We start from the raw sequence: 57671 nt of genomic DNA, 5'->3' as shown, positions 1-57671 counted from the left end.
CGCTCGCCGCGGCGCTGGACGACGTGCACGGCGCCGGACTCGTCCACCGCGACGTCAAGCCCGCCAACGTGCTGCTGGCCGCCGACGGGCCGCGCCTGATCGACTTCGGCATCGCCCGCGCCGTCGGCGCGACCGCGCTCACCACGGACGGCGCCGTCATCGGCTCAGCCGGCTACCTCTCCCCGGAGCAGGCCCGGGGCACGGCCGTGGGGGCCGCGAGCGACGTCTTCTCCCTGGGCTGCGTGCTCGCCCACACGGCCACCGGCAGAGCGCCGTTCGGCACCGGGGGAGCGGCCGCGGTGCTCTTCAGGACCGTGCACGAGGAACCCGACCTGGGCGGGCTGCCCCGCGAACTCGACGCGCCCCTGCGGGCCTGCCTCGCCAAGGACGCCGGCGAACGCCCCACGGTGGCCGAACTGCGCGGCCTGTTCGGTACGTTCGACCCCCGGTCGTGGCTGCCCGGCGGCCTGCCCGCGGTCGTCGCCGACCGTGCCGGGCGCGTCCTCGACCTGCTGGTGCCCGAACCGACGGAGCTGTCCGCCGCCCCCGTCCCGCTCTCCACCGGGACCCCCGCGCCCTCGGCCTCACGGCGGCGGCTGCTCACCGCGTCCGCCGCGCTCGGCGTGGGCGCGATCGGCGGCGGCACCGCCTGGTGGCAGTGGGGACGCGACCGCGGGTCGGGCGGGACCGGGAAGCGCTCGCTGCCGACCCGCGTCATCGGCCTCCTCGGCGACCGCTCGGCCGCGGCCGTCCTGGCCCAGGAACGCGGGGCGGCCATCGCGGTCGCCGAGCACAACGCCCGTCCCGACCGGCTCTTCGACCTCGTGCTGCGCACCGCCGACGACCAGGGCACCGCGGAGGGCTCCGCCGCCGCTGCCGCCCGGCTCGCCGCCGACCCCGAGGTGTACGCCGTCGTCGCGGCGGGCGCCAACCGGGCCGTGCCCGCCGCGGTCCCGGTGTGCACCGAGGCCGGCGTCTGCCTGCTGGTCACCCGCGCCGACACCGAGCGGCTCAGCGTCGTCCACACGACCACGGCCCTCGTGCTGCGCCCCACCCGCACCGCCGGACCCGGCGCCGTGGACCGCTACCTCAACCGCGTCGCGCGGCCCTCGCGCACCGTCGTCGTCCACGACCTCGCCGACGAGGAGGAGGGCCTGCCCACCGTCCGGATCGCCACCGTCCACGGCAAGCTCGACGGCACCGTCGACGTCCTGCAGGTGGCCGCCGGCGACGACTTCACCGCCGCCGCGGACACCATCGCCGCCCGCCCCGACGACGCCGTGCTCTTCGCCGGCGTCACACCGGCCCGCGCCGCGGCCTGCGCCAGGGCGCTGCGCACGGCCGGTCACCGCGGCGCCCGGGCCGCCGACGAGAACGTGCTGTCCGCGTCCTTCCTCCGCGAGGCCGACGGCTGGTGGATAAGCACCGCCTACACCGACGCCTCCGCCGACCCCCGGACCCGGCAGTTCGCCGCCGCGTACACCACCCGCCACCGCACCGCCCCGGGGCCCTGGGCCGCCGAGGCCTACGACGCCGTCCGCTTCGCGGCACACGGCCTCTCCGCCGGATCCGGCGACGGCCGCGAGTCGCTGCGCGCGGAACTGCTGCGTGCGCCCTGGCAGGGCATCACCCGCCGCCTCAGCTACGAGAGCCAGTCCCAGTTCCTGGAGACCGGCCAGGACGGCGGATGGTTCCTGTTCCACGTCGAGGACGGCCGGGCGCGGTTCGTCTGCCGCCACGACGACATCGGCACGACCACATGAGGGACGTGCCCGCCTCGACGCCCCGGCGGCGCGACGCGTCGCGTCCCGCCGCGGGTGGTCAGCGCGCGGTGCCGCCGCCCCGGATGCCGGGACGGTAGCCGAGGCAGCGGGAGGCCTCCTCGGCGGCTTCGACGACCGTGGGGGCGAGCCGGCCCACCTCGGCGGGGGTGAGCCGCTGGGTCGGTGCGCCGATGCCGAGGGCGGCCGCGAGTTCGCCGGTGCTGTCGAAGACGGGTGCGCTGATGGAGGCGGCCCCCATGTCGCGTTCCTCGAAGGAGGCGGAGAAGCCGTTGCGGCGGATCTCCTCCAACTGGTCGTCCAGCAGGTCGATGTCCACCACGGTGCGCGGGGTGTGCCGGGTGAGGCCGTGGCCGACCGCGTCCCGGCGGGCGGTGGGGTCGAAGGCCATGAAGACCTTCCCGGCCGAGCCCGCGTGCAGGGACATCACCATGCCCACCGCGAACATCCGCATCACCACATGGTGGGACTCCGCCAGCGACACCACCGTGCGGTGGGCGCCGTCGCGCACGTACAGGCAGGCGGTTTCCCCGGTCCGGTCCCGCAGCCGCTGCAACGCCGGCCGGGTGAGCCGGACCAGGTCCAGGCCGAAGGTGCCCGGCGCGGCCCACTGCACGAAGTGCAGGCCGATGCGGTAGACGTCCCCGTCACGGTCGAGGAAGCCCTCGCGCAGCAGGTTGTGCACCAGGCGCTGGCAGGTGCTCGCCGGCAGGCCGGTGATCCGGGTGATCTCCTGGAGAGTCAGCTCGGGGCGCTCGATGGTGAAGCACTCCAGGATCTGCCGGATCTTCTGCAGCACCAGCAGCGGCGCGGTCCCCGCCTTCTCGCCCACCGGCGTCACCGTGTCCTTCCCGGCTCTGATCAGGCGCGTCCCGGCCCGTCCCGGCCCGTTCGCCCGTTCCGTTCGGGGACTCACCGTACGTCAGCCGGCGCGACGACGGTGCGCAGCGCCACCGGTGCGGTCGGCACCGCGGACAGCGCGGAGTCGAGCCGGTGCCCGAGCAGCACCCGCAACTCCTCGCGCAGCGCGGTGAGGCGGCGGACGTCGACACCGGTCGCGATGCCCGCGTGGTGGCAGAGGTTGACCAGGTCGTCCGTCCCCAGGTTCCCCGCGGCACCGGGCGCGAACGGGCAGCCGCCGATGCCGCCGAGAGCCGCGTCGAAGCGCCGCACCCCCAGCCGCAGCGCCTCCCACACGTTGGCGGACGCCATCCCGTAGGTGTTGTGCAGGTGCAGGCCGAGGGGGAGCTCCGGCAGCGCGTCGCGGACGGCGGTGACGGTGCGCCGGATGTGCCAGGGGCTGGCCGCGCCGATGGTGTCGGCGAGGTGCAGCACGCGGATGCCGCACCCGGCGAGCCGCCGGGCGAGTTCCACCACGGTGCGCGGGTCCGTCTCGCCGTCGAAGGGGCACACGAAGGCCGTCGCGATGGTGGCCTCCAGCCGCACCCGGTGGGCCCTCAGCACGTCCACCGCGGGCAGCAGGCGTTCCAGCGCCTCGTCGCGCGGGACCCCGGCGTTGGCGCGGCTGTGGCCGTCGCTCGCCGAGACGGTCAGCCGCACGTCGCGCGCCCCGGCCCCGATGGCCCGGCGCGCGCCGCGTTCGTTGAACACCAGCGTGTGCAGCAGCGCGGACTCCCCGGGCCGCAGCCGCGCCACCAGCCGGTCGGTGTCGGCCAGTTGCGGCACCTTCCGCGGGTTGACGAAGGAACCGATCTCCAGCGAGGACAGCCCCGCCTCCAGCAGCCCGTAGGCCAGCCTCAGTTTGTCCACGAGGGGGAGCACCGCGGGCTCGTTCTGCAGCCCGTCGCGGAGCAGCACATCGGTGATCACCACCTGTTCGGGCGCGGTGCTCATGTCACACCACCCCCTGCGCGCGCAGTTCGGCGCGGCGGTCCGCCGCGATGCCCAGTTCGGCGAGGACGGCGTCGGTGTGCTCGCCCAGGTCCGGTCCGAGCCAGCGCGTGCTGCCGGGCGCCTCGGTGAACTTGGGGACGACGCCGGGGAAGGCCACGTCCTGCTGCCACCCGGGGGCGATGGCCACGCGGTGCCGTTCGAGCATGCCGCGCGCCGCGAAGTGCGGGTCCTCGGCGATCTCGGCCGCCGTGTAGATCGGGCCGGACGGGATCTCGCCCTCCTCCAGCCGCTTCAGGACCTCCTCGTACGGCAGCCGCCCGGTCCAGGCCGATATCGCCGTGTCCAGTTCGGCGGCGTGCCGGACGCGGCCCGCGTTGTCGGCCAGCCGCGGGTCGTCGGCCAGTTCGGGCCGTTCGATGACGACCGCCAGGCGCTTGAAGACGGCGTCGCCGTTGCCGCTGACCACCACGGACACACCGTCCCGGCACGCGTAGGTGTTGGACGGCGCGGCGCCGGGCAGGGCGCCGCCGGCGCGCTCCCGTTCGACGCCGAAGGCGTCGTGGTCGGGGGTCAGGGACTCCATCAGGGAGTACACCGCCTCGTACAGGGCGACGTCCACGACCTCCCCGTGCCCGGTCGCGGCCCGGCGGTGGAGCGCGGCCAGGGCGCCGACGACGGCGTACAGACCGGCCACGGAGTCGGCGAGGCTGATGCCCACGCGGGTCGGGGGGCGGTCGGGGTCGCCGGTCAGGTGGCGCAGTCCGCCGACGGCCTCCGCCACACCGCCGAAGCCGGGCCGGTCGCGGTAGGGCCCGGTCTGCCCGTACCCGGAGATGCGGACCAGGATCACCGAGGGGTTGACCTCGCGCATCCGCTCCGGGCCGATGCCCCAGCGTTCGAGGGTGCCCGGCCGGAAGTTCTCCAGCACCACGTCCGCGCGGCGGATCAGGGCCAGGGCCACCTCGCGGCCCTCCGGGCGCCGCAGGTCGAGCGTGACGGACCGCTTGTTGCGGTTCATCGCGCGGAAGAGCAGCGAGGTGTCGCCCTCGTGCAGCCGCCAGCGGCGCAGTTCGTCCCCAACGCGCGGCCGTTCGACCTTGACGACGTCGGCGCCGAAGTCCGCCATGAGCCGGCCGGCGGACGGGGCGGCGATGAAATTGCCCAGCTCCAGGACTCGCAGCCCGGTGAGAGGACCGGACGGCGCTTTTGTGTCCGGTGTGAAGGGTTCGGGCATCTGCCATCACCTCGCAGACCCATATCGTGATGTCCATTTCCATGATGTGGGTCGCGAGAGGGTGCGTCAATAAGTCCCTTATGTCCTCTCAATGGGTGAGACGTGCTCTTTTTCGTGCGGGATCGAGTGGGCGGCGCATGCAAGTGCATGTGCCGGACCTGGGGAGTACCCTCATGATGAGTCGCCGTCTCACTCAGAGCCGGTCCTGGACGAGCCCGCTTCCGCACCACGATGGGGCGCCTGCCCGTACTCGCCTCCCCGGCGCCGTGTGTGCAAGGGAGCGCGGATGTCCGAAGTCCCCGTACTGGCCAACACCGCCGTCGCGATCGTCGGCATCGTCGTGCTGATCGTCCGCTTCCGAGTGAACCCGGTGATCTCCCTCGTGGTGGGGTCGCTCTACCTGGGCCTCGCGACCGGCCTCGGGGTGACCCGGACCATCAGGACCATCACCACCGGCTTCGGTGACATCATGGCGGAGGTCGGCCTCCTGATCGCCTTCGGCGTCCTCATGGGCGCGGTCCTCCAGGAGACGGGCGCCATCGAGCAACTCGTCGACCGCCTGCTCCATGTGTTCGGTCCCCGTCGGCTCCCGCACTCGATGGCGCTCACCATCGGCACCCTGCTGCAGGCCATCTACCTCGACGTACTCCTGGTCATCTGCGCCCCGCTCGCCCGCACCGCCTCCCGCAGGATCGGCCCGCTCGGCTCCGCCCGCATGGGCGCCGCCCTGGCCATCGGCCTGGAGAGCGGCATCGTCCTCATGGTGCCCGGCGTCGGGGCGCTCGCCCTGGCGGCGCTGCTGCACGTGCCCCTGGGCACGATGCTGCTGTGGGGCCTGGTGCTGATCGTCCCCACCGTCCTCGTCTCGGTGACGATCATGTCCTTCCTGTTCCGGCGGGGGCTGTGGAACAGCGCCACCGACGAGGACGCGGCCGTCGCCTCGGAGACGGCGGCACCGGCTCCGCCGCAGACGCAGAAGGCGGACACGGCCGAGCCGGCGCGCGTCCGCCCCGTTCCGGCCGTCGCCATGGTCGGCGGCACCCCGGCGCCGGGACCCGCGGGGCCGGGAACCCGCCGTCCGGGCCGCCCCGCGGCGGGCCCGGCGCCCGGGCCCGCGGGCGCCGCGGTCCCGTGCGGCAGATGGAAGGACCCGCCCCTGCTCGTACGGTTCGCCCCGCTGGTGACCGCCCTGCTGATGATCGGCGGCGGCGCGGTGGCCCAGGCCACCCACACCCGCAACCCGGTGCTGTCCTTCGTCTCCAGCCCCGTGGTGGCGCTGCTCACCGGGCTCGTCGGCACGCTGATCGTCGCGCGGCTCACCGTGGGCCGCGAACGGGTGGAACGCGCCCTGGTCCGCGGCTTCAAGGACAGCGGACAGATCCTCATTTTGACCGCGGTCGGCGGCTCGCTCGCCGCCGTGGTCGGAGCCGGCGGCCTCGGCCGCATCCTGCGGGGCTACTTCTCCACCGGCGGCCACATCGCGCCCCTGCTGCTCGTCTGGGCCGTCGCCGCCGCACTCCACCTCGCCGTCGGCTCCGTGACCATCTCCGCCATCACCACGGCCGGCATCCTCGCCCCGATCGCACCCGGCCTCGGCCTCGACCCGGTGCTGGTGGCGCTGGCGATCGGCGCGGGCTCGCTGTTCGCGGTGCACGTCACGAGCAACACTTTCTGGCTGCTCCAGTCCCTGATGGGCCAGACCACCCGCGGCACGCTCAAGAGCTGCACGCTCGGCGTCTCCGTCGCATCGGTCGTCGCCGTCCTGCTCCTCCTGCCGCTGTCGTTGTTCCTCTGAGTCGCGCCGTGCGGGCCGTGGCCGGTCGCGGGAGCGACGGTCAGCGCGTCAGGCCGGCCAGGACGGTACGGGCGGCGGCGCGGAACTCCTCGTCGTTGCGGATGATGTCGATCTGGATGCCGGAGCCTACGATGCGGCGCTCCCCCTCGGCGAGTCCGCGTATCCGGTCGAGCTGGGCGGGGGTGAACGCGGTGGGGCCGAGGGCGGCGAGGGTCTTCAGCGCGGCGAGCGCGGAGTTGAGATACGCGCCGGGCTCGAGCGAGGGGAGGACACGGTCGACGAGTTCCGTGAGCGGGACGCCGGCCGGGCGGTCGCTGCCGGGGTGCAGGGCCGCCAGCGCACGCGCGGCGGCCGCGGCCGTGTCCGGGCGGTCGAGCATCGCCAGCAACCGCGGCTCGGCCGGTCGCGCGGCGGGTCCGACGAGGGCGGCGACCTCGGCCGCCCGCTCGGCGACCCGGTCGCCCCAGGGCCGCTCGGCCCAGCCCAGTCCCTCCAGGACTACGGGCAGCACAGTCTCCTGATCCCCTGTCAGTTCCCAGGTCGCGGTGGCCGCCGTCAGCGCCGCCTCGACAGCGGGGACGGTGGACCGGTTCTCCACCGGTTCGGCCAGCAGCGCCCGGAGACGGGGCAGCAGTGGACGTGCCTGTTCGCCGAGTGGCGCGACGGCACGGAGACAGTTGTCGCGCGGACCGTTCGGCTCGTCGAGGGCGGGCCCCAGGACGGAGAGCACCACGGTCGCGTCGCCTGTGAGCGCGTGGAGCGCGGCCGCGGCCGCCTGCCGGTCCGGTACCGACCCGGTTCCGGCGCGGGCCCGCAGCGCGGCGACCACGTCCGGGTCGCGCCCGGCGTCGGCGATGGCGGCGAGCGCCCGGCTGACCGCGAACGGGTGATGTGGGAGGGCGTCGACCAGTTCGGGCAGCGCGGCGCGAGCCCGCGGCCCCCAACCCGCCAGGACACCCGAGAGGTGGACCGGCTCGTTGGCGGCGGCGAGGCCGCCCGCCACCAGTGACTGCCGCGGACCGGCCGTCGTGGCGCCGGCGGTCAGGGCCGCGAGCCGGGCCCGGACGGCGTCGAGCAGCTCCGGGGCGCACGGCAGCGGAACCGGAGGCCTCTGCATGGTGCGATCGAACGCCGCTGCCAGGGCGCGCGGCCGGTCCTCGAAGTGCCGGGCGAGGAGGCCCGCCGCCTCGGGCGCGCCCACCCTCACCAGGGCAGCGAGAGCGCGGTCGGCGTGCTCTCCCGCCCCCTCGGCCAGGCGGACCAGCGGAGGTACCGCCTGCGGCGCGGGTACGGCCCAGTCGCGTATCGCGTCGATGACGTCGCCCGCGGTGTCCGGGTGGTCGAGCAGCGGCAGCATCGCGGGCAGCAGCCGTGCCGGGGCGGTCTTGGAGCGCAGCGCGAGGCACCCGGCCGCCCACGTCGCCTCTTGGGCGGACTCCTTGGGGTCCGCACCGGCGCCTACGGCTTCGACCGCGCGGTCGAGCGCCGAGACGGCGACGTCGATCGCGGCGTCGATCGCGGCGTCGACGTCCCCACGCTCGTGGAGTCCGGTGACCAAGGACTCCAGCGCCTCGCGTTCCCACTGGCCGCCCGCCGTGTGCGGCTCCAGCGGCGACAATGCCGCCACGACGGCGGCCGAGTCGTCACCCCACGGCTGACCGGTGTCGACGATCGCCAGCAGAGCCGCCACCCGCACCTGCGGGGGCTCCGTCGTCCCCTTCGCGGTCGCACACAGCTCCTGCGCCGCGCCCGGGTCGACGACGGCATACGCGGTCAGCAGGTCCGCCCGCACCGTCGGATCGGTCTCCGTCGTCCAGCGGGACCGCAACGCCGCCCGCGCGTCCGCTCCGGCCCCGGGCCCGCACTGGGCGACCGCCCAGGCCGCGCACTGCCGCACCTCGGGCTCGGCGTCCGACAACATGGCCAGGATCACCGGGAGTTGTGCGACGACCGCCGCACGCGCTGCGCCCGGCCGTTCCGGATCGTGCTCGTCCGTGCTCTCCGCTATGGCTCCCAGCATGCCGAGCAGTTCCGCGCTGCGCACACCCGCCGCCGCGAGGCGCGCCAGGAAGGGTACGGCCGGCACCGTCGCCCGGTACACCGTGCCCTGGTGGACGATGCTGCTCCACAGTTCCTGCTCGGCCTCCTCCGCGGACTCCTCGTCCGTGGCGGCCAACGCCCGCAGCAGGTCGGGGACGTCATCGGCGGGTCCGTAGGCGTGATGCAGCTCCGGCCAGGCGATCCGGTCGAGACCGGCGAACACGGTGTCGAGATCCATGCCGAAGATCGTGTCACGGGGGTCCGACAACGCCGGGCCCGGGCGGGAGGCGACGGCCTCCCGCCCGGGCCCACCCGTACTCGGGCGCCTACGCCCGGGCCTCGGCGACCGTCCGTCCGCGGTCGGTCTCCGGGAACCGGTCGAGCATGGCGCGCAGTTCCGCGCCGTCGACGTTGGCACCGAACGGTTCGGTGCCCGGCTCCATGCGGGCCCCCTCGGCGAGCGGGCCGGCGACGACGGGATCAAAGCCGAGCGCGTCGACGAGGCGGGCCACCTCGGCGAGGTCGCCGGGGTCGTCGCCGGCGATGGCGATCGCCTTGCGGCCGGGCGTCCCGGCGGGCCGGGCCCCGTCCTCCAGGTCGTGGTAGCCCATGTGGTTGAAGGCCTTCACCACACGCGACCCCGGCAGGAAGGCCTGCACGGTCTCGCTCGACGACGTCCGCGGGTCGGTGAGGTCGTCGCGTATGCCGTCGACCTCCCACCAGTAGTTCATCGCGTCGATCACGAGCTTGCCGCGCAGCGCCTCGGCCGGGACGGTGCGGTACTTGCCCAGGGGGAGGGCGAGGACCGCGAGGTCGGCCCCGGCGGCGGCCTCGGCGGCGGTGACCGCGACCGCGCCCGGGGTGAGGACCTCCACCGTGAGCGCGATGGCCGCGGGGTCGCCCGAGCCCGCGATCAGCACGCGGTGGCCCGCGGCCAGGGCCAGCCGGGCCAGTACCGTCCCGACCTTGCCCGCGCCCAGGATGCCGATCGTGCGCACGCCCTCGGTGTCCATGTCGTCTCCGTTCCGTTCCTGCGTCAGCTTCGGCGTCAGCCCGCGAGGATGTCGCGGACCATGGGGATCACCTTCGTGCCGTACAGCTCGACGGCACGCATGCGGGCGCCGACCGGCTGGGGGCCCACGGTGTAGATGAGGTCGAACCGGCCGACCCCGAGATCGCCGACCGCCGCGGCGATCTTGCGGGCGACCGTCTCGGGGGACCCGACGTAGAGCGAGCCGTGCTCGATCTCGGCGTCGAACTCCTCGCGGCGTACCGGCGGCCAGCCGCGCAGTTTGCCGATGCGGTCGCGCATCACCTTGTAGCCGGGCCAGAACCCCTCCCTGGCCTCCTCATCGGTGTCCGCGAGGAAGCCGGGGGAGTGCATCCCCACCGGGTGGGCCGTCGTGCCGAACTGCTCCGCAGCGCGGCGGTAGAGGTCGATGTAGGGCGCGAAGCGCGTGGGGGCGCCGCCGATGATGGCGAGCATCAGCGGGAATCCGTAGCGCGCGGTGCGGACGACCGACTGGGGCGAGCCGCCCACGCCGACCCAGGTCTGCAGCCGCCCGGACTCGGTCTTCGGGAAGACGTCGGCGTCCTTCAGCGGCGCACGTGTGGTGCCGCTCCAGGTCACCGGCTTCTCGTCGAGGAGCTTCGCGAAGAGCTCGATCTTCTCCTCGAAGAGCACGTCGTAGTCGCTGAGGTCGTACCCGAACAGCGGGAAGGACTCGGTGAAGGACCCGCGGCCCAGGATCACCTCGGCCCGGCCCTGCGAGAGGGCGTCGACGGTCGCGAAGCGCTGGAAGACGCGGACCGGGTCGTCGGAGCTGAGGACGGTCACGCCGGAGCCGAGCTTGATCCGCTCGGTGCGCGTGGCGATTCCGGCGAGGACGGTCTCCGGGGTCGACACCGAGTACTCGGGGCGGTGGTGCTCACCGAGCGCGATGGCGTCGACACCGATCTGGTCAGCCATGACGGCCTCGTCGAGGACCTGCCGGATGGAGGCCGCGTGGGAGACGGGGGCACCGGTGTCGTCCACCGGCACGTCGCCGAACGTGTCGAGGCCGAAGACGAGGTCAGACATCAGCGGGTTCCTTCGTGAGCAGTTCGCGCACCATCGGCGCCACTTCCCGGCCCAGCAGTTCGATCGTGCGGGCGCGGGCCTGGCGGGGCAGGTGCATGATGTCGTACTTGAGGTCGAAGCGGTTCAGGTGGAGGTCGCGGGCGACCCGGGCGATCTTGCGCGCCACGGTCACGGGGGAGCCGACGAAGAGCGCGCCGTCGGCGACCTCCGCCAGGTAGCGCTCGTACGTGGGCCGGTAGAAGCCGCGCTCCTCGGAGAGCGCGGTCATGACCGGCTCCCAGTACCGCCACCAGGTCTCGACCGCCTCTTCGTCGGTGTCCGCGACGAGGCCCAGGGAGTGCTGGCCGATGGGCTGGGCGGGGTGCCCGGCCTGCTGGAGGCCGCGCCGGAAGAGGTCCACGTGGCCGGCGAAACGCTGGGGGCGGCCGCCGATGATGGCCAGCATCAGCGGCAGGCCGTAGCGGGCGGCGCGCAGGGTGGAGTTGGGGCTGCCGCCGACGCCGATCCAGGTGGGGATGCCGCCCTCGCGCATGCGCGGCCGCAGCAGCTGGCCGGCCAGCGGGGTCCGTACGGTGCCGGACCAGGTGACCTCCTCCTCCCGCTGAAGGCGCATGAAGAGGTCGAGCTTCTCGTCGAAGAGCCGGTCGTAGTCGGAGACGTCATGGCCGAACAGGGCGAACGACTCGGTGACCGAGGCCCGTCCGAGGACGAGTTGGGCGCGGCCGTCCGACACCGCGTCCAGGGTGGAGAACGCGTGGTAGAGCCGCACGGGGTCGTTGGTGCTGAGCACGGTGACCGAGGTGCCGAGCTTGATGCGCTCGGTGGCGGTGGCCATCGCGGAGAGCAGGACGGGGGTGGCGGTGTCCATGTGTCCGGGCCGGTAGTGCTCGCCGACGCTGATGACGTCGAGCCCCGCGGCGTCGGCGAGGGCGGCCTCCTCGACGAGCAGCCGGACGGTCTCGGCGTCGCTCAGCACGCGGCCGTCGTCCGTCGCGATCTCTCCGAACGAGTTCAGACCCAACTCGAAGGCAGTGGGCGTCATGGTCCCCTCCTGTCGCCTCCGGAACGGCTCCGCGCCCGGTGGCCAAGTGATTGACGTGTCAAGCATGCATCGATATGATTGACGTGTCAAACAGAGGGGTGCTCATGGGACGCAGACACGGGCCGCTGCCCACCACCGAAGAACTCCGGATCTGGCGCGACTTCATCGAGACCACGGAGCGGCTCCGCTCCCATCTCGCGTCGCGCCTGCAGAGCGACTCCGCGCTGTCCCCGGGGGACTACGCGGTCCTGCTCGCGCTGCACGAGGCCGAGGGCCACCGCCTGCGATCCTCCGAGCTCGCGGCGGCGATCGGCTGGGAACGCAGCCGCCTGTCGCACCACCTGGGCCGCATGGAACGGCGCGGGCTGATCCGGCGCGTGGAGTGCGCCACCGACAACCGGGGCGCCGAGGCGGTCCTCACCGACGACGGCGCCCAGGCCTTCCGGCGGGCCACGCTGCCGCACCTCGGCGCCGTCCGGGAGATGTTCGTCGACACCCTCACACCGGAGCAGCTGGCCGCCGCCGGAGAGATCGCCCAGGCGCTGCGCGTCCGGCTGGACGCCGCCTCCGGCCCCTCCTGAGGCCGCCGGGGGCCCGCCGGGGTCCGGTCACGGCCGGGCGTAGCGGTCGCTGATGACGCCGCGCAGGCCCGCGGCGTTCCGCAGGGCCTGCCCCCGCGCGGCCTCGTCCTCCAGCACCGTGGTGTCGGGGAGGGTGGGGACGCAGACGAGCTCGCTCATGTCCAGGCCGACGAGCGCGGCACGGACGAGGTCGCCGGCGTCGACGAACGACTCCTGCGGGAACAAGGAGGAGTCCACGCCGGAGGCCTCGAAGAACTCGGTGCGCACGGGGCCCGGCAGCACGACCTGCACGCGGATGCCGCTGCCCTCGACCTCGCGTTGCAGGGCCCGGGAGAAGTGCAGGCCGTAGGCCTTGCTCGCGGCATACGCGGTGCCGCCGGGCGGGGCGTGGAAGGCGCCGATCGACGACACGTTGATCAAGGTGCCCGAGCCCTGCCGGTCGAAGGCGAGCAGAGCCGCCCGGGACAGCCTTGTCAGCGCGAGCACGTTCACCGCGACGAGGTGGTCCAGGTCCGCGGGCGCCGCCTCGCGCAGCGGGCCGAGGGCCCCGAGCCCGGCCGCGTTGACGACCACGGCGAGGCTGTCGTGGTCGAGCACGGCCCGCTCCACCCGGGCCAGGCCGTCCGGGTCGGCCAGGTCGGCGGCGAGGACGGTCGCCTCGAGACCGGTCTCCCGGCGGACGGACTCGGCGAGCGCGTCCAGCCGGTCCGCGCGGCGGGCGACGAGGACCGGCGCGTAGCCGCGCCGGGCCAGCTGCTCGGCGTAGCAGCGCCCGATCCCCGAGGACGCGCCGGTGATCAGCGCGGCGCGGGCGCGGTCTGCCTGTTCCTGGGCCATGGGCACCTTCCGGGTCAGGGGCCGGACCCGTCCTGTCGTGCGGACCCGGTCCTCCCATGGTCGGGCCCCGGAGGGCCGCTGCGCCCCATGGACGGCCGGACGGCCGGCGCGTCGCGACCGCCCGCGCCGCATCACGCCACGGGCGAGGACCGCCAGACCCAGTTGCGGCGCTCGTACGCCACCTGGAAGCCGAGCCGGAGCATGTTGTGCAGCGAGGAGTTGTGGGTGCCGGGTGCCTCGGCGCCGGTCTCGGCGACCAGCACACGGCAGCCGAGGTCCCGCGCCCTCAGGGCCCGGGCGGCCAGCAGGGCGGTCTGGCCGCCGCGCTTGCGGGCGTGCGGCAGCATCGCGCCGGCGAAGAACTGGGCCGCGTCATCACCGGCGTGCATCGTGCCCGTGCCGACGATCTCCCCGTCCAGCAGGGCCGCGAACGGATGCCACCCGGGCCGTCCCGCCGAGGCGGCGGTCATCTGGGCGTAGTGCTCCTCGGGCATGCCGAACGCGCGGGTCGCGACCGCCCCCCACTCCTGGGCCCGGTCCGCCTCCAGCGGGGCGACCCGGATCCCGGCGGGGGCCTCCAGCGCCTGCGTGCGGGCCACGGCCTCCTCGACGGGGCAGACGAGCTTCACCCAGGACGAGCCCGCCGAGATGCCCTCGCGGGCGCAGATGTCGTCCCAGTCCTCCGGGAGGAAGGCGGGCGCGACCTGGAGGACGGCCTGCGTGGTCCCCTCCGAACGGTAGAAGTCGCAGACCGCACCGATCACCTCGGCCGTGACCGGGGTGCTGACCCCGAACCCCAGGGCCTTGCTCCAGTAATGGGTGGGGTCGTTGCGCATCGACAGCACGACGCCGCCGCCGATCCGCGCGGAGTTCATCGCGAGCGCCGTCCGGACGGAGTCGGGCACCTCCGTCTCGAACCGGTACAGCGCCTCGGCCTCGGACCGCTCCGCGACCGCCGGGGGGACCACTGCGTTCATGTGAAGCCTGGCTCTCTTCTTAGGTGCACGTCGCCCGCGGGCCGGAGCAGGGCCCCCGGGGAGGGGCCGCGCGGATCATATATCGACAAAATGACGTACGGGATTCCGGTCCCGAGCCCGTGTCAGTGCCCCGCGGCAGAGTGCCGCCACGGCGCGCGACGGGCAGTGGCGCAGCAGTGCCTCCGCCCTCGAGGCACTGGCCGCCTTCGGGGCCGCGGCCGCGCCCGCCCTGGAGGCGGTGCGGGGGCCGGCGCGGGCCGACGACCCCGCCGTCCGGGCGGCGGCCGCGGCCGCGCTGTGGGCGGCGGAAGGCGATCCGGCCGAAGTGGTGCCCCTGCCGGACGACCTCCTCGACACTCACCGGCAGCGCGAGGGGGCCGATGTGCTCGCCCTGATCAGACCGCCGGCCGCCCGCGCGCTGCCGCGCCTGCGGAGCATGCTGACCGCCGACTGCGAGTGGACCCGCGCCCATGCCGCGAGCGCCTTGTGGGGCATCGGCGGCCCGGCCGAGGCACCCGTGGTCGTGCGGACCCTCCTCGCCGCCTGGGAGGAGAACGACGCGACCTCAACCTCGCACTGGCCTGCTTCGACCGGATGGGCCCGGCCGCGGGTGAGGTCCTGCCCCACGTCCGTGAGGAGCTGACCCGCACCCGCCGCAGCGGCCGGTTCCGCGACGTCAGGCACGACGAGGAACTGCAGCTGATGTGCCGCACCGTCCTCGCGCGCCTGTCCTGAGGCCCGGAGGGGCCTCACCGCCGTGGCACGCGCGTCACCCCATGTCGTGGTGAGCGTGCTCCCCTTCGCCTTCGGAGGACGTCTTCGCGCCACTCTTCCCGGACTTCGCCGCCCCCGCGGGGTGGTCCGGGTGGTGTGGTTCGTAGCCGGGGATGGTGCCGTCGGGCTTCGCGACCAGGAACAGACCGGCCATCCCCATGTCGGAGTGGCTCTGGACGTGGCAGTGGTACATCCACGCGCCGGCGCCGACGTGTTCGCCCGCGATGATCTGGAAGCCGAAGGAGTCCGCGGGCCCGGTGATCTTGTTGTCGATCACCCGGCTGGGGTCGTCGGGGCCGGTCAGCAGGCCCGTCCTGTTGTCTGCCCAGCGATGACCGTGCATGTGGAACGTGTGGTAGTACTCGCCGTGCGTGATCATGATGATCTCGACACGATCGCCCACCGTCGCCTCGAAGTTGGGGGTGTCCGCGCCCGTCCTGTTGTTGATGGTCATGTCGTTGAAGACGATCGTGAACTGCTTGTCCGGCAGGATGTCGCCCTTCCTGCGCACGACGACCGGCCCGTAGAGACCCTTGCGGATCCCGACCGTTCCGTGGTCGGTGCCCACGACGTGGTCGTGGTAGTGCCAGTAGCCCGCGCTGCCCGGCCGCCACGTGCCGTCCTTGCGGCGACCCGGCGCGTGGGTCCGCCAGGTGTACGTCCGCGTGCCGCCCGGCTCGACGTGACTGCGGGTCATCCGGGTGCCGTCGCTGGCGATGTCGTAGTCCATGCCGTGCACATGGAGGCTGGCGTCCACGTCCGAGGCGTTCTCGAACTCGATGTGCAGGGTGTCGCCCTCGACCAGTTCGATCAGCGGGCCCGGAACGGTGGCCTTGCCCTTCTCCAGGCCGTAGCCCATCTGCCCGTTCGGCAGCTTCTCGGCGTAGAGCTTGAGGTGGCGCACCTGGCCGCCGGCCGGTGCGGTGGGCGGTGAGGGCTCCGCGGAGGAAGCCGTGGGGACGGAGGCCACCGCCAGCGAGGCCGTCCCGGTGGCGGCGACCACGCCACCGGCCAGCAGCCGCCGGTTGAAACTCCTTCTGTCCAAAGCCATACCGGTCTCTCCAGTGCCGTGAGGAGACGGTCGGGGCGCGAGGGTCCCCGGGGACGGCCACACGGTAGACCAGTGATCTCTGTTTCTCCACACCCAGGACAAAGTTGGTGAGATTCCGCCTATAGCTATTGGCGGACCGTCAAAAGCCGTCTAGCTTCAGGCGCTGTTGCTGTGACCACGGAGGGTGGGTGAAGCATGCAGAACGCACCACATCACCGGTCGAGATCCCGGCGAGGCACGGCCGCGGCCCTGGTGGCGGGGACGCTGGCGGCATCGCTGCTGGGCGGCACCGCCGCCACCGCCAGACCGTATCCGGAGCCGGTGCCGACAACGTTATCCCTGCCGTCGCCACCAGGCGGCAAGAACGTCAAGGTCCTGGTGTTCCACGCCTCGGCCACCGAGGAGTCCCCGACCGTCGACGCGGGCATCGAGGCGATCGAGGCGATCGGCCTGTCCGGGCCGGACGCCCAGCGCTTCAAGACCGTCGCCACGGACGACGCCTCGGTCTTCACCAACGCCAAGCGCCTGGGCACCTTCAACGCGGTCGTCTTCCTGACGGGGGGCGGCGACGTGCTCGACCCCGAGCAGGAGGCCGGCCTGGAGGCCTACATGGAAGCCGGCGGCGGCTTCCTCGGCATCCACGACGCCGCGCGCACCGAACCGTACTCCGACTGGTTCGCCGGTCTGATCGGCGCCCGGCCGGCAGCCACCAGCCCGGCCGCCGTCCAGCGCGCCGTCGTCGAGATCCCCGACCGGATCAATCCGGCCACGAAGGACCTGCCGCTTGAATGGAAGCGGCCCGACAAGTGGATCAACTGGGCGAGCAACCCGACCGGCAAGGTGCACACCGTCGCCAAGGTCCGGGAGAGCAGCTACAAGCCGGGAACCGGCGCCAACGGCGTCGACCACCCCGTCTCCTGGTGCCGCGACTACGACGGTGGCCGGTCCTTCTACACGGGAATGGGCGGTACGGCGGAGTCCTTCGCCGAGACCGACTTCCGCGACCACCTGCGGGGCGCCCTGCAGTGGACGTCCCGGCTCTCGCGCGCCGACTGCAAGGCGACCATCGACGCCAACTACAGCGCGGTGAAGGTCACCCAGCCCAACCAGGCCGGCCAGCAGGACCAGATCGGCGAACCGCACGGCATGGTCGTGGCGCCGGACGGACGGGTGCTGTACATCGGCCGCGGCGGCGGTGCCAACGGCGCCCCGGTCGTGACCGACTGGAACAGCCCCGACATGGGCAAGGGACTCGGCCAGATCCACGTCTACGACCCGGCGACGAAGAAGGTGACCCTCGCGGGCGCCCTGACCGTCTTCGGCAACAAGGGCGGCGGCGACGAACTCACCAAGGTCGAGGAGGGCCTGCTCGGCATCGAGCTGGACCCCGCCTTCGAGACCAACGGCTGGGTGTACCTCCACTACACCCCGCACTCCGGCCTCGACCGTGACAAGCACGTCGCGGAGCGGCGCGTCTCCCGCTTCACGCTGGACCCCGCCACCGACAAGCTGGACCTGGCCTCCGAGAAGGTCCTGCTCAAGTGGCCCGTCCAGGTGCACAGTTGCTGCCACGCCGGCGGCGGGATGGCCTGGGACTCCAAGGGCAACCTCTACATCGCGACCGGCGACAACAACTCCTCCGGCTTCAGCGGCGGTTACTCGGGCAACAACCCGGAGCCCAACTTCAAGGGCCTGTCCTTCGCGGACGCCCGCCGCACGGCCGGCAACACCAACAACCTCAACGGCAAGATCCTGCGCATCCACCCGGAGCCGGACGGCACCTACACCCTGCCCCCGGGCAACCTCTTCACGGGCGAGGAACAGGACGAGGGCGGCGACAAGACCCGCGGCGAGATCTACGTCATGGGCGTGCGCAACCCCGCACGGATCTCCGTCGACAAGAAGACCGACATCCTCTACGCGGGCTGGGTCGGCCCCGACGCGGGCTCGCCGAGCACGACCTGGGGACCGGCGAAGTACGACACGTTCGCCGCGATCACCAAGGCCGGCAACCACGGCTGGCCGTTCTGCATGGGCAACAAGCAGCCCTACCGGGACCGCAACCTGCCGGACCCGGACAAGCCGCTGGGCTGGTACAACTGCGACGCCCCGAAGAACGAGTCGCCGAACAACGACGGCCTGGTCAACCTCCCGCCCGTCACCGGCAACACCATCTGGTACTCCCCGCAGGGCGGCGCGCCCGACTTCCCGCGGGACGCCAACGGGATCCCCAGCTACAAGAACGAGGAGGCCACCTACCTCCTGCCGTGGCTCAAGGGCGGCGGCCAGGCCACCATGGACGGCCCGGTCTACCGCTACGACGCCACGACCGCGGGCGACGGAGCGTGGCCGCGGTACTGGGACGGCAAGTGGTTCGTCGGTGACTTCTACGACGCCGACAACCCGCGCCACGCGGTGCTCACCGACCCCAAGACCGTCGGCAAGGGCGGACTGCCCGTCACCGCCGAGTCGCTGAAGAAGATCATCCCGGTCGGCCAGGGCGGCATCCGCAACCTCATGGACTGGAAGTTCGCGCCGGACGGCTCGCTCTACGTCCTCGACTACGGGCGCGGCTTCTTCACCTCCGACTCCCAGTCCGCGCTGTGGCGCGTGACGTACAAGGGCGGCGAGGCGACTCCCGCCGCTGCGGATCTGGCAAGGAAGGCGGCACAGTGAGACACCGACCTCTACTCCCGCTGGCGGCCCTGCTGGGCGCACTGCTGATGGTGCTGGGGCTCACCTCGACCGTCGCGTACGGACGCACCGACGACCGTGCGGCGGCCGGCGGGACCACGGCCGCCGCCCAGGTGCTCACCTGGACGGCCAGTTCCCGCACCGACCAGTACGCGAGCTTCCCGACCACGGCGGTGGCCGGCCCGGCGACGCTCGTCTTCGAGAACAGCGCCGCTACCGGCAACGACATCGGCATGCCGCACACGCTCACCTTCGACATGTCGGACCCCGAGTACAACCACGACGTCCCGCTCAACATCCTGGCCAACCCGGGCGACGACTCCGGCGGCAGGCACACCGTCGACGTGACCCTGACCCCCGGCCGCTACCGCTTCTTCTGCACCATCCCCGGCCACGGCCAGATGCAGGGCATCCTCACCGTGACCGAGGACGGCGGCGGCGAGGACACCGCCGCACCCACCACCGCGGCCGACGTCACGGGCCAGAAGAACGCCGACGGCGCCTACGTCGGCTCCGCCACGGTCACCGTCACCGCGACCGACGAGGGATCCGGTGTGAAGACGGTCGAGTACGCGGTCGGCGAGGACGGCCCGTGGCAGCCGTACACCACGCCCGTGGTCGTCGACCAGGTCGGCTCCCACACCGTCCGCTACCGCGCCACCGACCAGGCCGGCAACGTCGCGGCCGAGAAGTCCGTCGCCTTCGACGTGGTCGCGCCGCCGACCGACGACACCACCGCGCCGGAGACCTCCGCGACCGTCAGCGGGGAGAAGGACGCCGACGGCAACTACCTGACGATGGCCACGGTCACCGTCACCGCGTCGGACACCGGGTCGGGCGTCAACACCATCGAGTACGCCATCGGGGCCGACGGCGCCTGGCAGCCGTACACCGCGCCGGTGATGGTGCACCAGGTCGGCTCCCACACCGTCCGCTACCGCGCCACCGACAAGGCGGGCAACGCGGCGGCCGGGAAGTCCGTCGCCTTCACCGTGGTGGCACCGCCCACCCAGGACACCACCGCGCCGGAGACCTCGGCGACGGTGACGGGCACCAAGAACTCCAACGGCGCGTACGTCACCAGCGCCAAGGTGACCGTCACCGCGACCGACGAGGGCTCCGGGGTGGACCGCGTCGAGTACTCCCTCGACGGCGGCCCGTACCTCGCGTACTCCGCCCCCGTCATCGTCGACCGGATCGGCTCGCACACGCTCGCCTACCGTGCCACGGACAAGGCGGGCAACACCTCCCCGGCCCGCGAGGTGACCTTCACCGTCGCCCAGGGCGGCGGCGTCCCGGCGCCCAACTGCCCCGAGTACGACGAGCGGCTGACCGTCATCGTCGGCACCGTGGACTCGGGTGTGCCGAACCGCCTCACCCGCAGCCGCTGCACCATCAACGAACTGATCGAGGACGAGAAGGACTGGTCCTCGCACGCCCTGTTCCTCAAGCACGTCGACGGCGTGCTCGACCGGCTGCTCGCCGACAACGTCATCGACCAGCGCGAGTTCAACAAGATCACCAAGGCCGCCAAGCAGTCGAAGATCGGCAAGCCCGGCCAGACACAGGGCTACCGCGACCTGTTCGACGGCACCGAGGCCTCCCTCGCCAAGTGGGAGCAGGTCGGCGGCGGCCGCTTCACCCTCTCCGGCGACGGCGCCATCACCAGCAGCACGACCGTCCCCGGCATGGGCATGCTGTGGTTCCCGGAGCGCAGGTACGGCGACTTCTCGCTCAAGCTGCAGTTCCGCGACGACGCCCCGGGCACGGGCAACGCCAACGGCGGCGTCTTCATCCGCTTCCCGAACGTCCACGACCACCCCGAGGAGTCCCGGCCCGAGTGGGTCGCCATCAACTACGGGCACGAGATCCAGATCCTCGACCGCCCCGACGGCGACATGTACAAGACCGGATCCGTCTACGGCTTCGACCGCGTGGGCCTCGGCGGCGCCGGCGTGACCCCCAAGGGCACCTGGAACGACTACGAGATCCGCGCCGAGGGCCAGCACTTCACGGTCCTGCGCAACGGCGTCGTCATCAACGAGTTCGACAACGTCGGGGGCCAGGTCTTCACCCCGCCGCGCGCCGGGGACCCGGGCACCGACGGCCGGCGCTACGCCACCGGCTACATCGGCCTCCAGGTCCACAGCACGACCGACGTCATCTCCTACCGCGACATCCGCGTCAAGGAGCTGTGAGCCGGCGCTCCTGACCGCCGCGTGGGCTCTCACCGCATCCGCGGTGGGGGCCCACCGGCGTGATCAGCTGTACGCGGCGACGAGGTCGTGGGCGAGGGCGTCCAGGACCGGGGCGAGTTCATGGCGGCCGGCCAGGTCGGCGGGCAGGGCCCGCGCGCCGTGCGCGGCACCCAGGAGGGCGCCGGTGACACCGGCGACCGACGAGCCGTCAGGCGCCGCGGCGGCGAGGCGCAGTGCCTCACCGACCTGGTGCCGGTGGGGGAAGGAGACGGCGCAGTAGAGGGCGCCGCGCAGTGCCGAGGGCGCGGTCGCGTCCGGGGTGAGCGCGGCGAGCCGTCGCGGGTCGGCCGGGTCGTCGGCGGCCTGCCGGAACGCGGTGTGCAGGTGGCCGGTCCCGCCGCTGTCGCCGAGGGCGTCCAGACCGGCTCGCAGCGCGATGCGCACCTGCGACTGCTCGGCGAACAGGGGCTCCTGGATGTCCTCGGCGCCGGCCAGACAGTGGTGGAGGAGCACGGCCGCGTGTGCCGCCGCCGAGTGGGCGGCGATCTCCCGTGCCCGGACGGCCGCCCGCGCCGGACCGTGGACGGCTCCGGCGACGGCGGCGGGGAGGGCGGCGGCGAGAAGGATCCCTTCAGCGCCGCGCGCCCCGGCCGGTGCGGGGACCCGGGTGAGCAGGCCGTCCGGCTCGGGGGCTTCCTCCGCAGGCAGGGCCGTCCGCCGTCCGTGGGTGTTCCGCACGGCCGGCGGGAGTTCAGCGGCGGCGCGGATGATGTCCTCGACGGTGAGACAGGCCGACCGGGTGGCGGTCCCCGCGGGCAGCGGGCCGCGGGCCGGCAGCGCTTCGCGGGCGGTGCCCAGGGTGTCGCCGAGGGCCAGACCGAGCAGCAGTCCGCGCACCCGGGGCAGGGCGTCCTCCCGCAGCCGCGGGCGCTCCCTGTCGAGTTCCGGGTGCTCCTCGGCGCCGCCGTCGTCGGCGACGTCCTCCTGCGGGGCGGCGTCGCGCGCCGCCGGTACGGGCGTCGCGGGGGCATCCGCGTCGTACGGGGAGTCAGGGGCGGGTGCCGCGATCAGCAGCCGGACCGCGTCGCGCAGTTCGTGCCGGCCCGGCACCGGGAGCGGCCCGTCCGGCACGCGGCCGATCAGATGGCTGTAGACGGCGGCGACGGCGTGCGCCCGGATCGGCCCGTCGGCCGAGTGGAGCAGGACCCGCCGGCCCGCGCGGCGCAGCCGCAGCACCTGCCGGGCAGCCTGGTCCAGCGCGTAGGGGAGGTCGGCGTCGCCTCCCGGACCGTCCGGCAGCCACACCTGTATGCGCTCCACGTCGGCACCGGGCAGGTCCGGCGGCGTCCCCGCACGGCACAGCGACACCACGGCCCCGACCGGCACCGGCTCGGTGCCCGGCACGCCCAGCAGCACACCGGGGTCGTGCGGATGCGGGGCCGCGGGGCCGCCGGGGGAGCCGTACGGCAACGGAATGTGCGGTGCCGGGGCTGCGGCGTTCTCGTCGCCGGCCCCCTCCCGGGCGGTGCGGACCGCCAGCCGTACCAGGTCCGGCGCGGTCAGGCCCGGCCAGCCGTGGACGGCCCGCTGCCAGTCCAGCGGGACGCCGGAGCAACCCCAGCGCGCGCCGAGCAGGGCGCCGGCGATCGCCGCGACCGTGTCGGTGTCGTGGCCGGCCCGCACGGCCGCCTCCAGCGCGAGCCGCAGGTGCAGGGCGGGGAAGTGCCCCTGCGCGGGGTCGAGTACGGGGACGGCGGTGCGGGTGATCGCCGACCAGGCAGCCTGCAGCGCCTGTACGACCCAGCCGTTCCCGGCGAAGTGCCGCGGCGGCTCGGCCTCCGCCTCGTCCAGGCGCTTCGCCCACAGGTCCCGCCGTCCGGCCGGGAGGAGTTCGAGCCCGGCACGCACCCCGTCGAAGGTCCCGTTCAGCACGGCGGTGCGGATGCCGGAGCACCACAGGACGCAGGCGTCGGCGCACTCGGGGTCGGGATGGGTGAGCGCGCTGACAGCGGTGGCGGCCTCGGCCATGGCGGCGGGGTCGCCGAGGTGCGCGAGCGCCACGATCCCGGTGCGCATCAACGAGCCGTTCCCCGCGGTGAGCCGGTGCCCCGCGGCGTACCGGCGCGCGGCCTCCCGCAGTGCCTCCGCGGGGCTTCCGGGCAGCCGTCCGGCGGCGCCCAGAACCGTACGGGTCTGAGCGCCGACGTCGCTGGCCCCACCGTCGAGCCAGCGCCGGAAACCGGCTGCGATCGCGTCCAGGGCCTCGGGGCCGCGCAGATCCGCCCCGGTCGCGGCGACCTGGGCGACGCAGACCTGCATCTGGGTGTCGTCGGAGTACTCGCCGGGCCGGTACGGCCCCAGACCGCCGCCGATCATGCCCGGCCGCTGGTCCTCGCGCAGCGCCTCCGCGAACTCGTACGGCACGCCCAGCGCGTCGCCGACGGCCGCGCCCAGCAGCACCCCGGCGGCTCGGTCGATGGTCTGTGCGTCGAGGCGGAGGCCGGGGCTTCGGGTCATGGCCCGGCAGCTTCGCACGTCACCGCCCCCGTCGCCAGGGATTTCGCCCCCCCCGCGACCCCGGCCCGCCCGGCGGGCCCCGTCACGGTCGATCCGACGGTCCGTCAGCTAACGTGGCAGGCGTGATCGAGCAAGCCCCCGGGGAGCGCCGTGCGCGGAGCGCGTACGTCGCGGCGGCCGGCGTCTTCGCGGTCGGCATGGCGGGGACCACCCTGCCGACCCCGCTCTACGGCCTCTACCGGGAGGAGATCGGGTTCTCCGAACTGGTCGTCACCGTCGTCTTCGCGGTCTACGCGATCGGAGTGATCGCCGCGCTGCTGGTCGCCGGCGACTTCTCGGACGTCCTCGGCAGGCGCCCGGTGCTGCTGGCCGCGCTGGGGCTGTCACTGCTGAGCGCGGTGTGCTTCCTGTTCCAGAACGGCCTGCCGCTGCTGTTCGCCGGGCGGTTGCTGTCGGGATTCTCCGCCGGACTGCTCAGTGGCGCCGCCACGGCCGCCGTACTCGAGCTCGCGCCTTCCGACCTGCGCGCGCGGGCGGGGCTCGCGGCCACCGCCGCCAACATGGGCGGGCTGGGGTGCGGGCCGCTGCTGTCCGGAGTCCTGGCGCAGTACGCGCCGTGGCCCCTGCGGCTGCCCTTCGTGGCGCACATCGCCCTGCTGCTGGCGGCGTTCGCCGTCACGCGTGCCCTGGCCGAGACGGTGGCGCTCCGCAGCCCGCGTCCGCCGCTGCGGCCGCAGGGCATGGTCGTCCCGCCGCAGACGCGCGCGGCCTTCGTGCCGGCCGGGCTGGCCGCGTTCGCCGGCTTCTCCATGCTCGGCCTGTTCACCGCGGTGGCTCCGAGCTTCCTCGCGCTGACTCTGGGGGAGCAGAACCTCGCCGTCACCGGCCTCGTCGTCTTCTCCGTGTTCTGCGCGTCCACCGCCGGTCAGATGCTGATGGGCCGCCTGGGGGTCCGGCGCGCACTGCCGGCCGGGTGCCTGGTGCTCACGGCCGGCATGGCCGTGGTGGCGGCCTCGCTGGTGGTGGAGTCCCTGCCGGTGCTGGTCGTGGGCGCGCTGGCCGGTGGCCTCGGGCAGGGCATGTCGTTCCGCGCGGGTCTCACCGGCGTGAGCGCGGTGGCTCCCGCCGAGCACCGCGGAGCGACGATCTCGGCCTTCTTCGTCGTCGCCTATGTCGGCATCTCCGTACCGGTGGTCGGCGTCGGGGCCCTCACCCTCGCGCTCGGGCTGCGGGACGCGGGGGTGGCCTTCGCGATGTACGTCATCCTGGTGTCGGCCGCCGTGGGCGTGTTCCTGCTGCTCCGTCCGCCGCGCAGCGAGTGATGCGGCGGACGTGCCGCGCGGGGGCCCGCCTCACGCCGGCGCGAACGCGTTCCGCCGGGTCTGATGTGCCGTCATGGCGGCCGTGCCGCAGTCCACATGGTCGACGACACGACGGCGCGCACTCAGCAGCAGCGCCGGATAGGCCGACTCGAGGCGGCGCAGGCCCTCGTCCGTCAGGCTCGTCACCCAGCCCCGGGTGTCGTGGACGTGCCGCCGTTTCCCCACCCAGCCGCGCGCCTGGAGCGAGTTCACCACGCGCGGGATGCGGCTGAGGGACAGTGTCGTCGCCGACGCGAGGTCGGTGACGCGCAGCTCGCCGTCATCGGCTTCGGAGCGGTGCCCGCCGCCGGTGACCTTCCGGGCGGCCCCGCCGGCCCGGTCCGGCCCGGAGTGCCGGGGGACACGAAAGGACCGGCACACCGGGGGACACGGCACTGTCGTCGCGCCGCCCGAAGGCGAAGGCTGCGCCTCAGGAGCGTGAAACTGCGTGCGCGAGCAATGAAATCACGAAGTGCTTGCGCCCGCAATTGTGCGTACAGGGTGACCGAATGGTGTGAAAGGGATGGTTGCTTGCGTACGCATGTTCCGTTACGGTGCTGGGCACGAGGCCAGAACCTCGTGCCGGCCTCCCCGCCAGGCGCCGTCGCCGATCCGCGCACAGGGGAGCAGCGGCATGTCCCGCAGCAAGGAGTGAAGACGTGACACGCGTCGCCATCATCTATTACTCGGCCACCGGATCCGTGCGCAGCCTGGCGCAGGCGATCGCCGAAGGCGCACAGAAAGAGGGGGCCGAGGTCCGGCTGCGCCGGGTGGCGGAACTCGCGCCCGAGGCGGCGATCAACAGCAACCCCGTGTGGGCCGAGAACCACCGCACCTCGCAGGAGATCCCCCAGGCCGAGCTCGACGACCTCGACTGGGCGGACGCGGTGCTGTTCGGCTCCCCGACCCGCTACGGCCTGCCGGCCGCGCAGCTCAAGCAGTTCCTGGACCAGACCGGTGGCCTGTGGGCGCAGGGCAGGCTCGCCGACAAGGTCTACGCCTCCTTCACCTCCGCGGCGAACGCCCACGGCGGCCAGGAGAGCACGATCCTCGCGATGAACAACACCTTCTACCACTGGGGCGGCCTGATCGCGGCCCCCGGTTACACCGACCCGCTGCTCTTCGCGGCCGGCGGCAACCCCTACGGCCCGTCGCACCCGTCCAACAACGGCGCCGACCTGCCGGACCCCAGCCGTCTGGAGGCCGCGCGCTACCTGGGCGGCCGCGTGACGCGCATCGCCGCGGCCCTCAAGCCGGGCGGCTCCCTCTGACCGGACCGGTCGATCCCGGGCCGCCGTCCCGACCGGGGTGGCGGCCCACCGACAGTGGTTCCCCGAAGGGGTTCCACGGCAAGTGAGGTTTCAAGTGACGCCGGTGAACGAGCCCATGGCGGACGTCCGGGACATGTACATGGCGCACACCATGCTGCGCAGGGAGTTCCGCCTCCTGCCCCGGTTGGTGCGCGACGTCGCGCCGGGTGACGTGGAGCGCGCGGAGACGGTCGGTGCCCACGCCGAGCAGGTGTGCTCCGTCCTGCACCTGCACCACGAGGGCGAGGATCTGCTGCTCTGGCCGCGCTTGCTCGAGCGCGCGGGCGACCGGGCGACGGCGATCGTCCCGACGATGGAGGAGCAGCACGCCGCCATCGAGGAGACCTACGGGGAGGTGACCGGGCTGCTGCCGGGGTGGCGCGCCACCGCGCTGGACGGCGGGCGGCTCGCGGACGCCCTCGACCGGTTGCTGCCCGCGCTCCTGGAGCACCTGGCGCTGGAGGAGAAGGAGATACTCCCGCTCGCCGAGCGCTACGTCACCGCGGCCGAGTGGAGGCGACTCGGGGAGCACGGGATGGCCAGGACCCCGCAGGAGACGTTGCCGCTGGCCCTCGGGATGGCGATGTATGAGGCGGACCCGGAGGTCGTCGAGGCACTGCTCGCCGAACTGCCCGAGCCGCAGCGCTCGGGGCTGACGGCCGCCGCACGCCACGCGTACGCCGCTCACGCCGAGCGTGTGTACGGCACCGGCACCCCGCCCCGCGTCGGGGACTGACACCGGCGCTCGGGGCGGGTCGACGACGCCTCGCCCCGAGCGCCGGTCCCCGCGCAACTCGTACGTCCTGCCGTTCTGTTGGAATCTGTCAAGATCTTTTCGAAATCTCGAGGATGTGATCGTATTCGCCCAGGAAATCGCAAGGAGGAACTGTGTTCTTCTCCACGGCTCGAAGAACGGGCTTGGCGGCTCTGGGCACCACGTCCGCCGTACTCATCACGCTCCTGAGTCCCGCGTCGGCGGGGGCGGCCGCGTCCGCCGCGCCACCGGAGGGGCCGGCGGCCCCCGCGGGCGGTCCGGTGAGAACGGTGACCCTCGTCACCGGGGACAAGGTCGTCGTCACCCCGGGGACCGCAGGCGGGCGTGACACGATCGGCGTCGAGCGTCGTCCCGGGGCCTCGGGTTCGGTACGGATCGTCACCGAGGGAGGCGACACCTACGTCTACCCCGACGACGCGCTCGCCTACGTGGCCGCGGACCGCCTCGACAAGCGGCTCTTCAACGTCACCGCGCTGATCGCGCAGGGCTACGACGACGCGCACGCCCCGCGGCTGCCCCTGATCATCACCGGCGGGAACTCCGCGGCCCTGCGCCGAGGCGCCGCCACCCTTCCCGGTGCGGAGGCCCGTCGCGAGCTTCCCTCCGTCGACGGCGCCGCTGTCGCGGCCGAGCGGTCGCAGGCGGCGGACGCCTGGGCCGCGCTCACCGCCGGCGGCACCCGCCCCTCCGGGCAGGACACCGAATCCCGACGGGCTGCCGCGGCCCCGCCGTTCAGCGGCGGCATCGACAAGATCTGGCTGGACGGCAGGACGAAGGCAGCGCTCGCCGACACCACGGCCCAGATCGGAGCCCCGCAGGTCTGGGAGTCGGGCGACACCGGCGCCGGCGTCAAGGTCGCGGTGCTGGACACCGGCGTCGACCCCGGGCACCCGGATCTGAAGGACCGGATCGTCGGCACCCGCAGCTTCGTTCCCGACCAGGACGTGCCGGACCGCAGCGGCCACGGGACCCATGTCTCCTCCACCGTCGCCGGCACCGGCGCGGCGTCGGACGGCAAGGAGAAGGGGGTGGCCCCCGGCGCCGACCTGGTGGTCGGCAAGGTGCTCGGCAACCGCGGCGAGGGACAGGAGTCCTGGGTCATCGGCGGCATGGAGTGGGCCGCGCGCACGGAGCACGCCAAGGTCGTCAACATGAGCCTCGGCAGCGCCGAGCCCAGCGACGGCACGGACCTGATGAGCCGGAGCCTGAACGCCCTCAGCGCCGAGACCGGCACGCTGTTCGTCGTCTCCGCCGGCAACAGCGGCCGCGGGGCCACGCCGTACACCGTCGGTTCCCCGGCCGCCGCCGACGCCGCACTGACCGTGGGCGCGGTCGGCGCCTCCGACGACCTCGCGAACTTCTCCAGCGTCGGACCGCGTGTCGGTGACGAGGGCCTCAAGCCCGACCTCACGGCCCCCGGAGTGGACGTCCTGGCCGCCCGGTCGCAGTACACGGACCAGGGGGAGGGCGCCTACACGACGATGAGCGGGACGTCGATGGCCGCCCCGCACGTCACCGGCGCCGCGGTCCTGCTGGCGCAGAGGCATCCCGACTGGCCCGCCGGCCGGCTGAAGGACGCCCTGATGAGCACCAGCAGGCCGACGCCGTACCTGACCGCGTACCAGGGCGGTTCGGGGCGCGTCGACGTGGCGGCCGCGGTCCGCGCCCGGGTCACCGCGACCGGTTCGGCCTTCCGCTTCCTCCCGTGGCCCAACGGGAGCAGCGGCCCCGTCAGGCAGGAGGTCACCTACACCAACTCCGGTGACGAGCCCGTGGCGTTGCGGCTCGCGGTGGAGGCGGGCGCCTCCGACGCCGGCGTGTTCACCCTCTCCGCCGACCAGGTCACCGTACCGGCCCGCGGCAGCACCGCCGTCGAGGTCGCCACCGACCCGGCCGGCCTCGCGCGGGGCAACCACACCGCCCAGGTCGTCGCCCGCGACGCCGACGGCGCGGTGGTCGCCCACACGGTCACCGGCGTCGGCCTCGAGCCGGAGCGCTACGACCTCGGCATCAGCATGAAGGACCGCGCGGGCAGGCCCATGGGCGGCTGGATCCACCTCAAGGGCGCCCTCAGCCGGTCCACCACCGCGTACGAGATCCCCGCGAGCGGAGAGCTGACCCTGCGTCTGCCGACCGACACCTACACGGTGGTGTCGTACGCGGACGTCCAGGGCACCCACGGCCCCGACTCCCGGGGCATCGCCCTGCTGAGCGCCCCCGAGGTGGACCTGACCGCGGACCGGCGGGTCGACCTGGACGCCTCCAAGGCGCACCAGGTCCGGGCCGTCACACCGAAGCCCAGCACACTGGTGAACACCAGGCTGGACTTCTTCCGCTCCTTCACCTCCACCCGGCCCGGCCCCGACGACTACGGCGCGATGCGCGAGAACGTGGTCGTCGGCCGGGGCTACGACAGCATCTGGGCCCAGCCGACCGGTGCCAAGGTGCGCCACGGCAGTTTCGTGTTCGCCACCCGCCTGCGGGCCCAGCAGACGCCGCTCGACCTGTCCTACGACGGCGCGACGATCGACGACGCCCTCGCCCAGGAGGGCAGCGCCGCACTTCCCGACGGCACGTCCTCGCCCGACGCGGTGTTCGCCGGGGCCGGTTCGCCCGAGGACTTCGCGAAGGCGGCGGTCCGCGGCAAGGTCGCCGTGGTCCGCCACAGCGCCGAGGTCGCACCCTCGGCGCAGGCATCGGCCGCGAAGGCGGCCGGAGCGCGGCTGCTGCTCGTGGTCAACGACGGGGTGGGGCGGCTGGCCGCGTGGTACGGGGAACCGGACTACAGCGCCGCCATCGACGTGCCCGTCGTCTCGGTGGGCAAGGACGAGGGCGAGGCACTGATCGCGCGGATCGCCGCGGCGCGCGAGCACCGGGTGCGGCTCCGGGTGGCGGCGCACCCTTCCCCCTCCTACGTGTACGACCTGGTCAAGTACCACGCGGGCGCCGTGCCCAAGGACGTGGCCTACCACGCGGACCCGGACCGGCTGGCGCGCATCGACCTCGACTTCGCCCAGCCGCAGGGCAAGCAGGCCATGGAGCGCCGGACGGACTACCCGGCGTACGAGTGGTCCACGGGATACTCCTTCGGCCTCGAGCCCATGGCACCCGGACGGCGCACCGACTGGGTGACCGCGGGGGAGGACGCGACCTGGCAGCAGACCGCGTCGGTCACCGGCTGGGTGGGCGCGACGAACAGCCCCACGTCCTACCGGCAGGGCAGTGTCCAGCGGGAGCGCTGGCTCGGCCCGGTCCTGCGGCCCCGCATGTCCGGCGGCGACTCCCAGGTGCGCGACGACACCTCGCTCTCGCTGGTCGTCAACGGCTGGAGCGACTCCGGAGCACCGCACACGGGCTCCGCGGGAACCGACACGATGACCACGCGCACCTCGCTGCTCCAGGGCGGCACCACGTTGCTGACGACGGACAGCGCCTACGTCAACGCCTTCGACCTGCCGGCGGAGTCGCTGCCGTACCGGCTCGTCGTCGACACGGCCGGTGATCCCGCGCTGAGCCCGTACTCGTCGCGGACCCGCACGGAGTGGGACTTCGTCTCGGGCAAGGCGCAGTCCGGGACCGTGCCGCTGGTGCAACTCGACTACGGCACGGACCTCGACGCCGCGGGCAGGGCGCACCGCGCCGGGGAGGTCTCCGTCACCCCCTCGGTGCTCGGCACGTCCGCGAGGGACGCGGTGTCCTCGGTCCGGCTCGAGGTCTCCTACGACGGAGGAGCGTCCTGGCACCGACAGGACCTGAGGGAACGTCAGGGAACCTGGCGTACCACCCTGCACGCCCCCTCCTCGGCCGCGTTCGTGTCGCTGCGCACCACCGCCACGGCACGCACCGGGGGATCGGTCGCGCAGACCGTCATCCGGGCCTTCGGCCTGAGGTGACGCCCGGAGCCGGTGCCGCGCACACCCCGCGGCACCGGCTTCCGCCGTCCCCCAGTGAACCGACCGGCACTCCCGCACCCGCACGGTGCCGCACTGCACGGACCATGCGGCTGTGCAGTCGGCACTACCCGGACTACCCGGCGGGTGAGGACATGCCGCCGACCGCCGTCCTCACCGTCGCCGCGGGCACGGCGGGGACGCCCTGGGCCGCCGGTTTCGCGCCCGGGTACCGCGAGCGCCGCCCGCACGCCCCCGGACGACCGGTTCCGACGACCCGCCCGCCGCGAAACGTGGTGTCCCGTGACGCACGCCGCGGGTGGACGCGGGCTTTGACGTCTCATATCCGGATGTTTACTATCCAGATATGCGAACAGGCAAGGGCGTCGAGTGGGCGGTGCACACACTGCTCAACCTCGCGTGGCTCGGGGACGGCGAGCCGGTCCCGACCGCGCGGCTGGCCGCCGTCCACGATCTGTCGGCGTCCTACCTGAACAAGCAGCTCCAGCAACTCGTCAAGGCGGGGCTGCTGGAATCCGTGCCGGGCGCGCGGGGCGGCTTCCGGCTGGCCCGCCCTCTGGAGGCGGTGTCGATGCTGGACGTGGTCCTCGCCGTCGAGGGCGACGACCCCCTGTTCCGCTGCGCGGAGATCCGCCGCTGCGGCACCATCGGCGAGCGGGTGCCGGCCGGCGGCTTCAGCCGCCCGTGCGCGGTGAACACCGCCATGGGGCGGGCCGAGCTGGCCTGGCGGAAGGCACTGGCCGCACAGAGCCTGGCCGATGTGCGGGCGGAGGCCGAAGCGCACGCCCCCGCGGTGGGCTCGTACGTGCGCGGCGGGTTCGGGCGCGACTGAACGGTCCCTGCCAGGGCGGGGGCCGCTCCGTGCTCCCGCACCATGACTGCGGCATGATTCAGGACAGAGAACATCTCGATTTCGCCGGGTGTGGGGGTGAAGGAGGTTACGTCAGCATGAGTGTCACGCGTACGCCCGGGCCGCCCGAGGTGCTCGAGGCCGAGTGGGAGACACACCGGCCCGCCGTCTTCGGGGTGGCGTACCGCCTGCTGGGGAGCGTGGCCGACGCCGAGGACGTGGCGCAGGACGTGTGGCTCCGGGCGGCCGGAGCGGATCTGCGCGGCATAGGCGATCTCCGGGCCTGGCTGGTCACGGTCGCCGCCCGGCGGTCGTACGACATCCTGAAGTCCGCACGCGTCCGCAGGGAGACCTATGTGGGTCCCTGGCTGCCCGCTCCGCTGCTGACGGGACCGGACGCGTCGGAGGCGGTGCTCGTCGACGAGTCCGTCGGGTCGGCGATGCTCCTGGTCATGGAGGAACTGAGCCCGCCGGAGCGGGTGGCCTTCATCCTCCACGACGTCTTCGGCATCGAGTTCGGCCGGATCGCCGACGTGCTGGACACCTCCGGGCCCGCCGCCCGCCAGCTCGCCTCGCGGGCGCGCCGCAAGGTGGCCGCCGCGAGGCCGTCCGCACCGCGGGCGTCCCGGGCGGAGCGGGAACGGCTGCTCGCCGCGTTCCGCGCCGCGTACGAGGCCGGGGACCTGGCCGGGCTGGTGCGGCTCCTGCACCCGGAGGCCGTGTACGTCACCGACGGCGGCGGCAGGATCGGCACCGCGCGCAGGGTCGTCCACGGCGGTGCGCGCATCGCCCGGCTGATGGTGGGCCTGCTGCTCCGGTGGCGTTCGGACCGCATCGACCTGGTCGAGGTCGGCGGCGAGCCGGCTCTGGTGCACCGCCGTGCCGGCCGGGTCTTCTCGGTGGACACGGTGGAGATCGAGGACGGCCTGATCACCGCGTACCGCAGGGTCCTCAACCCGGAGAAGATCGCGCACGTCTGAACCCGAAAACAGGAGGGACGCCGCCGCGCGTGACGGCGAACCCTCGACAAGGCTGACCCACAGGCGACACCAGGAGGAGACACCCATGACCGAGCAGCAGCGCGTCAACATCGGAAAGCAGCACCCGGCCAGCTACAAGGCGCTTCTCGCGCTTTCCGCGACGGTGGAGGAGAGCGCCGCCGAGGCGGGTCTGGACCCGCTCCTGGTCGAGCTGCTGAAGATCCGCACGTCCCAGATCAACGGCTGCGCGTTCTGCCTGCGGATGCACACGCGCGACGCCCTCAAGAAGGGCGAGAACCCGGACCGCATCGCGGTGCTGCCCGCATGGGAGGAGGCCGACTACTTCTCCGCGACCGACCGCGCCGCCCTGCGCCTGACCGAGGCGATCACGTGTGTCCCGGACGGGCACGTGAGCGACGCGGACTACGAGGCGGCCGCGGCCGTGCTCTCCGCGGACCAGGTCTCGGCCGTCGCCTGGCTGGCGACGCTGATGAACGCCTTCAACCGGGTCGCGATCACCAGCCGGTACCGGGTCGGCGGCTGAGGACGCGGGGGACGCGGCCGGCTCCCGGGCGGGGCCGGCGGGTCCGGACGTACGGTTGAGCCATGCGTGCTTCACCGGACGACGCCGCTGCCCGGGCGCGTGCGAGCACCCCGTCGCACGCCGCCGGGCCGGCGTCCCGGGCGGAACTGGACCGGCTGCTGGAACTCGCCGCGCGTGACACGGGCGCCCACGCGGGCGCGCTGTTCCTGCTGGCACCCGAGGGCGAGGCACTACGGCTCGAAGTGGCCACGGGCATGCCGGCGGACTTCCTCGCGCCATGGTTCGGGGTGGGCCTGTCCAACCGGGTACCGGTGGCCGACGCGGTGCGCGAGAGACGGCTCGTGTGGCTCAGCAAGCCCCAGGAGCTCGCCCGCCGCTACCCGCGCACGGCGATCGCCATGCCGTACCACTTCGCGGTGGCCGCGGCACCGATCCTGACGGGCTCCGAACCCTGGGGTGCACTTCTGCTGTTCTGGCCGTGCTGCGACACCGCGGAGGTGCCCGCGCCCAGCCACGAGCGGGTCGGCGCCGCCTGCCGGCGCCTGGGCCGGTTCCTGCGGGACGCCGCCGACTCCGGGCACCCGCTCACCCCCGCGGCGTACCCGCGGACGGCGTCCCGGCCGCCCGTCCAGGAGTGGGAGCCGGCGCAGGCGCTGGCCGCGGCGCAGTTCGCGGCACGCCTGCCGGGCGGCAGCGGCACCCTCGACCTCGAGGGCAGGTTCACCTACCTCAGCGAGACCGCGGCCGGCCTGCTGGGCGGGACCGTCTCCGGCCTCCTCGGCAGGCGCCCCTGGCAGGCCCTGTCGTGGTCGGCGGACCCCGCCTTCGAGGACCGCTTCCGCGCGGCCGTGGTCAGCCGGCAGCCGGAATCCTTCACCGCGATGGTCCCGCCGGGCCGGTGGCTCGCGTTCGAGCTCCACCCCGATGCCACCGGGGTGAGCGTCCGCGTCGTCCCCTACGCGCCCGGCCGCCACCGCAACGCGGCGCCGCGCGGAACGCCGGCGCCCCGGGGCGGGCCGATCGCCCTGGGCGAGCTCTACCAGGTGCTGCACATGGCCGCCGCCCTCTCCGAAGCCGTCGGTGTCGTCGACGTGGTCGACCTCGTCGCGGAGGAGATGCTGCCGACCTTCCGGGCCCAGACCCTGGGCATGGCCCTGGCGGAGGAGGGCGGCCTGCGGTTCGTCGGCTGCCGGGGCTACAACCCCTGCCCGACGGAGATCTTCGCCGGGGCGGCGCTCACCTCGCCGGCCGCGGCCGGCACCCTCGCGGACGGCGTACCGGCCTTCTTCGCCACCTTCGAGGACGTGATGTCCGCCTACCCGCTCGCCTCGCCCAGGAAGGGCCTGCACGCCTGGGCGTACCTGCCGCTGATCGCCTCGGGGCGCCCGGTGGGCCTGTGCGTCCTCGCCTTCGACCGGCCCCACCAGTTCTCCGGCAACCAGCGGACCGTGCTGACCGCGCTCGCGGGGCTGATCGCCCAGGCGCTGGAGCGCGCCCGTCTCTACGACGCCAGCAAGGAGCTCGCGGAGACCCTGCAGGCGGCCATGCTCCCCGACTCGCTGCCGGACATGCCCGGACTCGACGTCGCCGCCCGCTACCTGCCCAGCGTCAGCGGCATGGACATCGGCGGCGACTTCTACGACCTGGTCAGGATCGACGACACCACCGCGGCAGCGGTCATCGGCGACGTACAGGGCCACCACGTCAGGGCGGCCGCGCTGATGGGGCGGATCCGCCCCGCCATCCGCTCCCAGGCCTCCGCCGGGGCGGCACCGGCGGAGGCCCTCTGCCAGGCCAATCGCCAGCTGGTGGACCTGGACACGGGCCGCTTCGTCAGCTGCCTGTACGCCTGGCTCGATCTCGCGCGGCACCAGGCCCTCCTGGCCACCGCCGGCCACCCGCCACCGGTGCTGCTCCACCCGGACGGGCACGCGGAGGTCCTCACCGTGCCGCCGGGACTGCTGCTCGGCATCGACCCCGAAGCGGACTACCCCACCACCGAGATCCCCCTGGAGCCGGGCGCGGTCCTCGCGCTGTACACCGACGGGCTCGTCGAGACCCCCGGGGTCGACCTCGACGAGGCCATGGGCGGGCTCGCCGCCCGCCTCGCCCGCACGGGTCCGCAGCCCATGGACCGGCTCGCCCAGGACCTGATCGACGAGGCATGCCGCAGCGCCACCCGCACGGACGACATCGCCTTGCTGCTCATCAGGTGCGCCGCCGCCGCATAGCGGGCGGCGCGGCGGGTTCGGGCTCCGGGTTCAGGACGTGCCGAGCGCGGCATCCGACCGCCCAGTAACGTGAGAAGGGGCTTCGAGCAGCCGATGCCTGCGGCACGCTTCTCCAACGTGAGGTCGGTGACCATGCCGGACGATGACACCAGCGAACCCGGACAGGGCCCCTCCGGCTCGGCCGCCGAGCCCGCCCCGTGGCAGTCGTGCATCACCACGCTGCTGGAGCAGGAACCGCCCTTCGTCCCCGACCGCGCCCAGGCGATGACCCTGCTCGTGCAGTACCCGCCCGGGCATCCGGGCATCCCGCCGCACCGGCACACCGGTCCCGCGTTCGGCTACGTCATCGAGGGCGAGATGCTCTTCGAGCTGGAGGGCGAACCGGAGCGCGTCGTCCGGGCGGGCGAGTCCTTCTGGGAGCCCGGCGGCGACGTCATCCACTACCAGGACGGCAACAACCAGGCGGACCAGTGGCTGCGCTTCGTCGTGGTGATGCTCTGCGAGCAGGGCAGGCCGATGCTCACGTTCGTCGACGACGGGGAACTCGCCGCCCGCCGTGACCGCCGCGCACCGCGCCCGGCCTGACCCGGCCGGAATGCCCGGGGGCGGGCCGGCCCGGGTCACCCGCGCGGCAGGCCGGTACCGGGAAGGGCGCCGCTCAGGGCACGCAGTGCCTTCGCCGTACGCCTCCTGACCGTCCCCGCGGAGCAGTTGAGCAGGGACGCCGTCTCCTCGACGCCCATGCCTTCCAGATACCGCAGCGCGATCACGGCCCGCTGCCGCGGCGGCAGGCGGCGCAGGGCCCGGCGCAGCGCGTCATCCGGGTCCGCCTCCCGGTACCGGTCGCCGGGCAGGGCCGCGCGGGGCGTCCGCGCGTACGGCACCTCCCCACGCCGGCGCCTCCTCCACCGGCGGACGTGCACCCGCACCAGAACGCCCCGCACGTACGTCTCGGGCCGGTCGTCGCTGATGCGCCGCCACTTCGGCCAACTCCTGGCGAGGGCGGTCCGCAGCAGTTCCTCGGCGTGATGCCGGTCGCCGGTGAGCATCCAGGCCGTGCGCAGCAGGCGCGGACCGCAGTGGGCCGCGAACTCCTCGAAATCCGTCCAGCCGCTCTCATCGGGCGGCGGGCCCGACTCGGCGGCGCTCAGGTTCACGCCAGGAAGACGAGGCGGCCGGCGGGGGTGTGACGGCGGCGGTGCGCGACGGGCGGTGGACGTCGGGTGATGGGTGAGCGATCCGAACTGGGTTTCTGATATCCAGGTTGCCTGAGCGGGTCACATCCGCGCAGGCCGCCTCGTCTCCCTGGCGAGCCCCGGAAGGACACAGGACACCCACGGCGCGGACCACCCCCGCACGCCCTCGAACTTCGGCGAGGTTGATGCGTGCGGCCGCGTTGTGTGGTCTCGTACGAGAGGGAGGATGCCGCATGGACGTTGCCAGTGACGCGGTGCCGCTCGCGGAGCTGCTCGACGAGCGCCGGCATCTGCTCGATGTCGCCCACCGGATGTCGGGCGGCCTCCGCGACGCGGAGAGCGTGATCGACGAGACCTACCGCCGGTGGTACGCGCTGTCCGGTGCGGAGCGTGCGCGGATCGTGTCGCCCCGTGCCTGGCTGTCGGCGACCGCCGGCGATGTCTGCCGGGGCCTCCCGGCCGCCCCCGGGCCCGGCGTGCCGCAGGCGGGGTACGACCACGAGCTCACCGCCGTCGCGCGTCTCCGGCTCCTGGCGCAGCGCTCCGCTCCGTCGCCCTCGGCGGAGCACGACGCGGTCGTCCGCGCCGTCGGGGATGCCTGCGCGGCGGGCGACGCCGCGTCGCTGTCGTCCGCGCTGTCCCCCGACGCCATGGCGGTCTTCGACGGCGGCGGCAAGGTCCGTACGACGCTCCGGTCGGTCCACGGCGGCGAGCAGGTCACGCGGAGCCTGCTGACCCTGCTGGGCCCGCACCCGCGCACCACGCTGACCGCCCAGTCGGTGAACAGCCGTACCGGACTCGTGGTGCGTTGCGACCACACCGTGGCCGCGGTCATCAGCCTCGACGTCACCGACCGGCGGGTGGCACAGGTCTGGGCCGTGCTCAATCCGGAGAAGCTGCGCCGCTGGAATCAGCGCGCGCACGCGGCCGGAATTCTCACCCCCGAATCCTGAGCGGGATCCGGGACGTCTGTTCTGTCACTTCGGTGGCGGCCGCGTCGTCTCCCTGACGGGAACGTGACCGCGACCACGCGCTCTCGCCCCCGGGCGCCGATTCCCGCAGTACGGGCGCCCTTTCACAAGTGCAGACAGAATGGAATGCAAGCGTGACGACGATGCTCGACCGCTATTTCGAGATCGTGGACTCCGCCGACAGCGGCGACTCCCACCTGGAAGGCCTTCGTGACATCCTCGCCGAGGACGTGGTGCTGATGCACAGCGGCGACATGGTCCGGGGCCGGGAACTGGCCGTCGACCTCCACCGGACGCAGGCTGCCGGGTGGAAGGAGTCCAAGCACCAGTGGACGTCCTCCGCGGCGGCGGACGGCTCCCTCACGGGGACGTGGAGCCAGGCTGGACGGGACCTCCAGGGCAACGGCTGCACCGGCAGCGGCGAGGTCTCCGCCTCCCTCGGCCCGGACGGACGGATCTCCCGCCTCCACCTGACGCTGACCGGCGGGTCGGACCGGGCCCGGGTGCTCATCGCCCGGCACCTGGAGGTCTGGATGACCCCGGACCCCGTCGCGCGCGCCAAGGCGATGGAGGGCATCTACACGGAGAACATCACGTTGATGGAGCCCGACCACGTATTCGCGGGCCGGGACGCCCTCAACGACTACATCACCGTCGTGCAGCGCCAGGCACCGCCGTTGAGCGGTCTCGTCGTGAGTCACTCCCAGAACCGCGAATTCATCCACTGGGTCTGGAACTTCGGTTTCCCCGGCGGCAAGTCGGCATTGGGATCGGAAATACTCCAGTGCGAGGGCGACCTGATCGAGAAGGTCGTCATCTTCAGTGCCGACATGGACGTCGTCACCGAGGGCATGTGACGGCCGGGAACACGCGACACCTGTGAAGGGCCGGACCCGTGGGCGTGTCGTCCAGGCGCGCGCGGGTCCGGCGCCCACCGCCCCGCCTCGGTACTTCTCCCCATGCGCGGAGCCCGCGGGTCCGGGCCGAAGATGCGGAGTTCTCCCGATGGCCCGGGGGCGCCCGCTCTGGGAGCGTCGGCGACACGGAACATGATCGAGTAATCCCCGAAAGGTTCATCGTGGCAACCACGCGTAGCGCGCACACCGTCTGGGAGGGTGACCTGCTCGAGGACAAGGGCACCGTCACCTTCGACTCCTCCGGCATCGGCCGGCAGCCGGTGTCGTGGCCCTCGCGCGCCGAGGACTCCGACGGCAGGACCAGCCCCGAGGAGCTGATCGCCGCGGCCCACTCCAGCTGCTTCTCCATGGCACTCTCGCACGGCCTGACCGGTGCGGGCACGCCGCCCACGAAGCTGGTCACCTCGGCGGACGTCACCTTCGAGCCGGGCGTCGGCATCACCGGCGTCCACCTCACCGTCGAGGGCGTCGTCGCCGGCCTGGACGACGACGCGTTCGCCGCGGCGGCCGCGGACGCCAAGGAGAACTGCCCGGTCAGCCAGGCCCTCGCGGGCACGAGCATCACGCTGACGGCCAAGCTCGCCTGACCGGTCCGCATGACGACGGGTGCCGCGCCCCTGCCTCCCGGCGCGGCACCCCGGCACCGCCACCCAGAGGATTCCGTGAACCCGGCAGCCGACCGGCCGATGGCCGACGTGCGTGACGTGCCCGTGCTCCACACCGTGCTGGACCGCGAATTAGGCCTGCTCCCGCAGGCCGTACGCGGCGTGCGGCCCGGGGACGTCCGGCGCGTGGCCGTCGTCGCCGACCACGTCGCGCTGGTGTGCTCACTCCTGCAGCGGCACCACCGGGGACAGGACCTGCTGCTGTGGCCGCTGCTCACCGCACGCGCGGGTCACGCCGCCGCTGCCGTCGTCCCCGTGATGCGGGAGCAGCACCGGGCCATCGAAGGCGCGCGCTCGGAGGTCGTCAGGAACCTCGCCGACTGGCGCTCGACGGCCCGGTCCGGCGATGAACTGGCCGCCGCGATCGAACGGTTGACGCTCTGGGCGGTCCGGCATCACGCGCTGGAAGAGAAGGAGGTGCTTCCCCTCGGCGCGCGGCACGTCACCGCGGCGGAGTGGGCCGGGCTCGCCGGGTACACCTTCACCGGCCACGACACGAAGACGCTCGCGCTGCTGTCCGGCATGCTGGCGTACGAGGCGGGACCCCGCGCCGCCAGGCGCCCGCTGACCGGCGCCCCGCGCTCCGTCCGCCTCCTGATCCCCTTCATCCGCCGCGGCGCCTACGCCTCCCGCACCCGGAGCATCCACGGCACCGCGCACCCGTCTCTCCCGGGCGGCTGATCCAGGCTCTGCCGGTGGTCCACCGACCATACCCTCTGTGACCTGCGGTGATCACGTTCGGTGAGGGTCGCCCACGGTAGTCGGCGCCTGTGGATGCCGTAGTGCCCCTTGGGGCGTATGGTCCGTTTATGGGACCAGAGCGGTGTGGTGGCCGCGGGGTTCAGCGGCACCGGCGGACGGCTCGGCGCGCACGCCACCGCCGGTGTCCGGCCCACGCGTCCCGGCACCAAGGCGACGGGGGCGAACGCGGTGACCCGGCATGACGTGAGGTCGAAGACGGGCGGCATGCGGCGCCTCGCCGGCCTGTTCGAGGGTCTCGTCCGGAACACCGACACCGCGGTGGGCATGCTCTATGTGCTCGCGCCGGATGAGCGCGCGCTGGACCTGGTGGCGCTGTCCGGTACCTCCCGGCGGATCGCCGCCCCCTGGGCGCGGATCGCGCTCGACGACGCGGCGCCGGTGGCGCAGGCCATGCGGGAACGGTCGCTGGTGTGGGTGGGCAATTCCCGGGAACTGGCCGAGCGCTTCCCCCGGGTCGCGCTGGTGGCCCCCTACGAGATCATGCTGGCGGCGGCGCCGATCATGGACGGCGACGAGGCGTGGGGGGCGGTGTGCCTGCTGTGGCCCGTCTGGCACCCGCCGGTACTGAGCCCCGGCGAGCGGGACGTGATCGGCATCTTCTGCGGCAGGTCGGGGCGGCTCTTGCGGCACTACTCGGACCGGGGCCACCCCGTCGTGGCCGGCGCCGACCCCCTGATCCTGCGGGCGGTGCGCCGCCGCGAGCCGGGGCGGGCCGAGGCGCTGGCGGCGTACGACTTCGCCGAGCGGCTGCCGACCGGGTGCTGCTCGCTGGACCTGGAGGGCCGGGTCAGGTTCCTCAACGCGGCGGCGGCCGACCTGCTCGGCGCCGGTGCCGCGGACCTGATGGGCTCACTGCCCTGGGAACGGCTGCTGTGGGTCGACGGCCCGGCGTTCGAGGACGCGTACCGCGCCGCCGTCATCAGCAAGCAGACCACCTCGTTCACCGCCCTGCGCCCCCCGGACCAGTGGCTGTCCTTCCGCCTCGTCCCCGGTCCCTCCGGGGTCAGCGTCACCGTGACCCCGGTGGCGGGTGAGCCCGAGCGGGCCGCTGACGGGCCGGCGCTCCCCCCGGGCGCCCGCGGTCCGGTCGGCGCCTCGGCCATGTACCAGTTGATGTACCTGGCCGCGACGCTCACCGAGGCGGTCGGCGTGCAGGACGTGGTCGACCAGGTCGCCGACCAGCTGGTCCCGGCGTTCGAGGCCCAGGGCCTGGTCGTGCTCACCGCCGAGGGCGGCCGGCTGCGCGTCGTCGGCCACCGCGGCTACAGCGACGAGTTCATGGCCAAGGTCGACGGAACGCCCCTGACCTCCGCCATCGTGACCGCCCGGGCCCTGAGCCGGGGCACCCCGCTGTTCTTCACCAGCTTCGCCGATCTGCACCGCGCCTACCCGCAGGCCCTCCGCTTCCGGAACCGGGACGCGTGGGCCTTCCTGCCGCTGATCACCTCGGGCCGCCCCGTCGGGCTGCTGGTCCTGTCCTACGACCGGTCCCGCCCCTTCCCCCAGGCCGAGCGGAACGTCCTGATCGCCCTGGCCGGGCTCATCGCGCAGGCCCTGGACCGCGCCCACCTCTACGACACCAAGCACCAACTCGCCCGCACCCTGCAGACCGGCCTGCTGCCCAAGGAACTGCCCCGGATCCCCGGCCTCGAGGTCGCGGCCCGCTATCTTCCGGCGGGCCACGGGAGCGAGATCGGCGGCGACTTCTACGACCTCATCCACTGCGGCACCAACTGCGCGGCCGTCACCATCGGCGACGTGCAGGGCCACAATCTGCAGGCAGCCGCCCTCATGGGGCAGGTGCGCATCGCCGTCCACGCCCACGCCACCGCCCATTCCTCACCCGGCGACGTGCTGGCCCGGACCAACCGACTGCTCTCCGATCTGGACCCCGGCCTGTTCACCAGCTGCCTGTTCGCCCACATCGACCTGGAGCGGCACGCCGCCCGCCTGGCCACCGCCGGCCACCCCCCGCCCCTGATCCGCCGGCCCGACGGGAGCGCGGGGATCCTCGGCCTGACGCCGGGTCTGCTGCTGGGCATCGCACCGGACGGCGACTACCCCACCACGGAGATCCCGCTGCCCCCGGGCACGTTGCTGGCGCTGTACACCGACGGCCTCGTCGAGTCGCCCGGCGTCGACGCGGAGTCCGCCACGGGCGATCTCGTGCGGCACCTGGTGGCGACAGCCGATCTGGGTGTGGACGCCGTCGCGGACAGCCTCCTCGAACACGCCCTGCAGACCGCCCCCGGTACCGACGACACGGCCCTGCTGGTCGTCCGCCCGGGCGGGGCCGGGGTCAGCCCACCGGCGAACGAGGGACGACGAAGGACAGGACCATGACCCTTTGCGGACACGGGAGGACCCGCGGCGCGGGGAGGGCCGGGCGATGACGGCCGCGGGCACCTATGACGCGGTCGTGGTCGGCGGCGGCCACAACGGGCTGGTGGCGGCCCTGTACCTGGCGCGGGCGGGGTGGTCGGTGGCCGTGCTGGAGCGCAACGCGGCCGTGGGCGGCGCCATCGCCGGCGGCGAGGTGACCCTGCCCGGGTTCGTGCACGACCTGTACTCCACCAACCAGAACCTCTTCCTCGGCTCCCGCGCGTACGCCGACTTCGGCGCCGAACTCACGCGCCACGGGCTGCGGTTCCGCGTCACCGACCGCCCCTACGCCAATGTCTTCCCCGACGGCCGCAGCGTCCGCGTGTACGGCGACTACGCACGCACGATGGAGCAACTCGCGGCACACGACCCCGGGGACGCCGAGGGTTTCGCCGGCCTGTACCGCGAGTACCAGCGGTTCGCCCCCCACCTGTTCGCGCTCTACGGTTCCGCGCTGCCGTCCCCGTCCGCGGCGCGCGAGGTCCTGGGCCTGCTGCGCCGCCACGGCGTGCGCGGCGCGGGCGACCTCGCGCACACGCTGCTCATGAGCACCCGTGAACTGGGCGAGGTCTGGTTCGCCACGCGCGAGGCACAGGCGATGGCCGCCTGCTGGGGCATGCACCTGGACTTCGCGCCGGACGTGTCCGGCGGGGCGATGTTCCCCTTCCTGGAACTGTTCGCGGACATGGAGAACGGCATGGCCGTCGTCGAGGGCGGCGCGCAGCGGCTGCCGCAGGCGCTCGCGGCCGTGCTCGCCGACCACGGTGGCGAGGTCCGCACCGGTGCCGGGGTCGACCGTGTGCTGTGCCGTGACGGGCGGGCCGTCGGCGTACGGACCCTGGACGGCGGCACGCTGACGGCGCGGCGCGCGGTGATCGCGAACACCGCTCCGGGCGTGCTGTACCGGCACCTGCTGGAGCCCGGGCAGGTTCCCGCGCGGGTGCGCCGCAAGGCCGACCGCTTCCTGTACGGCCCGGGCACGCTGATGCTGCACCTCGCTCTCGACGGCCCCCTGCCCTGGGCGGCGGGAGAGGAGTTGTCCGGCTTCGGTTACGTCCATGTGGCCCCGTACGTCGACGACCTGGCGCGTACCTACACCGAATCGCAGGCGGGACTGCTGCCCGCCGACCCGCTGCTGATCGTCGGGCAGACCTCCGCGGTCGACCCGACCCGCGCCCCCGCGGGCCGCCACGTCGTGTGGATCCAGGTCCGTACGATGCCCACCCGCATCCGCGGTGACGCGGCAGGCGCGATCCGGCAGACCCGATGGGCGGACGTCGCCGACGCGATGACCGACCGGGTGCTGGCCAAACTGGAGCGGTACGCACCCGGCAGCCGGGAACGGATCGCCCGCGTCACCACGTACACCCCGCAGGACCTGGAGGCCGCCGATCCCAACCTGGTGGGCGGCGACAGCACCGGCGGCAGCCACCACCTGGCACAGAACTTCCTGTTCCGGCCCATGCCCGGCCACGGCGGCTACCGCACGGCGGTCCCCGGCCTGTACCTGACCGGTGCCGCGACCTGGCCGGGCGCCGGCAACAACGCCACATCGGGCATGCTCACGGCGCTCCGGGTGCTGCGGGACGCCCGCTTCCGGCGGTGGGACCGACGGGCCCGGGCGGGCTCAGCGCCGGCCGCGCCGTAGCGACCGGCGGCCGCACTCCCCGGTGTGAGGGGCGCTCAGGGCGCTGTGCAGGGCGTGCAGTGCGGCGTCCAGGCGCGCCGGCAGCACGAGCGGGGGAAGGCCGAGGGGCGGGGGAGGGGCGCCGGTCGCGGCGGAGGCGGCGAGGGTGTCGAAGGCACGCCGGACACGGGCGGCGTCGCCGGGGTCGGGCCGCGGTCGCGGGGACGGCGGGCGGGTGGTGGAGACGGCCAGGTAGCCGAGTTGCTGGGTGGCGGCGATGGCCGGCCAGAGCCGGGCGAGTTCGCAGGGGGCCGGGCGGTCTCCGGCGGCGCTCTCGGCGACCGTGCGGAGGTTGATCAGCTCGGTGCGCAGGCGGTGCCGGGCCGTGGCGGCGGCGCCGTTCCCGGAGTCGTCGGCGGTGAGGATCAGGTGCCAGGCCGTGCCTTCCGCGCGGATGACGTGGGCGAGGGTGCTGGGGAGCCGGACGGTCGAGGTGCGCCGCCACAGGGTCAGACCCGCCGCCACTCCGACGGCGCAGCCGCAGACGGTGTCCAGGAGGCGGGCCGCGACAAGGTGCCCCACGGGCAGGGCCGGTTGCGCGGCCTCGGTCAGGAACAGCGACAGGGGGGTGATGAAGGCGACGCCGAGCGCGTAGTTGTGGGCCAGGACCGCTTCCGCGGCGAACTGGGCGAGCATCACGGCCGCCACCAGAGCGGCCGGACCGGGGTGGAGGGCCAGGACGGTGCCCCCGAGGAGGACGCCGGCCGCGGTGCCGGCGCCGCGCTGCAGACCGCGCCGGATCACGGTGGTGACGTTGGCGCCCTGCAGGACGACGATGGCGGCGCCCGAGGCCCAGTAGGGCTGCGCGAATCCGCTCACGTGGGCGAGCCAGCCGGCGATGACGGCGCCCGATCCGACGCGCAGCGCGGCGGGCAGGACCAGAGAGTGCCGCTTTCTGGCCGAGGCCAGCAGCCGTGTGGCGCTGGACGGTTCGAGGAGTTCCCCGGCGTCGTCCGGCGGTGCCCCCGACACGGCGTCGCGGACGGCCTGCCCGACCTCGCCGCGCACCGCGCGCCGCTCGGCGGGTTCCCCGCCGGGCCCGGGGGCCGGGAGCGGGGGAGAGGCACGCCGCTCGCGAAGGCAGTCTGCGGTGCTGCGCAGCGCTCCGGCCAGGTCGTCCGGGAGCGGCTCACGTGATGCGGCCGCGGCGCGGACGGCTGCGGCGAACACGTGGTGGGCCTGCCGCACCGCGGGTCGCAGCCGTGCCCGGCCGCCCGCCCGGCCCCGGGGCTGGGGCGGGGCCGCGACGGCGTACCAGGCGGTGCGCAGCGCGATGGCCGCCTGGTGCTGGGCGGCATCCTGGCGGGGGCCGCCGATCGCGTCGAGGTAGGCGGCGAGCTGCTCGTAGGCGTCGGCGACGGCCGTCGTCTCCGGCCCGCCGCGGTCGACCAGGAACCCGGACATCGAGACCAGCCAGGCGCAGGCGGCACCGGCCGCGGCGAGCGCGACCCGCTGCCCGGTGGCCGCCCCGTCGAAGGGCAGCGGAGTGGACATGGCGCAGGCGAGGGCGAACAGGTAGCCGCCCGGCGGCCCGATCCGCAGCGCGTCGCAGACGTACGTGGCGACCGCGCCGACGAGGCCGATCACGACGGGCGCGAGCCAGATCCTGCCCCCGGCCAGCGACCCGGCGGCGACGGAGAGCACGAAGCCCGCCCCCACCCCGGCCAGGAGCACCGCGCGCCTGGCGTAGGGCTCCTTCGCGCCGTAGACGGCGGTGAAGGCACCCATGGTGGCCGTGAGTCCCCACGGCAGGTGGCCCGTGGCGGCGCCGGCGGTCAGGGGGATGCCCATGCTCACCGCCGCGCGCAGACCGGGGGCGTACCGGTACCCGGGGCCGCCGCCGGGGCGGAGGACGTCACGCAGGAAGCCGCCGGCACGGGTGGCTGGGGAGTGGGGCAACCTCGTGGCCTCCGAACGTCGGAACGGCGATGGAACCCGTGCCCCGCCCGCGCCGTGTGACGAGTCCTACCAGAGCGCCGGGCGCATCCCGGGGAGGGAGGCGCCCGGCGCGTCCGCCGGTGCGCACCGCCGGGGGAGGCGGCACGCGGGCGTGGTCAGGCGAGGACCGGGTAGTCGGTGTAGCCCCGCTCGTCCCCGCCGTAGTAGCTCGCCGGGTCCGGGGTGTTGTAGGGCCCCTGGGCCTTGATGCGGGTGACGAGGTCGGGGTTGGCGAGGAAGGCCCGGCCGAGGGTGACGGCGTCGGCGATGCCCTCGGTGAAGACGTCGTCGACGGCCTCGTGGGGCGGGCGCTCGTCGTCGTACTGGGGGTTGAGGACGAGCGTGCCGGGCCAGGTGGCGCGGAGCTTGCGCGTCAGGTCGCGTCCGGCCTGCTCACGGGTGTGGACGTAGGCGAGCGGCAGGTCGGACAGGGCGGTCAGCAGGGCGGTGTACAGCTCGACGGGATCGTTCTCGACGATGCCCTGGTCCGTGATGCCGGGGGAGATGCGCAGTCCGACGCGCCGCGCGCCGATGGCCTCGGCCACGGCCCTGACGGTCTCCACGACGAAGCGGATGCGGTTCTCGGTGCTGCCGCCCCAGCGGTCGGTACGCAGGTTGACGCTGTCGGAGAGGAACTGGTGGAGCAGGTAGCCGGAGGCGGAGTGGAGCTCCACGCCGTCGAAGCCGGCGGCGATGGCGTTGCGCGCCGCCGCCACGTGGTCGGCGATCGTCTCGAGGATCTCCTCCTCGGTCAGTTCGCGCGGGACGTCGTGCTCCTTGGGCCCCTCGGCGGTGTACGTGACACCGGGCGCGCGCACGGCGGACGGCGCGACCGGGACCAGGCCCGTGAGGTCCCGGTGGCCGATCCGCCCGGAGTGCATGATCTGGGCGAAGATCGTGCCGCCCGCCGCGTGGACGGCGTCGGTCACGGTGCGCCAGGCGTCCACCTGCTCGTCGCTGTGCAGGCCCGGGGTCGCGTTGTAGCCCTGGCCGACCCGGCTGGGCTGGGTGCCCTCGGTGATGATCAGCGCGGCCGCCCCGGCGCGCTGCACGTAGTAGTCGACCATGGCCTCGGTGGCCAGTCCGTCCTCGGCGGTCGCGCGGTTGCGCGTCATGGGCGACATGAAGATCCGGTGGGGGACCTGGGTCTCCCCGATGGTGAGGGGCTCGAACGGTGCGGTCATCTCAGGTCAGTCCTTGTCCGGTGGGAGGGTGCGCCAGCCCTGAAGGATAGGGGCTATCCATTGGAAAGTGGCTGGCCCTGGGAAAGCTAACAGAGTCGACCCCTGTCGGCAAGTCGCTATCCTTTGGTAAGCTGGGTGGTATGAGCAGCTACGAGCCCGACTTCTGCCCTCGGTACCACCTGGCCGTCGAGATGATCGGCCGCCGGTGGGCAGGGGTGATCCTGCGTGAGCTGCTCCGGGGCGCGACGCACTTTCGGCAGATCAGCGACGCGATCCCCGACATCACCGACAAGCTGCTGTCGGACCGCCTCAAGCGCTTCGAGCAGGAAGGCGTCGTCGAACGCCATGTGCTCCCGACCACGCCGGTGACCATCGAGTACCGCCTCACCGCCAAGGGTCGAGCCCTGGAGGAGGTCGTCCGGGAGATCTCGACGTGGGCCGAGTCGTGGCTGCCGGCGGAGGACGAGATGGACGAGATGGACGAGGCGGTCCCGTCCGGCGAGGAGATCGAGCCCGCGGCCTGACGCCCGGCGGCCCGCGGCGCACGCGCACCGTGGGCCGCGGCGTGAGCGCCGTCCCTACCGCTCCAGCGCCTGCTTCCCGACACCGCTCGTGACGGCGGCCCGCAGCGGGACTCCGCGGAAGCTCTGGATGAGGACGATCGCGGCACCGGCCGTGATGCACTGATCGGCGAGGTTGAAGATCCCGGAATCGCCGATCTGGATGAAGTCCAGCACGGCCCCCCTGCCGAAGCCGGGGGTGCGGAAGAGGCGGTCGGCGAGGTTTCCGCCGGCGCCCGCGAAGATCAGTCCGAGGCCGACCGCCCAGCCCGTGGAGCGTATGGAGCCGGCGACCCGCGCGATGGCCACGAGCGCGACGATCGCCACCAGTGTGAAGAGCAGGGTCGCGCGGGGGGCGAAGGATCCGGCCGCCCCGGAGTTCCGGAAGGCGGTGAAGGTCACCGCGCCGCCCAGGGCGTCCCTGGGTTCGTGGCCCTCGACGACCACCGCGGCGATCGCCTTCGTGATCTGGTCCACGGCGAATCCGGCCGCCGCAACCGTCCACAGCAGATACGCCCGCCGCACCGCCCACCTCCTGATCGCTGGTGACCGCACCGAGCGTACGCGCAGCTCCCGGCGGGTGAGCGGGCGCCCGAAGCGAGGCGGCGGCACGCAGCCAGAATTAGTTTCACTTGATACGGTCTCGAATGGTCGGATGGCTGGTAATGTACGTCCATGACTGCCGACACCCCCCGTGGAACCAGCGCCTCGCGTGCGACCGACCGCCCCGGGGACACCTCGCCGTTCGCCCTGGGCCTGCTGCTGCGCCGGGCGCACTGGCGCGCGGGCGCGGTGATGGTGGAGGCGCTCCGGCCGCTCGGCATCGAGATACGGCACTTCGCCGTGCTGATGGTGCTGGTCGACCGCGGGCCCACGGTGCAGCGGGACCTGGCTGCGGCGACGGGGTCGGACAAGGCGGGGATCATGCGCGTCGTGGACGACCTGGAGCGCAAGGGGCTCGCCGTCCGCAGGGCCGTGCCGGGGGACCGGCGGGTGCGGGCGGTGGAGATCACGCCCGCGGGCCTCGAGGTGTTCGACGCGGCCCATGTGGCGGCGGAGCCCCTGGCCGAGCGGCTCGTCGCCGATCTGGGCCCCGGTGAGCCCGAGCTGCTGACCAAGCTGCTGACCCGATTCGCCCATGCCTCTGACGGCGAGGCGTAGGCACGCCGAAAGGGCAGGCCTTCCAGCCGCGTGGCGCTTGCGCCGCGCGGCTTTTTCTTTGCGTTCCGCGCCGGAGGGCGGGTCGTACGCCCCGCTCTTCGTTCAGAGAAAGTCGCACGCGAGACGGTATTAAATGATACCGTCGTAGGTGTAACGAAGATGAACGGGGTGGGAGGTCGTCGGGCCGCGACACCGATCCGAAGCGGTGCCGCGGTGAAGGAGGTGGATCATGAGGATTGCTTGTGGCCGGATACCGGTGCCATTGCCACGTTTGGAATTCCGCGGGGGCGACCCGGCGGGCGGGCGCGGCCGTGGTCGGCCGCTGACCGCCGCGGCCGGCGACCCGGCACTTCCCTGGCCCTGCGATCGCACGCCGGGGCAGCCCGTATCGGCTTCCCTGAACTCCCTTCCCCGTCCCGTGGCCGCGGTGGTGGGTGCCGGTGGCGTGCTCGGTGCGGCGCACGTCGGTGCGGGGTACGCGCTGGAGGAGCGAGGGTTCGTCCCCGACATGATCATCGGCACCTCGGTGGGCGCCCTTCTGGGGGCGATCGCGGCCGCCCATCCCGACGGCTCGGCCGCCTGGCTGGACCGCGTGTGGAGCGGCCTGCGCCGCCGTGAGGTGTACCCGCTCGGCTATCCGGCCTCGCGGGCCAGCGTCTTCGCCGACCGCGGCCTGCGCCGGCTGATCGAGCGGTCCGGGCTGCCGTCCCGGATCGAGGAACTGCCCATCCCGTTCACGGCGGTCGCCATGGACCTCGACACCGGCGCGCCGGCGCTGCTCGACCGCGGCGACCTGGAGTCCGCCCTGCTGGCCAGCGCGGCGGTCCCCGGAATCCTGCCCCCGGTCGACCGCGAGGACCGGACGCTCGTGGACGGCGGCGTGATCGCCTACCTCCCGGTGCTGGCGGCCCTTCAGGCCGGCGCGGCCAGCGTCGTGGCGCTGTCGACCGGCCCCGAGGGCGCACCGCCCGGCCGGACCGAGCGGCGCCGCGGGGCCGGGGCGGTCGCCGCCAGGGCCGGGGTCCTCCTGATGCGCCACCAGATCGAGCGTGATCTGGACGAGGTGTCCCGGCACGTCCCGACCGTCGTACTGCCGACCGGCATCGACGCCTGGCCCGCGCCCTGGGACTTCGGCCATTCCCAGCGGCTGATCAGCACCGCGCACCGCACGGCGGGGGACTTCCTCGACGCGCTGCGCGTCGGCGGGCCGGGCCTGTACCGAACCGACGCCCCTTCACCGGTCCCGGCCGGGGCGGCATCCTCTGTGTCAGGGGGCCTCCTGTGAGCACCATCGCCTTCCTCAACATCGCCATGCACGGCCGGGTCAACCCGACTCTGCCGGTGGTCGCGGAACTCGTCCGGCGCGGCCACCGCGTCACCTACCACACCTCGGCCGCCTTCCGTGCGGAGATCGAGGCCGCGGGCGGCGAGGTCTACCTCTACCCCGGCGGCGAGCAGCCGCTGCCCGATCCGCCGACACCGGTCACCCTGCTGAAGGGGCTGGCCGACAGCGCCGTCGGCCTGCTGCCCGCCGTCCTCACCGACCTGCGGCGCATCCGGCCGGACCTCATCGTCCACGACAACGCCTGCCTGTGGGGCGCGGTCGCGGCCCATGAACTCGACGTGCCCGCCGCCTCGTCGTTCACCACGTTCGCGTTCAACCGGCTCGTGCCGAGCCCGACCCGCGGCTCCTGGGACCTGCTGAGCGCCGCGGCGTCCCGGCCCGACAGCGTCCGGGGCTACCTGCGGTCGCGCTGGGACCTGCGCCGCCGCTACGACACCCACGGACTGCCCCTGGCCGACCTGGGCAACATCCGCCAGCCGCTCAACCTCGTCTTCACCTCGCGGGCCTTCCAGCCCAAGGCCGCTGGGTTCGACGCCTCCTACCGGTTCGTCGGCCCCAGCATCGGCGCCCGCCCGGCCGACCCCTCCTTCCCCGTCGACCGGCTGCGGGACCCCGTGGTGTACGCCTCGCTGGGCACGGTGTTCAACGCCGACGCGCGACTGCTGCGCACCCTCGCCACCGCCCTGGCAGGGCTGGCCGGCACCGCCGTCGTGTCCACCGGACGCACCGACCCCGCCGCGCTGGGGCCGCTGCCGTCCAACGTGCTCGTCCGCCGGTTCGTCCCGCAGCCCGAAGTCCTCGCCCGCGCCTCGCTGTTCATCACCCACGGGGGCATGAACAGCGTCAACGAAGCCCTGTTCGCGGGGGTCCCGATGCTCGTCGTCCCCCAGGGCGCCGACCAGCCGATGGTGGCCCGTCGCGTCGAGGAACTCGGCGCCGGACTCGCGATCCCCACCCGGGACATCACCGAGGAAGCGGTGCGCGGCCTCGCCGGACGCCTGCTCAGGGGCCCCGGGTTCCGGGCGGCCGCGGCCGGCCTGCGGACCGCCCAGCGCGAAGCCGGCGGATTTCGGCGCGCGGCGGACGAACTCGAAACGTACCTGGGCGCGGCCGGCCCCGCCGACCGGACCCGGGTCCGCGCCCACGCTCTGAGGCGAGGCTGAGCCATGTCCATCGCCGTCATGATCCTGCTCGGGCTCGCCGGGGTGTCCGAGGCCGCCGGGCGCATCGTGCCCCTGGCCGTGCGCCGACCCGGCATGCCGCGCAGCCTCGTGGCGGGATCGCTGCTGGGCGGCGGCCTCGTCGAGAGCGCTGTCTTCGCGCTGTGGCCGCTCACCGCGGCGACCCTGGCCGAACTGGCGCTGTCCGCTCCACCGCAGGGCGCCGGACCGGTGTGGACGGCGGATCTGGCGGCCCCGCTGATGCTCGCCGGCATCCTCGCCTTCCCCTGGCTCGGACCCTTCCTCCACCTCGTGCTTTTCGTCGGGGTCGGGGCCGGCCTGGCCGGCCCGCTCGCCACGGCCACCGGCATCGGCTGGTGGGACGCGGCCGGCTGCGTGGCCGTCGCAGGGGTCGGACTCGGCCTCGCGGTCGAGGCCGTACGGCGTCTGGTCATCAGGATCAGCGCGACAGAACCACGGGAGGCGATCGCATGAACGGGTACCTGCTCTGGGCGTTCGCCGTCGGACCGGCCCTGATCGCCGAAGCGCTGCTGGCCCGCTACGAGGTGCTCGCCTACGGTGCGCGCTGGCGCGCCCCCGTCACCGAACTCCCGGCGGGCATGCCCTACGCCCGCGGCGCGGCGCCCGACAACCCGCCCGACGCCTACCTCGTCTACCTGGACGGCATCGGCAAACGCCGTGTCCGCGACACCCGCGACGGCGGCCAACTGGTCACGGCCCTCCTCGCCAGGGCCCCCGAACTGCGGGTGCTCAGCCAGGTCCAGCCCTACTCGCCCCTCGCGGACCCCCTCGCCGAACGGCCGGTCTGGGCATGGCTGCGCCGCCGCATCGGCCTGCTGCTGTTCCTGCACAACGTCATGCAGATCTTCGTCGCCGCCGACCGCCGCTACCGCCCCCTGTACAACCGGGCCGTCGGCCGCCAGATCGCCACCCAGCTCCGGCTGGCCGGCTACCACCCCGACAGCGGCACACCCGTGGTGCTGCTGAGCTACAGCGGCGGCGCCCAGGTCGCCACCGGCGCGGTCGACGAACTGCACGCCCGGCTGCACGCGCCCCTCCTGCTGATCACGCTGGGCGGATTCCACAACGGCGCCAACGACCTCACCCACGCCGAGCACCTGCACCGGCTGACCAGTGCCAGTGACCACATCGAACGGCTCGGCACCTGGATCTTCCCGCAGCGCTGGCCGCTGGTCGGCCGCAGCAGCTGGAACCGCGCCCGCCGCTCCGGCAAGATCACCGTGCACCCGCTCGATCCGGCCACCCACGTCGGCCCGGCCAGCTACATCAGCCGCACCGCCCACGCCCCCGACGGCCGCAGGTACGTCGACCGCACCGCGGACACCGTGATCGCACTCATCCGCGCCCACCACCGCAGCCCGGACACGCCGGCGCCATGCCGCCTGACATGAGGCCGTACACACGGCGGACCCCGGGCGACGGCGCCGGCGACCCGCCCGGGAAGGGCGACAGGAAGGAGCGGATCCTCACAGCCGCGCTCGAACTCTTCGCCGCCAAGGGCCACTCGCGCACCACACTGCGAGAGATCGCCCGGCAGGCCGACGTGGACCCAGCGTTGATCCACTACTTCTACGGCGACAAGGACACCCTCTTCCGGGAGGCGGTGGCCTCCCGCGTCGACCTGTCCACCCTCTTCGACGGCCCCCCGGCCGACGAGGCGGAATCCGGGCCGACGAGCCGGGGACGGCGGCTGGCCCGGACACTGCTCACCGTCTGGGAGGACGAGTCGACCCGTCTTGCGCTGGTCGCCGTCTACCGGACCGGCACGTCGGACGGGCCGATCGCCACGGCGCTCCGCGAGCGCGTCGACGCGGCCCTCGCCTCGTGCCTGGACCGGCTCGCCCCGGACGAGGGCCCGCCGTCGCCGATGACCGCATCCCTGGTCCGCGCGCACCTGAACGGGCTCGTCATGCTGCGCTACGTCTTCCCGGTCGAGCCCCTGGCCTCAGTGGACTTCGAGAAACTGACGGAACTGCTCGCCCTTGCCGTAGAGGCCCCCGGGTCCCGGAACGAGGGGATACCGGGGCACCGCGAACGCGGAACGGCGCATTCCTGTCATTAGCAGGCTACCGATACGTAGACCCGGCCTATCACAAGGCGCGTTCACCGTGATCCCGGAATTCTCCCGACGCCACGCCCCGGCTTTCGGGCAATGGCGGCCGAATTCCCCTTGGCCGAACGGGGAATGACCATCCGATGACGCACCGGCCCCCCGAGGCGTCTTTTTCCCCGGACCTTGACTGGCGACCCGACTTCTTATGGGATGGCGCCTCTGTCCTGGAACGACGTGAAGGGATGCTCGTGAGAACCAGATCCTTAACGATCGCTGCGGTCGGCGCCCTCATCCTGTGCGGTGCGACGGTGGCACCCATGGCCCAGGCCCGCGACGCGGGCACGGCCGCCACCGAGGCGGACACCGTCAAGGTGTACCGCGCAGAAGTGACCCGAAGTCAGATCCCGTTGCTGCTCCAGGCCGGTCAGGACGCGCACGAGCTGAGCGAGCGGCCCCCGGCGCAGGGCACGGCCACGGTCGAGGTCTACCTCACCGGCAGGCAGGCGAAGGACCTGGAGAAGAAGGGCGTACAGCTCACGGAGCGGACGCTCGGAGCCAAGGCCGAGGCACGGGTGCAGAACGCGGCCGACAAGGTGTTCCGCCCGTACAGCGGCAAGGGCGGTATCAAGGACGAGATCCTCGCCACCCACCGCGCCAACCCCGGGCTGACGAAGGTCGTCTCGATCGGCAGGACGACCCAGGGGCAGGACATCCTCGCCCTCAAGCTCACCAAGGACGCGGCGAAGTCCAAGGACGGCTCGAAACCCTCCGTGCTGTACATGTCCAACCAGCACGCACGTGAGTGGATCACGCCGGAGATGACCCGCCGGCTCATGCACCACTACCTGGACAACTACCGCACCGACAAGCGGATCAAGCAGCTCGTCGACTCCACCGAACTGTGGTTCCTGATATCGGCGAACCCGGACGGCTACGACTTCACCTTCCAGAGCGACGACACCCGCCTGTGGCGCAAGAACCTGCGCGACAACAACGGCGACGGCGTCATCACCGCGGGCGACGGCGTCGACCTCAACCGCAACTTCGCCTACAAGTGGGGCTACGACAACGAGGGCTCCTCGCCCAACCCCGCCAGCGAGACGTACCGTGGAACGGGCCCGAACTCCGAGCCGGAGACCCGGGCGCTGGACGCCTTCCAGAAGCGCATCGACTTCACCTACGGCATCAACTACCACTCCGCCGCCCAGCTGCTGCTCTACGGAGTCGGCTGGCAGGTGGCCACGGACACCCCCGACGACGTCCTGTACAAGGCACTGGCCGGCACGCCGGACAACTCCGCGATCCCCGGCTACCACCCGCAGGTCTCGTCGGAGCTGTACACCACCAACGGCGAGGCGGACGGTCACGCGTCCAACGTCAACGGCCTGGCGATGTTCACACCCGAGATGTCGACGTGCCAGACGGCGTCGGACATCGACCCGGACGACCAGTGGGTGGCCTCCGACTGCCAGTCGGGGTTCAACTTCCCCGACGACGAGAAGCTGATCCAGCAGGAGTTCGAGAAGAACATCCCCTTCGCGCTCTCCGTGGCGGAGTCGGCCGCCCACCCCGACGTCCCCGCATCCTCCCTGGGACTGAACGCCGCCGACTTCACCCTGGCGCCCTTCACCACCTCCTATGCGCGCGGCCATGACCAGGAGGTCTCGGTGGTCGCCCGCAAGTCGCTGCGCGACAAGGAGCTCAACTACCGCGTCAACGGCGGCCGCACCAAGGACGAGTCGCTGCGCTCCTGGCGGGGCGGCGAGACCTTCGGCGGCGAGGACAACCTCTACTTCGACGAGTACCGCGCGAAGGTCGGCGACGGCGACGTCGGCGACAAGGTCGAGGTGTGGTTCACCGGCCGGACCAAGAGCGGCAAGAAGGTCTCCAGCGACCACTTCACCTACACCGTGGCCGACCGTCCCTCGGCGGACACCCTCGTCGTCGCCGAGGAAGGAGCAGCCGCCACCCAGACCAAGGCGTACGTCGACGCCCTGAAGGCCAACGGCCACCGCGCGGCCGTCTGGGACGTCGCGACGCAGGGCGCACCCGACGCGCTCGCGGTCCTCGGGCACTTCCGCACCGTCGTGCACTACACGGGCGCGGCCCTGCCGGGCAACCCCACCCAGCTCGAACTGCGCGCCTACCTCAACGAGGGCGGCAAGCTGATCGAGGCGGGCGAACGGGCGGGCGGCAACGTGGCCCTCGCCGACGGCACTCCGTCGAACGACTTCAGCCAGTACTACCTGGGCGCGTACTCGCGCGCGTCGACCAGCGGGGCCACCGGCTTCGCCGGCACGGGCGCGCTGGCCGGCTTCAACGGTCCGCTCGCCGGCGCCACCGGCAACCCGCTGGACGCGGCGGGCACCTACCGGGTGACCTCCGACTGGCTCGACCCCGCCACGTATCCGCAGTTCGCGAGCAAGGGCGCCGGCCGGTACTCCGGTTCCGTCGCCTCGGACGCGCCCTACGCGGGTTCCTTCATGGCGGCCGCGGTCCACACCGACGACGCCTACAACCGGCTCACCCGGACGATCGACCTGAGCGGGGTCACCGTGGCCGACGCGCCCACGCTCCGCTCGCAGTTTCTGTGGGACACCGAGCCCGGCTACGACAACGCGATCCTGGAGATCCACACCGTCGGCGCCGAAGACTGGACCACCCTGCCCGACAAGGGCGGTGCCACCAGCACCACGGTGCCCGCCGAGTGCGAGGCCGGGTTCTACGTCGCCGAGCACCCGTGGCTCACGCACTACCTGACCCCGGGTGGGGCGGGCTGCCAGGCCACCGGCACCTCGGGCGCCTGGAACAGCTTCACGGGATCCTCCGGGGGCTGGCGGCAGGTGAACTTCGACCTGAGCGCCTACGCGGGCAAGAAGGTCGAGGTCTCGCTCAGCTACATCACCGACCCGAGCTCCGGCGGCCAGGGCCTCCAGGCCGACGACACCTCCCTGGTCATCCGCGGCGCGGTCACCGAGACCGAGGGCTTCGAAACCTCCCTCGGCCCCTGGGCCGTCGCCGGTCCGCCCGCGGGCAGTCCTCCCGTCCAGCGGGACTGGGCGCGTACCGGCCCGCTGACGCAGGGGGCGGTCGTCACGCACGACACGGTGCTGCTGGGCTTCGGCCTCGAGCACGTCCCTTCGGCGGCCGACCGCGTGAGCCTGGTCCGCCAGGCACTGAAGGCACTGCGCCGCTGACATCTGGGCGTGCCGTCCGCCTCTGAGCGGGCGGCACGCACACGCCACGCCGATCGACGGGCCGGGCGGCCCGTACCCTCCGCGGGTACGGGCCGCCTCTCGCGTTCCGCGGCCCCGCTGCCGGGCGCGGGCTCACGCTGCGTTCACACCGTATGCGCTCTGATGGGCCGCATCGCGCGCCGGATGGAGCAGCGGCCGCGTGTCCGGCTACCGGCCGGGACGCCGGCCGAGCGCTGAAGGGGGCGGGAGTTCGGCGCACGCCTCGATGCCGGGTGCCTCGATTTCCGATTCATTCACAGTGAATCCACCATGTGGCAATGCGGCCTTCACGCAAGGACGGCTAGGTTCATGGCTTTGGGCGTCAGGGCCGCCGCGATGCGGCGCTGTGTGATCTGAACACGCCGACACAAGCTGCCGTTCAGGCAGGTCACCCCGGTTCCGGGCGGCAGGGTGACGCCTGGCAGGATAAGGGACCGTCTGACGTGAATCGGAAAATAGCAACTGTATACGCGTGAGCCTGTATAGGTTACCGCAAAGTAGTGAGGAAGTCTTGTGAGGAATCGAGTCCAACGACTGGCGCTCCCGCTCTCCGCGACGGTGACTGCGGTCGTGGTCGCCGGCTGCGGTACGGGAGGGTCGGCCGGAGGGGCCGGGGGGAAGTCCGTCACGATGGGCATCACGGACAAGGTGACCGCGGTCGATCCGGCCGCCGGTTACGACGTCGGTTCCTGGATCGTGTTCAACAACGTCTTCCAGTCGCTGCTGAGCTTCCCCAAGGGCGCCACCAAGCCCGAGCCCGAGGCCGCGGAGAGCTGCAAGTTCACCGACGAGGCCAGCAAGACCTTCGACTGCACGCTGCGCGGGGGCCTGAAGTTCAGCAACGGTGAGGCGCTGACCTCGGAGGACGTGAAGTTCTCCTTCGAGCGCACCATCAAGATCAATGACGAGAACGGTCCGGCGGTCCTGCTGGACTCGATCAAGACGATCGACACGCCCTCGCCGGAGCGGGTGGTGTTCCATCTGAAGTACTCCGA

At 73.2% G+C, this 57671-nt stretch carries 46 protein-coding genes (1 of these 46 running past the window's edge); 30 read left to right on the top strand and 16 right to left on the bottom strand.

The features are described from left to right. Positions 1–1763: the 3' portion of a bifunctional serine/threonine-protein kinase/ABC transporter substrate-binding protein gene (locus tag CHF15_RS36260; RefSeq protein ID WP_089228178.1), read on the top strand. 358 nt of this gene lie to the left of the window's left edge; the window shows 1763 of its 2121 coding nt (coding positions 359–2121); its start codon lies off the left edge, out of view; the stop codon is at positions 1761–1763. A 58-nt stretch (positions 1764–1821) separates the two neighbouring features. On the opposite strand, the gene CHF15_RS36255 is transcribed toward CHF15_RS36260, so the two are convergent. From CHF15_RS36255 to CHF15_RS36245, 3 genes are all read right to left on the bottom strand, one after another. After that, a complete protein-coding gene (locus CHF15_RS36255; RefSeq protein ID WP_220093371.1) occupies positions 1822–2613 on the bottom strand; it encodes an IclR family transcriptional regulator in 792 nt (263 codons plus the stop codon). 80 nt (positions 2614–2693) lie between these two features. After that, positions 2694–3635: a hydroxymethylglutaryl-CoA lyase gene (locus tag CHF15_RS36250; RefSeq protein ID WP_089228177.1), complete on the bottom strand. Its 942-nt coding sequence runs from the start codon at positions 3633–3635 to the stop codon at positions 2694–2696. Between the two features lies 1 nt (position 3636). Beyond that, positions 3637–4869, bottom strand: a complete 1233-nt coding sequence (locus tag CHF15_RS36245; protein WP_089228176.1) for a CaiB/BaiF CoA transferase family protein — start codon at positions 4867–4869, stop codon at positions 3637–3639. A 286-nt stretch (positions 4870–5155) separates the two neighbouring features. On the opposite strand from CHF15_RS36245, the gene CHF15_RS36240 reads away from it, so the two are divergent. Continuing rightward, positions 5156–6664 carry a GntP family permease gene (locus tag CHF15_RS36240; RefSeq protein WP_089228175.1) on the top strand — a complete coding sequence of 503 codons (1509 nt, stop codon included), beginning with the start codon at positions 5156–5158 and terminating at the stop codon, positions 6662–6664. 40 nt (positions 6665–6704) lie between these two features. Here the strand turns inward: CHF15_RS36240 and CHF15_RS36235 are convergent, their stop codons facing one another. The 4 genes from CHF15_RS36235 to CHF15_RS36220 all read right to left on the bottom strand — a co-directional run bounded on the left by CHF15_RS36235 (position 6705) and on the right by CHF15_RS36220 (position 11826). Next, entirely contained in the window at positions 6705–8942 is a 2238-nt protein-coding gene (locus CHF15_RS36235; protein WP_143681719.1) for a HEAT repeat domain-containing protein, read from the bottom strand. Between the two features lie 88 nt (positions 8943–9030). After that, positions 9031–9717 (bottom strand): NADPH-dependent F420 reductase, encoded by a 687-nt coding sequence (locus CHF15_RS36230; protein WP_089228173.1) that lies wholly within the window; start codon positions 9715–9717, stop codon positions 9031–9033. Positions 9718–9752: 35 nt separating this feature from the next. Beyond that, entirely contained in the window at positions 9753–10784 is a 1032-nt protein-coding gene (locus tag CHF15_RS36225; protein WP_089228172.1) for an LLM class flavin-dependent oxidoreductase, read from the bottom strand. Then, positions 10777–11826 carry an LLM class flavin-dependent oxidoreductase gene (locus tag CHF15_RS36220; RefSeq protein ID WP_179280117.1) on the bottom strand — a complete coding sequence of 350 codons (1050 nt, stop codon included), beginning with the start codon at positions 11824–11826 and terminating at the stop codon, positions 10777–10779. The genes CHF15_RS36225 and CHF15_RS36220 overlap by 8 nt, the downstream gene beginning before the upstream one ends. A 104-nt stretch (positions 11827–11930) precedes the next feature. Between CHF15_RS36220 and CHF15_RS36215 the strand changes: the two genes are divergently transcribed. Further along, a complete protein-coding gene (locus CHF15_RS36215) occupies positions 11931–12407 on the top strand; it encodes a MarR family winged helix-turn-helix transcriptional regulator (protein ID WP_089228171.1) in 477 nt (158 codons plus the stop codon). A 27-nt stretch (positions 12408–12434) separates the two neighbouring features. Here CHF15_RS36215 and CHF15_RS36210 read toward each other — a convergent pair whose 3' ends face one another. Both CHF15_RS36210 and CHF15_RS36205 read right to left on the bottom strand, forming a co-directional pair. Then, the gene (locus CHF15_RS36210) at positions 12435–13244 is read right to left on the bottom strand and encodes an SDR family NAD(P)-dependent oxidoreductase (RefSeq protein ID WP_179280116.1); all 810 of its coding nucleotides are present in this window, start codon (positions 13242–13244) and stop codon (positions 12435–12437) included. Between the two features lie 131 nt (positions 13245–13375). Beyond that, positions 13376–14221, bottom strand: coding sequence for a GNAT family N-acetyltransferase (locus CHF15_RS36205; RefSeq protein ID WP_179280115.1), 846 nt, complete (start codon positions 14219–14221; stop codon positions 13376–13378). A 238-nt stretch (positions 14222–14459) separates the two neighbouring features. Between CHF15_RS36205 and CHF15_RS36200 the strand changes: the two genes are divergently transcribed. Further along, positions 14460–14864: a hypothetical protein gene (locus CHF15_RS36200; RefSeq protein WP_179280114.1), complete on the top strand. Its 405-nt coding sequence runs from the start codon at positions 14460–14462 to the stop codon at positions 14862–14864. A gap of 126 nt (positions 14865–14990) precedes the next feature. On the opposite strand, the gene CHF15_RS36195 is transcribed toward CHF15_RS36200, so the two are convergent. Then, entirely contained in the window at positions 14991–16040 is a 1050-nt protein-coding gene (locus CHF15_RS36195; protein WP_089228168.1) for a multicopper oxidase domain-containing protein, read from the bottom strand. Between the two features lie 201 nt (positions 16041–16241). Between CHF15_RS36195 and CHF15_RS36190 the strand changes: the two genes are divergently transcribed. Both CHF15_RS36190 and CHF15_RS36185 read left to right on the top strand, forming a co-directional pair. Then, positions 16242–18722, top strand: a complete 2481-nt coding sequence (locus CHF15_RS36190) for a ThuA domain-containing protein (RefSeq protein WP_089228167.1) — start codon at positions 16242–16244, stop codon at positions 18720–18722. Between the two features lie 47 nt (positions 18723–18769). After that, on the top strand, positions 18770–20938 hold the full coding sequence (locus CHF15_RS36185) for an OmpL47-type beta-barrel domain-containing protein (RefSeq protein ID WP_245939234.1): 2169 nt from the start codon (positions 18770–18772) through the stop codon (positions 20936–20938). Positions 20939–21001: 63 nt separating this feature from the next. Here the strand turns inward: CHF15_RS36185 and CHF15_RS36180 are convergent, their stop codons facing one another. Further along, positions 21002–23455 carry an ADP-ribosylglycohydrolase family protein gene (locus CHF15_RS36180; RefSeq protein WP_089228165.1) on the bottom strand — a complete coding sequence of 818 codons (2454 nt, stop codon included), beginning with the start codon at positions 23453–23455 and terminating at the stop codon, positions 21002–21004. Between the two features lie 125 nt (positions 23456–23580). On the opposite strand from CHF15_RS36180, the gene CHF15_RS36175 reads away from it, so the two are divergent. Further along, positions 23581–24777: an MFS transporter gene (locus CHF15_RS36175; protein WP_458363520.1), complete on the top strand. Its 1197-nt coding sequence runs from the start codon at positions 23581–23583 to the stop codon at positions 24775–24777. A 30-nt stretch (positions 24778–24807) separates the two neighbouring features. Here the strand turns inward: CHF15_RS36175 and CHF15_RS36170 are convergent, their stop codons facing one another. Beyond that, the gene (locus CHF15_RS36170; RefSeq protein WP_089228163.1) at positions 24808–25197 is read right to left on the bottom strand and encodes a helix-turn-helix domain-containing protein; all 390 of its coding nucleotides are present in this window, start codon (positions 25195–25197) and stop codon (positions 24808–24810) included. A gap of 278 nt (positions 25198–25475) precedes the next feature. On the opposite strand from CHF15_RS36170, the gene wrbA reads away from it, so the two are divergent. From wrbA to CHF15_RS36130, 8 genes are all read left to right on the top strand, one after another. Further along, positions 25476–26087, top strand: coding sequence for an NAD(P)H:quinone oxidoreductase (gene wrbA, locus CHF15_RS36165; RefSeq protein WP_089228162.1), 612 nt, complete (start codon positions 25476–25478; stop codon positions 26085–26087). A 103-nt stretch (positions 26088–26190) separates the two neighbouring features. Then, positions 26191–26862, top strand: a complete 672-nt coding sequence (locus tag CHF15_RS36160; protein WP_245939226.1) for a hemerythrin domain-containing protein — start codon at positions 26191–26193, stop codon at positions 26860–26862. A 308-nt stretch (positions 26863–27170) separates the two neighbouring features. Beyond that, the gene (locus CHF15_RS36155; RefSeq protein ID WP_089228228.1) at positions 27171–30794 is read left to right on the top strand and encodes a S8 family serine peptidase; all 3624 of its coding nucleotides are present in this window, start codon (positions 27171–27173) and stop codon (positions 30792–30794) included. Between the two features lie 364 nt (positions 30795–31158). Next, positions 31159–31644 (top strand): RrF2 family transcriptional regulator, encoded by a 486-nt coding sequence (locus tag CHF15_RS36150; RefSeq protein ID WP_089228161.1) that lies wholly within the window; start codon positions 31159–31161, stop codon positions 31642–31644. Between the two features lie 116 nt (positions 31645–31760). Continuing rightward, positions 31761–32642 carry an RNA polymerase sigma factor SigJ gene (gene sigJ, locus CHF15_RS36145; RefSeq protein ID WP_089228160.1) on the top strand — a complete coding sequence of 294 codons (882 nt, stop codon included), beginning with the start codon at positions 31761–31763 and terminating at the stop codon, positions 32640–32642. Positions 32643–32727: 85 nt separating this feature from the next. After that, positions 32728–33186, top strand: coding sequence for a carboxymuconolactone decarboxylase family protein (locus CHF15_RS36140; protein WP_089228159.1), 459 nt, complete (start codon positions 32728–32730; stop codon positions 33184–33186). Between the two features lie 62 nt (positions 33187–33248). Next, the gene (locus CHF15_RS36135; protein ID WP_089228158.1) at positions 33249–35417 is read left to right on the top strand and encodes a SpoIIE family protein phosphatase; all 2169 of its coding nucleotides are present in this window, start codon (positions 33249–33251) and stop codon (positions 35415–35417) included. Positions 35418–35549: 132 nt separating this feature from the next. Continuing rightward, positions 35550–36002, top strand: a complete 453-nt coding sequence (locus tag CHF15_RS36130; RefSeq protein WP_089228157.1) for a cupin domain-containing protein — start codon at positions 35550–35552, stop codon at positions 36000–36002. A 35-nt stretch (positions 36003–36037) separates the two neighbouring features. Here CHF15_RS36130 and CHF15_RS36125 read toward each other — a convergent pair whose 3' ends face one another. Further along, on the bottom strand, positions 36038–36574 hold the full coding sequence (locus CHF15_RS36125) for a SigE family RNA polymerase sigma factor (protein ID WP_245939225.1): 537 nt from the start codon (positions 36572–36574) through the stop codon (positions 36038–36040). 272 nt (positions 36575–36846) lie between these two features. On the opposite strand from CHF15_RS36125, the gene CHF15_RS36120 reads away from it, so the two are divergent. The 6 genes from CHF15_RS36120 to CHF15_RS36095 all read left to right on the top strand — a co-directional run bounded on the left by CHF15_RS36120 (position 36847) and on the right by CHF15_RS36095 (position 43958). Beyond that, on the top strand, positions 36847–37566 hold the full coding sequence (locus CHF15_RS36120) for a sigma-70 family RNA polymerase sigma factor family protein (protein ID WP_089228156.1): 720 nt from the start codon (positions 36847–36849) through the stop codon (positions 37564–37566). A 152-nt stretch (positions 37567–37718) separates the two neighbouring features. Further along, the gene (locus CHF15_RS36115; RefSeq protein WP_089228155.1) at positions 37719–38441 is read left to right on the top strand and encodes a hypothetical protein; all 723 of its coding nucleotides are present in this window, start codon (positions 37719–37721) and stop codon (positions 38439–38441) included. 221 nt (positions 38442–38662) lie between these two features. Then, entirely contained in the window at positions 38663–39088 is a 426-nt protein-coding gene (locus CHF15_RS36110; RefSeq protein ID WP_089228154.1) for an OsmC family peroxiredoxin, read from the top strand. 75 nt (positions 39089–39163) lie between these two features. Then, positions 39164–39847: a hemerythrin domain-containing protein gene (locus tag CHF15_RS36105; RefSeq protein WP_220093370.1), complete on the top strand. Its 684-nt coding sequence runs from the start codon at positions 39164–39166 to the stop codon at positions 39845–39847. A gap of 117 nt (positions 39848–39964) precedes the next feature. Further along, positions 39965–42271, top strand: coding sequence for a SpoIIE family protein phosphatase (locus tag CHF15_RS36100; RefSeq protein WP_245939224.1), 2307 nt, complete (start codon positions 39965–39967; stop codon positions 42269–42271). A 4-nt stretch (positions 42272–42275) separates the two neighbouring features. Further along, the gene (locus CHF15_RS36095) at positions 42276–43958 is read left to right on the top strand and encodes a phytoene desaturase family protein (protein WP_143681718.1); all 1683 of its coding nucleotides are present in this window, start codon (positions 42276–42278) and stop codon (positions 43956–43958) included. On the opposite strand, the gene CHF15_RS46495 is transcribed toward CHF15_RS36095, so the two are convergent. Further along, complete coding sequence (locus CHF15_RS46495; RefSeq protein WP_089228151.1) at positions 43938–45896, bottom strand: FUSC family protein; 1959 nt, start codon at positions 45894–45896, stop codon at positions 43938–43940. The two genes, CHF15_RS36095 and CHF15_RS46495, sit on opposite strands and share 21 nt — an antisense overlap. Positions 45897–46051: 155 nt before the next feature. After that, positions 46052–47119: an alkene reductase gene (locus tag CHF15_RS36085; RefSeq protein ID WP_089228150.1), complete on the bottom strand. Its 1068-nt coding sequence runs from the start codon at positions 47117–47119 to the stop codon at positions 46052–46054. A 140-nt stretch (positions 47120–47259) separates the two neighbouring features. Between CHF15_RS36085 and CHF15_RS36080 the strand changes: the two genes are divergently transcribed. Beyond that, positions 47260–47643 (top strand): winged helix-turn-helix transcriptional regulator, encoded by a 384-nt coding sequence (locus CHF15_RS36080; RefSeq protein ID WP_245939223.1) that lies wholly within the window; start codon positions 47260–47262, stop codon positions 47641–47643. Between the two features lie 54 nt (positions 47644–47697). Here CHF15_RS36080 and CHF15_RS36075 read toward each other — a convergent pair whose 3' ends face one another. Further along, a complete protein-coding gene (locus tag CHF15_RS36075) occupies positions 47698–48204 on the bottom strand; it encodes a signal peptidase II (protein ID WP_179280113.1) in 507 nt (168 codons plus the stop codon). Positions 48205–48354: 150 nt separating this feature from the next. Between CHF15_RS36075 and CHF15_RS36070 the strand changes: the two genes are divergently transcribed. The 8 genes from CHF15_RS36070 to CHF15_RS36035 form a co-directional block, all read left to right on the top strand. Further along, positions 48355–48840 (top strand): MarR family winged helix-turn-helix transcriptional regulator, encoded by a 486-nt coding sequence (locus CHF15_RS36070; RefSeq protein WP_089228148.1) that lies wholly within the window; start codon positions 48355–48357, stop codon positions 48838–48840. A gap of 418 nt (positions 48841–49258) precedes the next feature. Then, on the top strand, positions 49259–50125 hold the full coding sequence (locus CHF15_RS36065; protein WP_089228147.1) for a patatin-like phospholipase family protein: 867 nt from the start codon (positions 49259–49261) through the stop codon (positions 50123–50125). Continuing rightward, positions 50122–51348, top strand: coding sequence for a macrolide family glycosyltransferase (locus tag CHF15_RS36060; protein WP_089228146.1), 1227 nt, complete (start codon positions 50122–50124; stop codon positions 51346–51348). The genes CHF15_RS36065 and CHF15_RS36060 overlap by 4 nt, the downstream gene beginning before the upstream one ends. A gap of 3 nt (positions 51349–51351) precedes the next feature. Further along, positions 51352–51840: a hypothetical protein gene (locus tag CHF15_RS36055; RefSeq protein ID WP_089228145.1), complete on the top strand. Its 489-nt coding sequence runs from the start codon at positions 51352–51354 to the stop codon at positions 51838–51840. Next, the gene (locus CHF15_RS36050; RefSeq protein ID WP_089228144.1) at positions 51837–52778 is read left to right on the top strand and encodes a hypothetical protein; all 942 of its coding nucleotides are present in this window, start codon (positions 51837–51839) and stop codon (positions 52776–52778) included. The genes CHF15_RS36055 and CHF15_RS36050 overlap by 4 nt, the downstream gene beginning before the upstream one ends. Further along, complete coding sequence (locus CHF15_RS36045; protein ID WP_179280112.1) at positions 52775–53449, top strand: TetR/AcrR family transcriptional regulator; 675 nt, start codon at positions 52775–52777, stop codon at positions 53447–53449. Before CHF15_RS36050 ends, CHF15_RS36045 begins: the two co-directional genes overlap by 4 nt. 233 nt (positions 53450–53682) lie before the next feature. Continuing rightward, positions 53683–56637 (top strand): M14 family metallopeptidase, encoded by a 2955-nt coding sequence (locus CHF15_RS36040; protein ID WP_410169680.1) that lies wholly within the window; start codon positions 53683–53685, stop codon positions 56635–56637. A gap of 552 nt (positions 56638–57189) precedes the next feature. Then, positions 57190–57671 (top strand): ABC transporter substrate-binding protein (locus CHF15_RS36035; protein WP_245939222.1); only part of this gene is annotated, 482 nt, incomplete at its 3' end.

The sequence above is a fragment of the Actinacidiphila glaucinigra genome (genome assembly GCF_900188405.1).
GTDB classification, from domain to species: domain Bacteria; phylum Actinomycetota; class Actinomycetes; order Streptomycetales; family Streptomycetaceae; genus Actinacidiphila; species Actinacidiphila glaucinigra.
The sequence above is the reverse complement of the archived record's forward strand: the minus strand, read 5'-3'. Positions and strand labels throughout refer to the sequence as shown.

Bases quoted from the DNA above. Each gene is read 5' to 3' on its own strand.
- CHF15_RS36190 (WP_089228167.1), top strand. From the start codon at position 16,242: ATGCAGAACGCACCACATCACCGGTCGAGATCCCGGCGAGGCACGGCC.
- CHF15_RS36215 (WP_089228171.1), top strand. From the start codon at position 11,931: ATGGGACGCAGACACGGGCCGCTGCCCACCACCGAAGAACTCCGGATC.
- CHF15_RS36085 (WP_089228150.1), bottom strand. From the start codon at position 47,119: ATGACCGCACCGTTCGAGCCCCTCACCATCGGGGAGACCCAGGTCCCC.
- CHF15_RS36180 (WP_089228165.1), bottom strand. From the start codon at position 23,455: ATGACCCGAAGCCCCGGCCTCCGCCTCGACGCACAGACCATCGACCGA.
- CHF15_RS36250 (WP_089228177.1), bottom strand. From the start codon at position 3,635: ATGAGCACCGCGCCCGAACAGGTGGTGATCACCGATGTGCTGCTCCGC.
- CHF15_RS36040 (WP_410169680.1), top strand. From the start codon at position 53,683: ATGCTCGTGAGAACCAGATCCTTAACGATCGCTGCGGTCGGCGCCCTC.
- sigJ (WP_089228160.1), top strand. From the start codon at position 31,761: ATGAGTGTCACGCGTACGCCCGGGCCGCCCGAGGTGCTCGAGGCCGAG.
- CHF15_RS36225 (WP_089228172.1), bottom strand. From the start codon at position 10,784: ATGTCTGACCTCGTCTTCGGCCTCGACACGTTCGGCGACGTGCCGGTG.
- CHF15_RS36045 (WP_179280112.1), top strand. From the start codon at position 52,775: ATGAGGCCGTACACACGGCGGACCCCGGGCGACGGCGCCGGCGACCCG.
- CHF15_RS36240 (WP_089228175.1), top strand. From the start codon at position 5,156: ATGTCCGAAGTCCCCGTACTGGCCAACACCGCCGTCGCGATCGTCGGC.
- CHF15_RS36220 (WP_179280117.1), bottom strand. From the start codon at position 11,826: ATGACGCCCACTGCCTTCGAGTTGGGTCTGAACTCGTTCGGAGAGATC.
- CHF15_RS36070 (WP_089228148.1), top strand. From the start codon at position 48,355: ATGACTGCCGACACCCCCCGTGGAACCAGCGCCTCGCGTGCGACCGAC.
- CHF15_RS36185 (WP_245939234.1), top strand. From the start codon at position 18,770: ATGGTGCTGGGGCTCACCTCGACCGTCGCGTACGGACGCACCGACGAC.
- CHF15_RS36100 (WP_245939224.1), top strand. From the start codon at position 39,965: ATGGTCCGTTTATGGGACCAGAGCGGTGTGGTGGCCGCGGGGTTCAGC.
- CHF15_RS36205 (WP_179280115.1), bottom strand. From the start codon at position 14,221: ATGAACGCAGTGGTCCCCCCGGCGGTCGCGGAGCGGTCCGAGGCCGAG.
- CHF15_RS36210 (WP_179280116.1), bottom strand. From the start codon at position 13,244: ATGGCCCAGGAACAGGCAGACCGCGCCCGCGCCGCGCTGATCACCGGC.
- CHF15_RS36235 (WP_143681719.1), bottom strand. From the start codon at position 8,942: ATGGATCTCGACACCGTGTTCGCCGGTCTCGACCGGATCGCCTGGCCG.
- CHF15_RS36150 (WP_089228161.1), top strand. From the start codon at position 31,159: ATGCGAACAGGCAAGGGCGTCGAGTGGGCGGTGCACACACTGCTCAAC.
- CHF15_RS36135 (WP_089228158.1), top strand. From the start codon at position 33,249: ATGCGTGCTTCACCGGACGACGCCGCTGCCCGGGCGCGTGCGAGCACC.
- CHF15_RS36140 (WP_089228159.1), top strand. From the start codon at position 32,728: ATGACCGAGCAGCAGCGCGTCAACATCGGAAAGCAGCACCCGGCCAGC.
- CHF15_RS36120 (WP_089228156.1), top strand. From the start codon at position 36,847: ATGGACGTTGCCAGTGACGCGGTGCCGCTCGCGGAGCTGCTCGACGAG.
- CHF15_RS36050 (WP_089228144.1), top strand. From the start codon at position 51,837: ATGAACGGGTACCTGCTCTGGGCGTTCGCCGTCGGACCGGCCCTGATC.
- CHF15_RS36080 (WP_245939223.1), top strand. From the start codon at position 47,260: ATGAGCAGCTACGAGCCCGACTTCTGCCCTCGGTACCACCTGGCCGTC.
- CHF15_RS36130 (WP_089228157.1), top strand. From the start codon at position 35,550: ATGCCGGACGATGACACCAGCGAACCCGGACAGGGCCCCTCCGGCTCG.
- CHF15_RS36055 (WP_089228145.1), top strand. From the start codon at position 51,352: ATGTCCATCGCCGTCATGATCCTGCTCGGGCTCGCCGGGGTGTCCGAG.
- CHF15_RS36230 (WP_089228173.1), bottom strand. From the start codon at position 9,717: ATGGACACCGAGGGCGTGCGCACGATCGGCATCCTGGGCGCGGGCAAG.
- CHF15_RS36245 (WP_089228176.1), bottom strand. From the start codon at position 4,869: ATGCCCGAACCCTTCACACCGGACACAAAAGCGCCGTCCGGTCCTCTC.